The following is a 57,297-nucleotide window of genomic DNA, read 5'->3' as shown; positions in this document are numbered from 1 at the left end:
CGCTTTCGCACTGTTCGTGGTCGCCTTGCCGTGACCGGACATCGGGTTGGTGAGAACAGCGACCGACGAGATCATGGCAGCAGCTTGCCAGGGTTGAGTATGCCTGCGGGATCGACCACGGCTTTGACGGCGCGCAAGATTTCGACGCCGAGGTCGCCGATCTCGTCGGTCATCCATTTGCGGTGATCGGCGCCGACAGCGTGGTGGTGCGTAATGGTGCCGCCGGCCGCGATGATCGCGTCACATGCCGCCGTCTTGGTGACTCCCCATTGCGCCATCGGATCGGCGGTTTGCGCGCAGATGATGGTGAAGTACAGCGACGCACCGGTCGGATAGGTGTGCGAAATGTGGCACAAGACCAGTGGTGGGGTGCCTTGCGCACTGAGCGCCTCGGTCAGCGCACCGGTCACCGCGGCCTTCAAGTTGGCGAGATTAGCCCAGGTCGTCGCGGTTTCCAGCGTCTCGCACAAGACACCGGAATCGAGCAGGGAGTCGCGCAGATACGGCGCGTTGTAGCGACCGTGCTCCCACGCGACGGCAGGGTCCGCGCCGAGCGACGTGCCGCCCGATGCCGCGAGTATTGCCGCTGCCTCCGCCGACCGTGCGGCGACGTGCGCTTCGGTGCCCTCGAAGGTCGTGATGGCGAGACATCCGCCGGTCGCGGTCGCGCCGCCGATCCGGTCGGCCATGGCGAGGTTGACGCCCGACTCGGCCTCGTCCGACAGCCGCAGGACCGTCGGTGCGGCGCCCACCTGAACCAGCGCACGCAAAGCCTGTGCGCCAGTGGTGAAGTCGGGAAACGACCACGCTTCGTACGCGGTGTTGGTCGAGACAGGATGCACGCGAAGCGTGACCTCGGTGATCACGCCGAGCGTGCCTTCGGACCCGACGAACAGTTCACGCAGGTCAGGTCCGGCTGCCGATGCGGGTGCCCGACCGAGTTCGACCGTGCCCCGCGGCGTCGCGACCTTCAGGTGATGCACCATGTCGTCGAAGCGCCCGTAGCCGGCGGACGCCTGCCCGGACGACCGGGTGGCGGCGAATCCGCCGATGCTCGCGAACTGGAAGCTCTGCGGGAAGTGGCCCAGCGAAAGCCCTTGTTCGCCAAGGAGTTTCTCGGCTTGCGGACCGGTGAGCCCGGCACCGAGCGTGGCAGTACCGCTGACGACGTCGACCGCGGACAGTCGGTCGAGTCGCTTCAGATCGAGTGCGATGACCGCATCGAATGCGCCGCGAACGGGATCCACACCGCCGACCACGCTGGTGCCGCCGCCGAACGGCACGACCGCAATGCGGGCGTCGGAGCAGTACGTCAACAGTGCAAGGACCTCGTCGTGGTCGACAGGGGTGACGACGGCGTCCGGCGCGTCCTGCACGTCTGCGGAGCGGCGACGGAGTAGGTCGAAGGTGCTCTTACCACCTGCGCGCACCAGCCGGTCGTGATGGTCGGTCGACACGTTGCCCTCGCCCACGATTGCAGCAAGTTCGGCGGACTGGTCGGCGGTCAGCGCTGAATCGCGCAGTCGCACTGCGTCTTCCCCAGGTCGGGAGACGGTCTCGGCCGATATGCCGAACGCGCCGCCGATCAGCGCGCGTATTTCCGGTGACAGCGGCTTGTGCCCTTCGAGGACGCCCCAGGCGTCCCAGACCATGGGCGGATTCGGCTCGGTAGCAGTTTGTTCGCTCATGAGTTACAGTATGACACATGATGTCAACCAGTAACGCAGAGGAAGTCGAGGGGTCGAGCGTCGATCAAGTCATCCTCGACGCCGCTCGCGAGTGCGTCGCGGAGTTCGGGGTCAAGCGAACGACACTGGTAGAGGTCGCACGACGAGCGGGCGTCAGCCGGCCGACCGTCTACCGGCGCTGGCCGGATACGCGTGCACTGATCGGCGACCTCCTGACTCGTGAGCTGCGCGAAACCGTCGCGCACGCGGACATTCGAGGAGCCGACGGACGGACCAAGGTGGTGCGGACGATCGTCGCGAGCGCCGCCGCAGTACGAAACAATCCCTTGTTCCAGAAGATCTTCCGGACCGACACCGACTTACTGCTCACCTACATCGTCGACCGACTCGGCCGTAGCCAACACGAACTCGTCGCCGTCTTCACGGCGTACATCGCAGCTGGTCAGGCGGATGGCTCGATCCGGGCGGGCGATCCAGTCCAACTCGCCACGATGCTGTTGCTCATCGTGCAATCGGCCGTCCAATCCGCGCAGATCGTCGCCGACGCACTTCCCGGCGCCGCTCTAGACACCGAACTTGCCATCGCCATCGACGGCTACCTTCGTCCGATTTCAGGAGACACGAAATGACCGACTCGGCCCTCAATGCAGCCCGCCGCACACGAGAACTCGCCGCACTCGCCGACGGTGACCCCATCGATCTGCTCGTCATCGGTGGCGGAGTCACCGGCGTCGGCATCGCGCTGGACGCCGCGTCGCGCGGACTACGGACCGTCCTCGCCGAAAAGCACGACCTCGCCTTCGGCACCAGCCGATGGAGCTCCAAACTCGTCCACGGCGGTCTGCGCTACCTGGCGAGCGGAAAGGTCGGCATCGCACACGAAAGCGCCGTCGAGCGTGGGATTCTCATCCGCTACACCGCACCGCACCTGGTCCGCCCACTCCCCCAACTCGTTCCGTTGCTACCAGCAGTCGGGTTTGTCGAAAAGTACTTGGTGCGAGCCGGTTTCGTCGCGGGCGACCTGTTGCGCCGCGGGGCGGGCACGCCGCCTGCACTCCTGCCACGGTCGCGCAAAGTGAAAGCAGCCGAAGCATTGCGTTCCGCGCCGACTTTGCGTCGCGAAGGCCTGAAAGGCGGAATCGTCGCCTGGGATGGGCAATTGGTAGATGACGCACGATTTGTCGTGGCCATCGCACGCACCGCAGCCGCACACGGTGCGAAGATCCTCACCAGGGTCGAGGCTACCGACGTCACCGGTCAGTCGGCGACGCTGCGTGACACGCTCACCGGGTCCGAGCTGCTGGTGCGAGCAAAGACCGTCGTCAACGCCACCGGAGTGTGGGCCGGTGATATCGACCCATCGATCACGCTGCGCCCAAGCCGCGGAACGCATTTGGTGTTCTCCTCCACAGCATTCGGCGGGCTCAGCGCCTCGCTGACCGTGCCGGTCCCCGGCGAGACCGGCCGATTCGTGTTCGCGTTCCCCGCAGCGCACGGTCGCGTTTACCTCGGTCTCACCGATGAAAGCGCGCCCGGCCCGATCCCCGATGTGCCGACCGCGACCGATGAAGAGATCGACTTTCTGCTCGCCACGATCAACACTGTCCTGCGAGAGCCGTTGACTCGCAACGACATCCTCGGCACCTACGCCGGGCTGCGGCCGCTGCTCGATACCGGCGACGGCAGTACCGCGGACCTGTCCCGCAACCACGCTGTGCTGCGGGCGGCGAACGGACTGATCACCGTTGTCGGTGGGAAGTTGACCACCTACCGGAAGATGGCCGAAGACGCCGTCGACGCGGCAGTGCTCGACGGAAACCTGCAGGCCGGACCCTGCCGGACCAAACAACTCCCCCTGGTCGGCGCCGGGGACGCTGCCGAGCGCGACGCTGTCCATGCACCGCAGCGACTGATCGAGCGTTACGGCACCGAGGCACCGACCGTCGCCGCCGCAGGCAGCGACGAACTGGTCGCCGCCGGACTCGACACCACCGCAGCCGAATTCGCCTTCGCGGTCAGCCACGAAGGCGCAATGACCGTCGACGACCTACTGGACCGTCGCACACGAATCGGTCTCGTCGCTGCCGACCGCGAACGCGCACTACCTGCGGCGCAGGCCGCGATCGCTAACGCGGATTCCGCCACATCGGCCACAGGGTAGGACCGCCGCCAGGTACGACGACCTCGCCCGTCACCTCGAACCCGAATCGCTCGTAGTACGGCACGTTTTCGGCCTTGCTCGACTCGAGATAGGCAGGCGCATGGTCGGCGTCGCAGCGGTCCAGCTGCGATTGCATGAGGCTGCGGCCGTACCCGCCGCCGCGAATCGAGGGCTGCGTGCCGATCACCGAGAGATACCAATGCGGTTCCGCCGGGTGGTGGGTCTTCATCAGGTCCGACATCTCCTTTCCCACGCCCAGCCGGCGGCCGAAGGCCCAGACCAGCGCGGGAAGTTGCCGTAGTTCGTCCAGCGGAGATTGTTGCCAGCCGTCCGGCGGGGCCCACAGTGTTGCGCCCACGATGGACCCGTCGTCGGCTGTCGCGACCTCCGAATTCGCCAGATACTGATAACGCGCAAGCGCCGCGAACAGGCGCGGCAGTCGCGTCGACCGCATGGTGTCGTCCGGAAACATCCAGGTCATCACGGGATCGTCTTGAAACGCCAACGCCAGGGCTTTCGCCACGTCGTGAATGTCGTTCCGTTGTGCCGCGCGAACGTTCGCCATGCGAATCACGCTACATAAACATCAGCTTCGACGACGCTGTTGGTTCGCCGGTCCAGGTAGAACAAGGCAACAGCATGTGCTCCCTCGACGGTGCACGTCATCGACACGGTGTCGCCCGCAGCGATCAGCTTCGACGGGTTTGTCACGACCGAACCGCCGAGCAGGCGTAGCGCGCGGTCGTCGCCACGCTCGGCGGCGGACACGAGGTCGAGAGCGGCGGCCTTCCCCGCCTCGCCGACACTGCGCATGGCCCGCCCGAAACCCATGGCACCGCCCAAGCCTTGGTGTTTCAGCAGTCTGACGCTGGTCGCCGACAGCGAGCGGACCTTCGCCCGCCCGATGCCGAGGGTCTGGATGACCGTCGGTGTCACTTCCCAATGCGCTGCCAGCCGTCGGATCTTCAGTGCGCCTTCGTCTTCGGTGAGCTGGTACAGCAAGTGCGCCGGTGTCCGAATCTGCACTCCTGTGTCGTCGCTGATGTGCAGGGTCACGTCACGAACCACGTCGAGCCCCGTGACGATGTCAGCAGCCTCGTATTCGAACCGCACGGTCCTCGGCGCGATGTAGGTGTCCCAAAATCTCGCCAATCCGCCTGGTCCGCGCCCGCCGGAGCGGCGGTCGTACAGTCCGCCGACCACCGGCGTACCCCCGACCGGGTCCTCGACGATGTGGTTTCTCGCAAACAGGTCCAACCAACCTTGCCGATCGTGTGCGCCTACTGCGGCGGGCGACCGGTTGACGACGTCGAGCACCGCCGTCACAGCCGGCCCGAAACGCGGAAGAATTCGACGAGGTCGGCAACGGTTTCCTCGGTCGGACGCGAGCGATAGCCGAGTTCCTCGACTGCCTTCGAACCGTCGACTTCTGGGCACGCCGTCACCGCGGCGAGGGCGCCCGCACTGATAACATCGGATCCGAACCGCTTGCCGATCCGCTCGGCGACAGGCACGGCCCTACCGACCATGCTCAGGGGAACGACGACGCGCGGTCCGCGACGCCGGTTCGCACGCGCCGCTGCGCGGAAGACCTCGATCAAGTCGCAGAACTCGCCGGTCAACAGGTAGTTCTCGCCGGTCCGGCCGCGGTCGGCGGCGGCGATCAATCCGGCGGCGACGTCGCGCACGTCGACCAGGTCGAAGCGGCCGGCGATCATCACCGGCAGTCTCCCCCTCGCCGACGAGCGGATCAGGCCGTTCACTCGCGAGAGCCCGTAGTCGACCGGGCCGAACACGCCGGTCGGATTGCAGATGACGGCGTCGAGCCCGGCCTTGACCACCTCTTGTACCTGCCGTTCGCCTTCCCACTTCGAACGGTCGTAGACGGGGATAGCCGGATCCTCCGAGCGCGGGCTCGTCTCGTCGATGTTCTTGCAGCGGAGCTGATCGAAAGCATGGATCGAACTGCAGTGCACGTATCGCCGGACGCCTGCGTCGAGCGCCGCCTCGGCCGCGTTTCGCGCCCCCTCGGTATTGAGGCGCCACGCGATTTCGTCGTGCTCGGACAAGGTGATCTTGGCGACGAGGTGGTAGACGGTGTCGACGCCTTCCAGGTTCGCCCGGACCGACGCACGGTCGAGCACGTCAGCCTTCCGGAATTCAACTCCAGCTGGAAGGTGTTTCGGCGCAACGACATCGAGCGCGCGGACCGGCTCACCTCGCTGCGCCAGCAACGCCACCAAGTTCGCGCCGAGAAACCCACTTGCACCTGTCACTGCCACCGTCATGCCGCCATCGTAAGGCAAAACTAGAACATGTTCTAGGTTGTTCGAGGAATCCCGCACACACGCTGTCACCGTGCAGGTGCAGGATGGAGCTATGCCTCGACGCGGACCGGCCAACGACATCGACGAGCAGCAGGTCGAAGTAACCCCGGCGAAGACGAAGGCCGCAGGCGTAACTGCGGTCATGGTGTCGATGCGGCGATCACTCGAGCAGATGGGTGTTTTGCGCACCACCCGCACGCTCACGCGGGTCAACCAGCACGACGGCTTCGACTGCCCCGGTTGCGCGTGGCCGGAGCCGACCGGACATCGACGGCCTGCCGAATTCTGCGAGAACGGCGCGAAAGCCGTCGCCGAAGAAGCGACGCTCCGCACGGTTGCGCCCGAGTTCTTCGCCGAGCACTCGGTCGAGGAACTCGCGACCAAGTCCGGGTACTGGCTGGGCCAGCAAGGCCGGCTCACGCATCCGATGGTGCTGCGGCCGGGCGCCACGCACTACACGCCCATCGAGTGGGACGACGCCTATGCGCTGATCGCCGACCACTTGCGCGGACTCGCCTCACCCGACGAAGCGGTCTTCTACACATCCGGACGCACCAGCAACGAAGCCGCGTTTCTGTATCAACTGCTGGTCCGTAGCTTCGGCACCAACAACTTGCCCGACTGCTCCAACATGTGCCATGAATCGTCGGGCAGCGCGCTGACCGCTTCGATCGGCATCGGCAAGGGATCGGTCTCGATCGACGACGTCGCAATGGCCGACCTCATCGTGGTCGCAGGCCAGAACCCGGGCACGAATCACCCTCGCATGCTGTCGGTCTTGGAGACCGCGAAACGCAACGGCGCCAAGATCATTGCCGTCAATCCCTTACCAGAAGCCGGTCTGCTCGGTTTCCGTGATCCGCAGCGCGTGTCCGGGGTCGTCGGCCATGGCACCGCAATCGCCGACGAATTCCTGCAGATCCGCATCGGCGGCGACATGGCGCTGTTCCAAGGTCTCGGCCGACTACTGCTCGAGGCCGAGGATGCAGCGCCAGGAACGGTCCTCGACCGCGACTTCATCGACGCCCATTGCGCCGGGTTCGACGAATACGCCGCCCACCTTCGCGCCGTCGATCTCGACACGGTCATCGAAGCAACGGGGCTCACGCGTGCCCAACTCGGCGATACAGCCCGCGCGCTGATCACCTCCGAGCGCACGATCTTCTGCTGGGCAATGGGTTTGACGCAGCACCGTCACGCCGTCGCGACGATCGAAGAGGCGACGAACCTCTTGCTACTGCGCGGCATGATCGGCAAGCCCGGCGCAGGCGTCTGCCCGGTGCGTGGCCACTCGAACGTCCAAGGCGACCGCACCATGGGCATCTTCGAGCGCATGCCCGAATCGTTTCTCGCAGCACTCGATCTCGAGTTCGGGATGACAAGTCCCCGCGCACACGGGTTCGACACCGTCGATTCGATCCGAGCAATGCGCGACGGCAGGGCCAAGGTCTTCTTCGCCATGGGCGGAAATTTCGTAGCAGCAACACCGGATACCGACGTGACCGAGGCAGCCCTGCGCAGTTGCGAACTGACCGTGCAGATCTCGACGAAGCTCAACCGCAGCCACGTCGTCCCCGGCACGGTCGCGCTGATTCTGCCGACTCTCGGGCGCACAGACCTCGACCTGCAGGGAAACGCGAAACAGCACGTTTCTGTCGAGGATTCGATGTCGATGGTGCACCTGTCGACCGGTCGGCTCAAGCCGGTGAGCGACCACCTACGCAGCGAGGTCGCCATCGTCTGCCAACTTGCGAAGGCGTTGTTCGGTCCGGACCACAATGTGCCCTGGGCAGAATTCGAAGCAGACTACGACCGCGTGCGCGACTCGATCTCCCGCGTGGTCCCTGGCTGCACCGATTACAACGAGCGAGTCCGCGACCGCAACGGGTTCCTGCTCCCCCACCCACCACGTGATTCCCGCGAATTCCACACGGCCTCGGGCAAAGCGAACTTCGCGGTCAACGAGCTCAGCTGGGTGAGCACCCCCGCTGGACGGCTGATTCTGCAGACGCTGCGCAGCCACGATCAGTACAACACGACGATCTACGGCCTCGACGACCGATACCGCGGCGTCAAAGGCGGCCGCAAGGTCGTGTTCGTCAACCCCGCGGATATCGAAGAGCTGGGCTTCGCAGACGGCGACATCGTCGATGTCGTCTCGGAGTGGGACGACGGCGAGCGGCGCGTCGAGGGATTCCGCATCGTCGAGTACGCGACCCCGAAAGGCAATGCGGCGGCGTACTACCCAGAAACGAATCCGTTGATCCCGCTCGATCACGTTGCCGAGAAGTCGAATACGCCGGTGTCGAAAGCTATCGTCGTGCGGCTCGAACGGGCGACCTGATGGGACGTGTCACCGCGCGGCGACCCGTACAGCGGATCACGTTGTCCGGCATCATCAATCGTCCCGACACACTCGCAGTCGAGGAACCGATGGAGATCCGGATCGGCGGCAGTTCCGTCGTCGTCACCATGCGCACCCCGGGTAACGACATCGATCTCGTACACGGCTTCCTGTTGACCGAGGGCATCATTTCCAGCCGGGAAGACGTCGCCGAAATCCGATATTGCGACGGCGTCGACAACGATGGCGCGAACACGTACAACGTTCTCGACGTCACGCTGTCCGAATCCGCGCAACCGATCGCCTTGGCAGCCCGCAACTTCCTGGCTTCCGCGGCGTGCGGAGTATGCGGGAAGGAATCACTGGCCGATGTCCGGAAGCGTTCGGCGTTCGACGTCGGTGCCGCCGAGCTGACGGTCGACGCGTCGTCCCTAGCGGGAATGACGGCTACGTTACGGCGCAATCAACGTGCCTTCGAGACGACGGGCGGCCTGCACGCAGCCGGACTGTTCAGCGCGGACGGCGCATTGCTCGTGTTGCGTGAAGACGTCGGGCGCCACAATGCTGTCGACAAGGTGCTCGGCTGGGCGGCGTCTGAGAATCGTATTCCGGCGTCCGACCTGGTGCTCATCGTCAGTGGCAGAGCGTCTTTCGAACTCGTCCAGAAAGCCGTGATGGCAGGCATTCCGATGCTCGGCGCCGTCTCGGCACCCTCGTCTCTCGCAGTGGACCTCGCCACCGATGCGGGACTGACGCTCGTCGGATTTCTTCGAGGAGACACCATGAATGTGTACGCGCGTGCCGATCGCATCAAGTTGGAGGCTTCATGACAATCCTTGGCGACAACCTGACTACAAGCCCGCTCGGCTTCGGCGGGATGGCTCTCACTCCCGTGTACGGCGCCGTCGATCCCACAGACGCACTGGCCACGCTCCATCATGCGGTCGACGCGGGAATTACCTTCATCGACACCGCGAATGTGTACGGGGGCGGCTCCAACGAGGAGTTGGTCGGCAAGCTCCTCGCCGATCGGCGCGACGAGGTAACCCTCGCGACGAAGTTCGGCATCACGGGTAATCCTGCCGCAGGCCAACGCTCCTCGCGCGGCGATCGGGAGTACGTCCTGCAATGCGCCGACGAGAGTCTGGCGCGATTGGGCACGGACGTCATCGACCTCTACTACTTGCATCGCCTGGACCCGAACACCCCGATCGAGGAAACGGTCGGTGCGATGGCAGAACTCGTCGCGGCGGGCAAAGTGATCCACCTCGGACTGTCGGAGGTGACCGCCGACGAACTCCGCCGCGCCGTTGCGGTGCATCCGATCGCCGCCGTGCAGTCGGAATGGAGCATCTGGAGCCGCGATGTCGAACGCAACGTCGTTCCTGCGGCCGCCGAGCTAGGCGTCGGTTTCGTCCCGTACTCCCCACTCGGCCGCGGCTTCCTCACCGGCACGATCGATTCGAACGCCCTGGGTGACAACGATATTCGACGTCACTTTCCCCGATTCGCCGACGGTTCGCTCGATGCGAACCAAGCAGCAGTCGAGGTGATCAAGGGTGTCGCCGAAGCGGTCGGCGCCACCCCAGCGCAGGTCAGCCTCGCGTGGCTGCGCCAGAAGGGCACCGAACTCGGCCTCGGCGTCGTCCCCATTCCTGGCACCCGCAAGCGGGAGCGGATCGACGAGAACATCGCGTCGTCGGCCGTCACGCTCGACGATGCTCAGGTCGCGACGCTCGACTCGATTGCCGCGACCGTGACGGGTGCTCGATCAGCCGATGCGAAGTGGGTGTCCGCCGGGCGCGAGTAGCGACGCTTACTGCGTTCTCACGCTCATTTAACACCGCCGTCATACTTCCGGTGTTTCATATCAGGTAACAACGACTACTGATATGAAACTCGGAGCATCCAATGGACCTGGCCTCGATCGCTCGCGCCGACGGCGCCGAATTCATCCTCGCCATGTTCGTCACGATGGCTGGGAAGCCCTGCGCGAAGTTGGTGCCGATCGAAGCCGTCGACGAACTCGCCGAAGACGGCGTCGGTTTCGCCGGACACGCAGCGGGGTTGATGGGACAAGTACCGAAAGACCCAGACCTGGTGGCGATTCCGGACCCGGAGTCATACACTCCACTGCCGTTCATCAAGCCGGGACTCGCTCTCGTACATTGCGATCCCCACGTCTTGGGCAAGCCTTGGCCGTTCTCACCCCGCGTGATTCTCCGCAAGGTGTTGGCCGATGCACTCGCCATGGGATTCGAGGTCAACGTCGGCGCAGAGATCGAATACTTCTTGCTCCAGCGAGACGAATCCGGCGAACTCCGGACCGCCGACGGTCTCGATACCCGTCGGCTGCCCTGCTACGACGCCCGCGACGTCACTCGGATGTACGACCACCTGACCGCAGTCTCGAAAGCGATGAACACCCTGGGCTGGGGCAACTACGCGAACGACCACGAGGACGGCAACGGTCAGTTCGAGCAGAACTTCAACTACGCCGACGCCATGACGACCGCCGACCGCGTGATCACGCTGCGCTATTTGTTGTCGGTCCTCGCCGAACAACGTGGCATGACAGCTACTTTCATGCCGAAGCCGTTCACCGACCGCACCGGTACCGGAATGCACATGCACCTGTCCCTCTGGCGCGACGGCGCATCGGCAATTCCGGATTCTGCCGATCGCCGTGGCCTCGCGTTGTCGGCCACCGCGTATTCCTTCATTGCAGGGATTCTCGAGCACGCCCAGGCGTTACAAGGGGTCATCGCTCCAACGGTGAACTCCTACAAACGAACCGGTGCCACCTCGACCGCCACCGGTGCAACCTGGTCGCCTCGAGTCGCCACCTATGGCGGCAACGACCGGACACATTTCCTGCGCGTTCCCGATTCGAATCGAGTCGAGCTCCGCGGAGCCGACGGATCGGCGAATCCGTACCTTGCGGCTGCGGCCACCATCGCCGCTGGGCTCGACGGTGTGAACCGAAAGCTCGATCCCGGCGACCCTGGGCCTGCTTCGGCTCGGGGAGCCTTGCCCCAAACGCTCTTGCACGCCATGGACGCCCTCGAATCGGATGGAATCGTCTCCGGCGCTCTCGATTCAGCAGGTCCGGGCGTGAGCGACTACTTCGTGAAATGCAAACGCGAGGAATTCTTCGAGTGGCACAACACGGTGACGCCGTGGGAAGTCGACTCGTACCTGACCGCATTCTGACAAACCTGAAGGGAAAACACGCAATGTGCGGAATCGTCGGGCTCCACTTACGTGAGCCTGCGCTCTACCCTCGCCTCGGCGCTCTGCTGACGGGCATGCTCGCCGAAATGTGCGACCGCGGGCCGGATTCGGCCGGCATCGCTATCTACGGCGACCCCACCTGGTCGCCGCCGAACACGTCGACCGTGTCGGTGCTCGATGCGAGGCCCGGGCTCGCCGAAGCGTTGACAACTCGACTCGGAGTCGCCGTACACGCGATCCACCTTGCACCGATGACATTGGTGCACAGCGCAATCGACTGTGGTTCGCTCGCCGACGCAGTAGCTGCCGTCGACCCTGACGCAATTGTCGTGGGGTTCGGCGACGACGTGACCGTACTCAAGGGAATGGGTAACCCGATCGTGCTCGTGGACGGCTTCGGCCTTTCGAAGGCGACCGGCTGGCAAGCGGTCGCGCACACAAGAATGGCGACCGAATCTGCGGTCACGCCCGCCGGCTCGCATCCGTTCGCCGTCGGACCCGACCAGTGCCTTGTGCACAACGGTTCCTTCTCCAACCACGCGACCATCCGACGCGAACTCCAGCGCTCCGGCGTCCGGTTCGACAGCGAGAACGACTCCGAGGTCGGTGCCCGATTCGTCGCGCAACAGCTGGCGAACGGCGCAGACCTCGAGAAGGCGTTGCGGCTACTGTGCGACACCTTCGACGGCTTCTACACCTTGCTCGTCACGACCAAGGATTCGTTTGCGGTAGTCCGGGATCCGATCGCCTGCAAGCCCGCGATCGTCGCCGAGACCGCCGCATGGGTGGCGATGGCATCGGAATATCGCGCGCTCGCCGGACTCCCCGGTATCGACTCCGCACACATCTTCGAACCAGAGCCGGAAGAGGTCTACGTATGGCACCGCTGATCGACTTGGCGTCCGTGGGCACCCGCGAGCTCAACGCGACATTGCAGACGTTGCCACCCGGCGACGTAGTCCGAGTGACCAACACCCTTGGCGCACATGCACTTGCGTGTGGGCTGAATGCAGAAATCGACGTCACGCTCGACGGGCACGTCGGCTACTACTGCGCTGGCATGAACCAACTGGCTACGGTCACTGTCAACGGGAACGCCGGAGTCGGCGTCGCCGAGAACATGATGTCGGGAACCGTCCGCGTCCGCGGCGACGCTTCGCAGTCCGCCGGAGCGACAGCACACGGTGGCCTGTTGGTGATCGAAGGAAACGCGGCCGCACGCTGCGGCATTTCGATGAAAGGCGTCGACATCGTCGTCGGTGGGTCCATCGGCCACATGAGTGCCTTCATGGGCCAAGCCGGCCGTCTCGTCGTGTGCGGCGATGCCGGTGAGGCGCTGGGTGATTCGCTGTACGAGGCTCGCATCTACGTTCGCGGATCGGTTGCCTCACTCGGTGCGGACTGTGTCAAGAAGGACATGCGGCAAGAGCACCTCGACGAGGTAGCCGCTCTGCTGAAAGCAGCGAACTTCGATGCCGACGCTAGCGAGTTCAACCGCTACGGCTCCGCGCGGCAGCTCTATCACTTTCACGCCGACCATGCCGCGACATACTGAGGAGAACACCATGTCTTGGGGTTTACGCGAGTCTGCCACGTTCGACCGCAACGTCATTCACGAAATCCAGCGCGCCGCCGAGACCGGCATCTACGACATCCGCGGCTGGGGAGCCAAGCGTCCACTCCCCCATTTCGACGACCTGTTGTTTCTTGGCGCGTCGATGTCGCGCTACCCGTTGGAGGGCTACCGGGAACGATGCGACACAGACGTCATCCTCGGCGACCGGAACGCGAAATATCCACTACACCTGGATATCCCGATCACGATTGCCGGCATGAGCTTCGGCGCATTGTCCGGCCAGGCGAAGGAAGCGCTCGGACGCGGCGCGAGCGCGGTCGGAACCTCGACCACGACCGGTGACGGTGGCATGACACCCGAAGAACGCGACCAGTCCAAACACTTGGTCTATCAGTATCTTCCGTCCCGGTACGGGATGAATCCGGACGACCTGCGCCGAGCCGATGCCATCGAGGTGGTACTCGGCCAAGGCGCAAAGCCAGGCGGCGGCGGAATGCTGTTGGGGCAGAAGATCACCGACCGGGTCGCGGGAATGCGCACGCTGCCGCCCGGGATCGACCAACGCAGCGCCTGCAGGCACCCCGACTGGACCGGTCCCGACGACCTCGCGATCAAGATCATCGAGCTCCGCGAGATCACCGGCTGGGAGAAGCCGATCTACATCAAGGTCGGCGCGACCAGGACCTATTACGACGTGGCCCTCGCGGTGAAGGCCGGCGCGGACGTCGTCGTCGTCGACGGCATGCAAGGCGGAACGGCTGCGACGCAGGACGTCTTCATCGAACACGTCGGCATACCAACCCTTGCCGCGATTCCGCAGGCGGTCCAGGCGCTGCAAGAATTGGGCGTCCATCGGAAGGTGCAGCTCATCGTCTCCGGAGGCATTCGCAGCGGGGCCGACGTCGCCAAGGCCATGGCGCTCGGGGCCGACGCCGTGGCGATCGGGACCGCAGCGCTGATCGCGTTGGGCGACAACAGTCCTCGGTATGCCGAGCAGTACCAGCAGCTCGGTTCCGAGGCCGGCTGCTACGACGATTTCCAGGCGGGACGCGACCCAGCAGGAATAACGACGCAGGATCCGGACCTCGCGGCGAACCTGGACCCCGTCGAGGGCGGTCGGCGACTTGCGAATTACTTGCGGGTCCTGACGATGGAAGCGCAGACGTTGGCCCGCGCCTGCGGTAAGTCGCATCTGCGCAACCTCGAACCGGAAGATCTGGTCGCGTTGACGATCGAGGCAGCGGCGATGGCGCGGGTGCCCCTCGCCGGCACGTCCTGGATTCCAGGTACGCCGCTGTGACGGATGTCGATGTCGCAGTCATCGGTGCGGGCCTGACGGGCGCCTGCACGGCGTGGCAACTGGCCCGCCGGGGTATCGAGGTCGCACTGATCGACGCCTATTCCCCCGGCCACACCCACGGCAGCTCGCACGGGAGCGCACGGATCTTTCGCCGCGCCTACCCGGACCCGTTCTACGTCGAGCTGACCGCCCGCGCATCGCTCGAATGGCGCCGACTCGAATCCGAAAGCGGCCGAACGCTGCTCACGATCACAGGTGGGATCGACCACGGACGAATGCGAGACCCCGCCACACTTGCCACCACGATGGCGCAGTGCAACGTCGACGCCGAATTGCTGACCGCCGAAGACGCAGCGGCTCGTTGGCCCGGAATGCGGTTCGACGGCCCTGCGCTGTTCCACGCCGATGCTGGCGTCGTGGATGCCGACGCGACGGTTGTGGCTGCAGCCCACCTGGCCGCAAATGCCGGCGCGATTCTCATGTTCGACAACCCAGTGACAGCAATGCGACACGACGGCAACAGATTTCGCATCAGCGCACCACGACCCCTCACTGCCCGCCGAGTCGTGATCGCCGCCGGACCGTGGCTGCCCGAGCTGACCGATCAACTCGCCCTAGGCACAATCCTGCCAACGTTGACCGTGCGGCAGCAGCAGGTCTTTCATTTCGCTCTTCGCGACCCGAGCGCGAGCTACCCCGTATTCGTGCACAAAGATGATCTGCAAATGTACGGTCTGCCTTCGGGTTCGGATGTCGATGTTCCGGCGGTGAAGATCGGGCGGTTCGACGACGGCGTCGTCACGACCGCATCGACCCGCTCAGGAACGATTCCCGACGAGCTCCGCGACCCCGTTATCGACTATGTGCGGCAATGGCTTCCGGCGCTCGCCCCGGAGCCCATCGGGCAGGCGAGCTGCCTGTTCACGATGACCGACGACGAGGATTTCATCATCGACCGCATCGGTCCCGTTGTCATCGCCTCACCATGTTCGGGCCACGGCGCGAAGTTCGCCCCGCTGACCGGACATCTTGCGGCCCAACTCGTACTCGGCGAAGCACAACCGGATCCGCGCTTCACTCTCCATTAGGCTCAGCCTATGGCGTCCGACAATGTCCACCGCGATACCGGCGATCCGGCACCGGTCGAACGGGAGATTCCGCCGGACGCCCCGACTGGCCCCGACCTCGAGCGGGTCATCGCGGCCCAGGTCCGCAAGCTACGCAAGTCGAGTGGCCTTTCGATCGGCGACATGGCAGACAAGGTCGGCATCTCGAAGGCCATGCTGTCGAAGATCGAGAATGCTCAGACCTCCTGCAGTTTGGCGACTCTGGCGCGCCTCGCTGCCGGCCTGGACGTGCCGGTGACTTCGCTGTTCCGCGGCGCAGACTCGCAACGGGAAGCGGTGTTCGTCGAGGCTGGCCGTGGAGCCGAAATCGTCGGCCGTGGAACACGAGTCGGGCACCATTACGAGCTGCTCGGCGCCCTTCGCGGCCAGCACAAACGGCTCGAGCCGGTGCTCGTGACACTCACCAACGAGAGTGAGGTCTTTCCCCTCTTCCAGCACGCAGGCACGGAGTTGCTCTACATGTTGGAGGGCGTCATGGTGTACGGCCACGGCGATTCCGAATACACGCTGCGTCCCGGCGACTCATTGCTGCTCGACGGCGAGGCACCGCACGGACCGAACGAACTCGTTCGCTTGCCGATACGGTTCCTCGCCGTCACTGCCTATCCTGACCGTCACGACGACTGACGGTCAGGCCTTCGACTCCACAGCGGCGTCAGCGGCGAGAGCCTCGGCTGCGGCAGCGACCGCAGACTCCGAAGAGCCGCCGACCGTTGCCAACTCCATGGCTTCCAAGATGTATGCCGTCTCGCCGTGAATCGCGACGTCGAGGCCTTCGGACTCGGTCTCCTTGTCGACGCGCAGACCCATCGTCATATCGAGCACCTTCGCGATGGCGAAGGTCACGGTGAAGGTGTACGCGAGCACCGCCAGCACAGCCACGGTCTGCTTGCCGAGTTGACCGAAGCCGCCGCCGTAGAACAAGCCAGCGATGGCGTTGGGGGCGGTGTCGGTCGCGAAGAAACCGATCAGAAGTGTGCCCAGGATGCCGCCGACGAGGTGGATACCGACGACGTCGAGTGCATCGTCGTAGCCGAGCTTGTACTTCAACGAGATCGCGTAGCAGCACACGACACCCGCGAGCGCACCGATTGCAACGGCACCGAGCGGCGACACCGCACCACAGGCAGGAGTGATGGCGACGAGCGCCGCGATCATGCCGGACGCCGCACCGAGCGAGGTCGCATGCCCTTCACGGAACCGCTCGGCAGCCAGCCAGCCGCAAATGCCCGCGCACGTCGCAACCATGGTGTTGAGTACGACGACCGACGCGCCGTTGGTCGCGGCCAGAGCGGAACCACCGTTGAAGCCGAACCAACCGAAGTACAGCATGCCTGCGCCGAGCATGGTCAGCGGGAGGTTGTGCGGTCGATGCGGATGCGGGAAGGCATGCCGCTTGCCGAGTACGAAAAGCACTGCCAGCGCCGCGATTCCAGCGTTGATGTGAACCGCGGTTCCACCGGCGAAGTCGATTGCCTTGAGCTTGTTGGCGATCCAGCCACCCTTGACCGACCCGTCGGCGGAATCGAAGGCGAACACCCAATGTGCAACCGGGAAGTAGACCAAGGTCGCCCAGATCCCGCGAAGACCATCCAGCCGCCGAACTTCATCCGGTCGGCGAAAGCACCGGAGATCAGAGCGACAGTGATTGCGGCGAAAAGCAATTGGAAGGCAGCGAACACCGCAGGCGGCAACCCCGCGCCTTCTGGCGCGGCGAGAAGCTTACCGAGGCCCAGGAATTCGAACGGGTCACCGAGCAAGCCTGCGCCACCCACCGAATTACCGAAGCTCATCGAATAACCGAACAGCACCCAGAGCACGCCGACGACGGCAAAGGCACCGAACGTCATCATCGCCATGTTCAGCGTGTTCCGGACGCTGACCATACCGCCGTAGAACAAGGCGAGCCCGGGAATCATCAGGGCGACGAGCGCAGTCGCGGCGAGCATCCACGCCGTGTTGGAGGCAGCTATCGGATCCATATGTTTCACCTTCGTCGACGAGGATGGCGCGAGGCAGCGCCGTCTTACACGGTGATTCACCGTCATCTGAGAGTGAACCCGGCAAATGTGACCACAAATGCCACGTTGGTGACGAATGTGTAACGGAACTTCAGCAGGTAAGTTAGAACGTGTTCTAACTTACGAGAGGAAATTGGACCATGGCAGCAGAGATTCGGGACGTCGTCGAGCAGTATGTCGCACTGGTCGGCAAGGGAGCGACCGACGAGATCGTCGCCCTCTACGCCGAAGACGCGGTGGTGGAAGATCCGGTCGGCACCGAACCGCACCGCGGGCACGAGGCGATCCGAAAGTTCTATGCCGCGATCGAGGGGTTGGAGAAGCGCACCGAACTGATCACCGCTCGCATCTCGGGCAGTAGCGCGGCCTTTCACTTCAGTGTCGTCACGACGGTCGGCGACAACGAGGTCGAACTGTCCCCGATCGACGTGATGACCTTTGCGGACGGCAAGATAACCGACATGAAGGCGTATTGGAGTCAGGAAGACTTCATCTTCCGAACGGCCTAGCGTGCCTGCACCGCTGGGTGAGGTGCAGCAGGTAGGCGAGCGCACGTGGGCCTACCTGCAATTGCCTGGTACGTGGTTCCTCAACAACGCAGGCATCATCGGCGGTCCGCGCCCCGTGCTGGTCGACACCTGCGCCACGGACCGCCGCACCCGTCATTTGCTGGATTCAGCCGCCGGACTGGTCGGATCGCTGACGGCGTGCATCTCGACCCATTTCCATGCCGACCACACGTTCGGCCACCACCTCCTCCCCCAGGGCCTGCCGATCTGGGCCGCCGAGTCGGCTCGTGACGACGCTGCGGCCACGGGGATCCAGCACTACGAGGGCGTGTTCGACCAACCCGAATGGGGTGCGCAGACCTTGCGGCTCGCGACGGACGTCGTCGGCAACTCGCCTGTGAAAATCGGTGCGGTACACGCAGTTCGACACCGGGGTGTCGGTCATACCGCAGGCGATGTGGTCGCGTGGGTTCCCGATGACGGCGTCTTGTTCACCGGCGACCTCATTTTCGCCGGAGTCGCGCCGCTCGGCTTTCACGCCTCCTTCGCAGGTTGGCGCACCGCGCTCGAATGGTTGCGGACCTTCGACGCCGATGTGGTGGTTCCCGGCCACGGTCCGGTGGTGGCCCCGGCGTCGGCGATCGCCGACGTCGACGAGTACCTCGCACTGATCATCGACACCGCGCAGGTAGCACTGGACCGGGGACTAGCACTGCTCGACGCGGCGGATCGCCTGGCAGACAACCGCTTCGCGACCTGGGGCAATGCCAGAGAGCGAAGCGTGATCAATCTGGCGATCGCCATCGCCGAGCTGCGTGGCGAGCCGATCGCACTGGAAGACGCGATAGGGCCCGCCCTCGAGGATGCGGGCGGGCCCTTCGAATGTGAGGCCTAGCGGGCGGTCGCGACCCACGCCGCCTGCGGCGCGTACACCGGGGGTGCCGCCGCCACGACCGGATTTCCTCTGCCATGCAGCACCAATGCGTAGGCGAGGCAACCGAACGCAGCGACGTTCGCTAGCGTGCGCGCCACGTTCCACACCACCCACGCACCTTCGAAATGCGCACGAGCGGAAGTGAAATCGCCGTTCGCTACAGTAGCGAGCTGATCGTTGAGCGGAATGTTCGCGCCGCTCGTGACGAGGAACATCACGACATACAGCACCAACCCGGCGATGACCCACGGCAACGCGGTCCGATTGCCGTCGCGCCACACCAGGATCGCGGCGACGGCGCTGAAAATCAGCCCACCCATGTAGACGAGGAGAAACACCGGGTTGACGATGACGACGTTGATCCGGTTCATCACGCTCACGAACACCTCGTCGTCGGACGAGCGCAGCGCGGGCATGACCACGACCGCGAACGTGAAGAACAATCCCGCCATGAGACCTGCGGTGATGGTCGACGCAACGAGCAAGCCGGTCTGCAGATTCTTCATCGTTCTCACTCCTTCACGTTCCACACGCCGGACTGAGCGGTGTCCCACGCGAAGTCGTAGAAGTCGCGCGGCTTGCGGCCGAGCGCGCGCTCGACGCCGTCGCTGAGGTAGGCATTGCGCCCGTCGAGGACCGTGACGAACAGGTACATCAACAGCTCGATCAGATCCGCCGGCAGCCCCTGCTCGGTGACTGCGGCAACGTAGTCCTCGGCAGGCACCTGGACGAACCGGATCGGGCGGTCGACGGCGGTGGAGATTTCACCGATGGCTTCGGCGAAGGTGAGCAACCGCGGTCCGGTGACTTCGTACACCTGCCCGGCGTGCCCGTCCTCGGTCAACGCCGCGACCGCGACGTCGGCAATGTCGTCGGCGTCGACGAACGGTTCACCAACGTCGCCGACAGGTAGGACCAACTCGCCTTCGATGATCGAATCCACCATGTAGTTCTCGCTGAAGTTCTGGTTGAACCAGCTCGCCCGAACACAGGTCGCGTCGATGCCGGATTCCAGTACCACGCGTTCGGCGGCTTGGGCTTCCTCTTCGCCGCGACCCGACAGCAGGACCAGCCGGGTCACGCCTGCGGACTTGGCTTCCTCGGCGAACGCTCGGACCGCATCTTTGGCTCCCGGAACGGCGAGGTCCGGGTAGTAGGAGATATAGGCGGCGTCGACGCCTTGCACGGCGGGTGCCCAGGTCGAGCGGTCGTCCCAGTCGAAGGGCGGCTGCTCCGACCGCGAGCCGATTCGCACGTCGACGCCCATGGCGCGAAGCCGGTCGACGATCCGCCTGCCGGTCTTGCCGGTTCCGCCGAGGACGAGAGTGGTTTTGGTGGTAGACATTTGCGCTCCTAAGTTGGCTGTCGGTCTCTTCAACCTTCGCGTTCGGGATGAGCCCGAACAACGTCGAAGAGCGCAACATTCGTTAACCTGAGCGGTAACGATCCTCAGGGGGTGTCATGGAACGACGCGACATCGAGATCTTCTTGACGCTCGCCGAAGAGCTGCATTTCGGGCGGACCGCGGATCGGTTGCACGTGTCCACCGCGCGGGTCAGCCAGACGATCAAGCAACTCGAACGCCGGATCGGGGTGCCGCTGTTCGAGCGGACGAGCCGAAAGGTGACGTTGACACCGATTGGTCGCGCGCTACTCGACGATGTCGGACCGGCTTACGACCAGATCATCCGCGGGTTCGAGAAGGCGATCTCGGCGGGCCGCGACATCGAGGGCGAGCTGAACGTCGGATTCTTTCGCGCGGCCGCCGGACAGTTCGTTCTCGAAGTTGCCGACGCCTTCCGCGCCAAGTACCCGGCGACAGAGGTGCACATCCGGGAGAACCAGGTCGGCGACGGGCTGGACCAGCTGCGCACGGGCAAGATCGACTTGCTGCTGCTCATGTTGCCGCTCATCGAGCCCGATCTGGTGACGGGTCCGGTCGTCGTCCGCGAAGATCGATTGCTCGCCGTATCGGCACGCCATCCGTTTGCTCGACGGCCGTCGGTGTCGCTCAACGATCTCGCGCGAGACAAGGTCCTCAGCGCGCCGGCCGCGCTTCCGGACTACTTGCGCGACTCGGTCGTTCCAGAACAGACCCCCGACGGCCGACCTATCCAGCGCGGTCCACGGTTCGAGACCATCCAAGAAATGCTGTCGCTGATCGGGGCAGGTAAGGGTATGTATCCGGTGCCTGCGCACACCGCGCGCTATTACGCCCGGCCTCAGGTTGCGTTCGTCCCCTTTGTCGACGCCGAGCCGTTCGAGTGGGCCTTCACCTGGCTCGCCACCGGTGCGACCGCTCGCGTCCGCGCGTTCGATCTGACCGCCCGAGAGGTAGCAAAAAGCCGACTCCGGACCAGGTCCGAAGTCGGCTTCAACGACTGATGGCTACGCGCTCTTGTCGCGACGCTCCGGCCGCTCGCGCTTGCGAGGAACGATCGTCGGCAGCACGTTGTCGACCACCGTCTCGCCGGTGACGACAACCTTGGCGACATCGTCGCGGCTGGGAATGTCGTACATGACCGGGAGGAGCACTTCCTCCATGATCGCGCGGAGACCGCGAGCACCGGTGCCGCGCAGGATTGCTTGGTCTGCGATGGACTCCAGCGCTGCTGTGGTGAACTCCAGCTCGACGCCGTCCATTTCGAACAGGCGCGTGTACTGCTTGACCAACGCGTTCTTCGGCTCCGACAGGATCTTGACCAACGATTCCTTGTCGAGGTTCGTCACCGATGCGACCACCGGCAGACGACCGATGAACTCCGGAATCAACCCGAACTTGATCAGGTCTTCCGGCATGACCTCGGCGAAGTGGTCCTGCGTGTCGATCTCGGCCTTCGAATGCACCTCGGCACCGAAGCCGATGCCGCGCTTGCCGATGCGATCGGACACGATCTTCTCGAGGCCGGCGAACGCGCCCGCGACGATGAACAGAACGTTCGTCGTGTCGATCTGAATGAATTCCTGATGCGGGTGCTTGCGGCCACCTTGCGGCGGCACGCTGGCTTGAGTGCCTTCGAGGATTTTCAACAGCGCCTGCTGCACACCTTCACCGGAGACGTCACGCGTGATCGACGGGTTCTCGCTCTTGCGGGCGATCTTGTCGACCTCGTCGATGTAGATGATGCCGGTCTCGGCACGCTTCACGTCGTAGTCGGCAGCCTGGATCAGCTTGAGCAGGATGTTCTCGACATCCTCGCCGACATAGCCCGCCTCGGTGAGTGCCGTGGCATCGGCGATGGCGAACGGCACGTTGAGCATCTTCGCCAAGGTCTGGGCAAGGTAGGTCTTGCCGCAGCCCGTGGGTCCGAGCATGAGGATGTTCGACTTCGCCAGCTCGACCTGCTCACCACGCGCGTCGCGGGCCTTGTCGCCTGCCTGGATGCGCTTGTAGTGGTTGTAGACGGCGACAGCCAAGGTGCGCTTGGCCGTGTCCTGGCCGATGACGTAATTCTCGAGGAAATCGCGAATCTCCATCGGCTTGGGAAGCTCGTCGAGCTTCACCTCGCTGGACTCGGCCAGCTCCTCCTCGATGATCTCGTTGCAGAGATCGATGCACTCATCGCAGATGTAGACCCCAGGCCCCGCAATGAGCTTCTTGACCTGCTTCTGGCTCTTTCCGCAGAAAGAGCACTTCAGCAGATCGCCGCCGTCACCGATGCGCGCCATCTTGTAAGGTCCCTACTTCCTTGTCCGCGTGCGACCGTCGGTTCCGACTGTCGACGTTGCTGCGTGCCGACAATCAGTAGCCGAGGGCCATGATGTGACCGTACCCGCACTTGCTGAGTGAGGTCGACTGGTTGCCGGTGATTCGCGTAGAGAACGCTGCATTTGCCGCTCCTCCACTGAATACGTTCGATTCCTGAAGCCATTGATTCGAGGCTCTAGCGTTGCGTGTTTCGCTTCGATAGAGCCGCAAATCGAACCCACCGGCGTGTCGCTACTGCTGCTATTTCTGGGCGCTGAGCTTGCGGTACCCGAACACGGTATCGATGATCCCGTAGTCCACCGCTTCTTGTGCGGTGAGGATCTTGTCGCGGTCGGTGTCCTTGCGGATGACGTCGGCGTCCTTGCCTGTGTGGTGCGCCAACGTCGTCTCCATGAGGCGGCGCATCCGCTCGATCTCGGCAGCCTGAATCTCCAGGTCCGACACCTGACCCTGGATGCCGCCCTCGACGGAAGGCTGGTGGATCAGGACGCGAGCGTTGGGCAGGCACGCACGCTTACCGGGCGTACCGGCCGCCAGCAGGACCGCTGCCGCAGAGGCAGCCTGGCCCAGGCACACGGTCACGATGTCGGCCCGCACGTACTGCATCGTGTCGTAGATCGCCATCAGCGCGGTGAACGAGCCACCGGGCGAGTTGATGTACATCGTGATGTCGCGGTCCGGGTCCTGCGACTCGAGCACCAGGAGCTGTGCCATCAAGTCGTTGGCCGACACGTCGTCGACCTGCGATCCGAGGAAGATGATGCGCTCCTCGAACAGCTTGTTGTAGGGATCCGAGGTCTTGACGCCGTAGGTGGTCTGCTCGGTGAACTGCGGGAGGATGTAGCGCGACTGCGGTGCATTCATCGGCGCTGCTCCCGGGGCGAGGCGGGGGTCGAACAAGTTGGCCATCTTGTCTCCAAACGAAGTCTGTGGGGTGGGCACGGCTGGGGGTCGAGCTAGTGCGAGGCCGTGCCGCCGGCCTGTGTTGCACGCGAGATGACGTGATCGACGAAGCCGTATTCCAGCGCCTCGGGTGCGGTGAACCAGCGGTCACGATCGGCGTCCGCAGTGATCTGCTCGACCGTCTGACCGGTGTGCTCGGCATTGAGCTCGTTGAGCTCCTGCTTCGTCCGCTTGAGCAGCTGAGCCGTGATCGCGATGTCGGCAGCCGTGCCACCGAAGCCACCCGAGGGCTGGTGCATCATGATCCGCGCATGCGGCAAGGCGTAGCGCTTGCCCTTCGCGCCCGCAGTCAACAGGAACTGGCCCATCGAGGCGGCCATGCCCATGCCGTAGGTCGCGATGTCGCATTCCGCGAACTGCATGGTGTCGAAGATCGCCATTCCAGCGCTGACCGAGCCGCCCGGCGAGTTGATGTAGAGCGAGATGTCCTTGGTCGGATCCTCGGCCGTGAGCAACAGAATCTGAGCGCACAGCTTGTTGGCGATGTCGTCGTCGACCTGAGTGCCGAGGAAGATGATGCGCTCGCGCAGCAGGCGCTCGTACACCGAGTCGCTGAGATTGAGACCTGCTGTAGCCGACGTCATGACCGGACTCCGCGAAGCCGATCCGCGGTCGTGGGTCGCGCCATAATTCTCTGTCACGGTACCTGCCTTCTTCCTCGCACCTGAGTTGCTGTCACAAACACTAACGAAGGAAGGCGGCGCCGGAGTCCCGGCGCCGCCTTTCTTCGCTCATAGCGGAATAGCTCGTTTACTGCTGCGCGTCTTGGACGTCAGCTGCTGTGTCGTCGGCAGCATCGTCGTCGGCTTCGACGACCTCGTCGGCGACGACCGTCTCGCCGGCCTCGCTGCCGAACAGCTCCTTCGTGTCGATCGCATTGCCGTCGGTGTCGGTGACGCTCACCCGATCGACGACGCCGGCGAGTGCCTTGCCGCGTCGAACGTCGGAGAACAACGCACCGAGCTGGTTGGCCTGCGTCATCTCCTGCATGAACTGCTCCGGCGCCATGCCGTAGCGACGAGCCTGGAAGATGATGCGCTCGGTGAGCTCTTCCTGGCTGACGTTGGTCTGCTCCGACTCGGCGATCTGGTCCAGCAGCAGCTGCACCTTGACGGACCGCTCAGCGGCCTTGCGTGCATCTGCCTCGAACTCTTCGCGGCTGCTGCCCTGCTCGGCGAGCAGCGCGTCGAGCGCTTCCTCGTCGTGGTCCAGGCCATGCACGGCATCGTGGAGCGCGGCGTCGACCTCGGCCTTGACGACACCTTCGGGAACGGGAATCTCCACCGTCTCCAGCAGGGTCTCCAGCACCTTGTCGCGGATGGCACCGGCCTGCTCGACCCGGCGAACCCGGCCGACGCGCTCACGAAGATCTGCCTTCAGCTCGTCGAGCGTGTCGAACTCGCTCGCAAGCTGAGCGAAGTCGTCGTCCGCTTCCGGCAATTCCCGTTCCTTGACGGTGCCGACCGTGACGGTCACCAACGCGTCCTGACCGGCAAAGTCGCCGGCCACGAGGGTGGACGTGAACTCCTTGGACTCGCCGGACGACAGCCCGATGATCGCCTCGTCGAGCCCGTCGATGAGCTGACCCGAACCGACCTCGTGCGACAGTCCGGTTGCGCTGGCCTCGTCGACGCTCTTGCCGTCGACCGTGGCGCTCAAGTCGATGGAGACGAAGTCGCCGTCCTGGACCGCGCGGTCGACACCGGTGAGCGTGCCGAAACGCTGGCGCAGCGACTGCAGCTGCTCGTCGATGTCGTCGTCACCGATCGAAACCGGGTCGACAGCCACGGTGATCGTGGAGTAATCCGGCAACGTGATCTCGGGCCGGACGTCGACCTCGGCCGTGAACGCAAGTTCCTGGCCGTCGTCGATCTTGGTGATCTCGATGTCCGGCTGACCGATGGCCTTCACAGCCGAGCTGTCCAGCGCTTCGCGGTACTTGCCGGGCAGCGCGTCGTTGACGACCTGCTCGAGGATCGCGCCGCGGCCGACTCGGGCCTCCAACAACTTCGCGGGCGCCTTGCCCGGTCGGAAACCGGGGATGCGCACCTGCTGCGCGAGCGTCTTGTATGCGCGGTCGAAGTCAGGCTTGAGCTCCTCGAAGGGCACCTCAACGTTGATCCGGACGCGCGTCGGGCTCAGTTGCTCGACGGTGCTCTTCACGGCAAATACTCCTTTGTAGACCTGGTCGTTCCTCACTTCACGGCCGAGAAAGGCACGTGGTCTTGCTGGTCGGGGTGACAGGATTTGAACCTGCGACCCTCCGCTCCCAAAGCGGATGCGCTACCAAGCTGCGCTACACCCCGTTCACTGATCGAGCCAGCACGCCATCCTACGCGACGCACGCTAGCGGCCGGCACCACCCGGTTGGCGTTGCCGGCGATCGGTTGGGTACAGTCTCTCAACGCACACGACATCAGTGGCGATCCCATGCGATGTCGTTTGCACGCCGATGTAGCTCAATGGTAGAGCCTCAGTCTTCCAAACTGATTACGCGGGTTCGATTCCCGTCATCGGCTCAACGTCCTTCTCACACGCGCCGGTCGTGACGATCCGACGACGCTAGGAACTCACACTGACTCACGTGACAGCCGACTGGCTCGCGCTCGCAGCGGCCGCCGGGGTGGCGGGGGGCTTGCAGATCGTCCGACTCTGGCGACGAGCCAACCGAGACCTGGACGACGCCTTCGAGGACCTGCTCGACGACGACGGCAAACCCGATGCCTTGGAGTTTCGCGCCGCGTAGGCTCCGAGCAAATTACGCGCGGCGCGGAGGCAACCATGGACGGCTTCATTGTTTTCGGCGTCGTCGCCGTGATCCTTTTCGGGATCTGGAGCGCTACCCGAGGCGGCCGACGGGGCGGCGGCGATTCCGGCGGCGACAGTGGCAGCAGTTGCGGTGGCGGCGACGCCAGCGACAGCGGCAGCAGTTGCGGCAGCGGCTGCGGGGGTGGCGGGGACTGACCGGTTGTGTGGAATAGCTCTCGGATACCGAGTGAAAATCCACACTGTCGCGAGCCCAAAGCTAGTCAGGCTGACAGGTCGGGCACCAGAAGAGGTTGCGACCTTCGAGGACCGTGTATTGGATCGGCGTACCGCAAATCCGGCACGGCAGTCCGGCGCGCCGGTAGACGTAGGTCCGCGGACGACCTTTCGCATACGACCCTTCCCCATGGTCGTCTTCCCGTCTGATCGTGATGATCTTGCCGCGCCGTAGCCCGACCTTCATCATCTCGACGAGATCGATCCACATCGCGTCCCACTCGGCCCGTGAAACCCCGGCGCCGGTGAGCATCGGCGACATGTTGCGCCGGAACAGCAGTTCCGCTCGGTAGACGTTGCCGACTCCCGCGACGACGGACTGGTCCATCAACAGCGCGGCGATGGATCGCTTGGAGCGATGCAGCCGTGCCCAGGCAAGCTCGGGGTCGGCCTTGCGGCGCAACGGATCCGGACCGAGGCGGTTCGCGATGGCGGCCAGTTCCGGCTCGTGCAGCACTTCACAAATCGTCGGACCGCGTAGGTCGGTACCGAACTCGGCGCCGACCATCCGCATCCGGACCTGGCCGACCGGCGGTCCCATCGGCACCTCGGACTCGCTGAACGCCCCGATCAAACCGAGGTGCACATGAACGACAAGGCCCGAATCATAGTGGTGCAGGAGGTGTTTCCCCCACGCCTCGGCCTTCTTCAGCACGTGACCGTCGACAAGGGCTGCGCCGTCTGCGAACTTGCCCTGCGGGCTGGACACGCGAACCTCACGACCTGCGAAGTTGCGTTGATGGACCCGGGCCAGCCGGTGCAGAGTGGGTCCTTCAGGCATTTTGGTTCTTGTTGTCGACGGCGCGCATGCATTCGAGTCTGTCAGAACGGACATTTGCGAGGTTAAAGTTTGCGTCCATGCAGCCGATGAATCCGCCGCCGTCAGCAGCACTCGCGCCGCGCGGACTGTCACCTTACGGTCAGCCGGCCCGGCACAGATTCGAGATTCCGCTGCTGATCCTGGCCATCGTCGTCACGGTGTTCGCCTACCTGATCGCGATCGCGTCTGCTGCGATGGGCAAGGTCTCCGACATCGTGCTCGTCCTGCTCGCGGCGCCGATCATCATCTACTACTTCCGCGGCACGACGTTCGCCGGCCAACGCGTGAACGGCGTCAAGATGTCGCCGACGCAGTTCCCCGAGGGGTTCTACCTCGTGCAAGAGGCGGCCGCGCGGTTCGGCATGAAGAAGGCGCCGGACGCCTACGTCGTTCTGGGCAACGGCCTGATCAACGCGTTCGCATCCGGGCACGGATTCCGCAGATTCGTCGTCGTCTACAGCGACCTGTTCGAGGTGGGCGGCGACGGACGCCAGCCCGACGCACTGGCGTTCGTCATCGGGCACGAGGTCGGCCACATTGCGGCAGGTCACGTTTCCTACTGGCGGCAACTCGGCATGTTCGCGTCGAGCTACATCCCGATCATCGGTTCGTCGCTCATCCGCGGGCAGGAGTACACGGCCGACAACCACGGGTTCTGCTTCAGACCACAAGGCGCTCCCGGGACGATGGGCGTGCTCGGCGCGGGTAAGTATCTCGTCGGTCAGGTCGGCTTCGACGAATTCGCCAACCGCTCGGGAACCGAGACGGGCTTCTTCGTGTGGCTCGTGAACGCGATGTCGTCCCACCCGGTGCTGACGTGGCGCGCGGCGGCACTGCGCGACCGCAGCCGCCACGGAAAGATCTTGTTCCGGCCGACTGCCCCCGCACCCCAGCCACAATTCGGTCCGCCCCAAACTTACGGCGCACCTCCCACGACCGTGCTGGGGCAATCGCCCCAGCCGCAGCCGTGGAACACGCCGTACCAGGCCTAGGTCAGTCGAACTGCGGATCTTCGTGCCGGGTGCGCTTGAGCTCGAAGAAGTGGGGGTAGGACGCCAGCGCAACGGCGCCGTCCCACACCCGGCCGGCGTCTTCGCCGCGAGGAATCCGCGACAACACGGGCCCGAAGAAGGCGACGCCGTTGACGTGAATCGTCGGGGTACCGACGTCGTCGCCGACGGCGTCCATCCCGGCATGATGACTCTTGCGCAGCGCTTCGTCGTACTCCTCGGAATCGGCAGCCTTGGCCAATTCGGCAGGCAGCCCAACTTCGGCGAGCGCGGCTTCGATGACCTCGGGGAAGTTCTTGTTGCCCTGGTCGTGGATGCGGGTTCCCATCGCCGTGTAGAGCGGCAACAGCACGTCGTCACCGTGTTGTTCAGCAGCAGCGATTGCGACGCGTACGGGACCCCACGCCTTGGTCATGAGCTCTCTGTAGTTGTCGGGCAGATCGCGACCTTCGTTCAACACGGCGAGGCTCATGACGTGGAAGTTCGCCTTGATGTCACGTACCGCCTCGACCTCGAGGATCCATCTCGACGTGATCCAGCACCACGGGCACAGCGGATCGAACCAGAAATCGGCAGTATCAACACTCACGCTTAGCTCCCCTGTTGCAGTTGTCTATTCAACTAGGCCAACCTCGTTCGGTGCGAAATCCTTCCCGCCGCCCGGCGATGTTGCTCGCGCGATACGGTTTTGGCAGGTTATCTGCACTTGTGCACTACGCGACGAAGGAGCGAGTCCCACCGTGGCATCACCCAATCTGACCCGTGAGCAGGCGATCGAACGCAAGGCAGCGGTCACCGTCGACAATTACCGGATCGAACTCGACCTCACCGATGGCGCAGGCAATCCCAGCGAGACGACATTCTCGTCTCGGACAACAGTCACATTTCGGGCGACACCGGGAGCAGCAACCTTCATCGACCTGATGGCGACGAAGATCGGATCCGCCGTCCTCAACGGCACCGCGCTCGACGTCAGCGACTACGACGAGTCGACCGGGATTGCCCTGGAGGGTCTCGCCGAGACCAACGAACTGATCGTGGAAGCCGACTGCGCCTATTCGCATACCGGTGAGGGGCTGCATCGGTTCGTCGACCCGACCGACCAATCCGTCTACCTGTACTCGCAGTTCGAAACAGCTGACGCCAAGCGCATGTTCGCGTGCTTCGATCAGCCGGACCTCAAGGCCACGTTCGACGTCGTCGTGACCGCCCCGCACGACTGGATGGTGATCTCCAACGCGGCCTCCATCGGCACCGACGGCGAGGAGGCCGCCACTCATCAGTTCGCGACGACGCCGGTGATGAGCACCTATCTGGTCGCGCTCATCGCAGGTCCGTACGCGCACTGGACCGACCACTTCACCGACGATCACGGCACCATCCCGCTCCGGATCTTCTGCCGCGACTCGCTCGCCCAGCACATGGACGCCGAGCGTCTGTTCACCGAGACCAAGCAGGGCTTCGAGTTCTACCACCGCAACTTCGGCGTGCCGTATGCGTTCGGCAAGTACGACCAGTTGTTCGTTCCCGAGTTCAACGCGGGCGCCATGGAGAATGCCGGTGCGGTGACCTTCCTCGAGGACTATGTCTTCCGGTCCAAGGTGACTCGGGCATCCTACGAACGGCGCGCCGAGACGGTTCTGCACGAGATGGCGCACATGTGGTTCGGCGACCTCGTCACGATGGCGTGGTGGGACGACCTGTGGCTCAACGAGTCGTTCGCCACCTTCGCGTCGGTGTTGTGCCAATCCGAGGCGACCGAATACGTCAACGCCTGGACCACGTTCGCCAACCTCGAAAAGTCGTGGGCGTATCGCCAGGACCAGCTGCCGTCGACGCATCCGATCGCGGCCGACATTCCTGACCTCGCCGCTGTCGAAGTCAACTTCGACGGCATCACCTATGCCAAGGGTGCGTCCGTGCTCAAGCAACTCGTCGCGTACGTCGGCCTCGAGCCGTTTCTGGCGGGACTGCGGGCCTACTTCAAGGACCACGCGTTCGGAAACGCGACGTTCAGCGACTTGCTCGCTGCGCTGGAGCGCTCGTCCGGCCGTGACCTGTCCGACTGGGGTTCGCAATGGCTCAAGACGACGGGGCTCAACATTCTACGGCCCGAGTTCGACGTCGACGCCAATGGCAATTTCACGTCGTTCACGGTCGTTCAAGAGGGTGCCGAGCCCGGGGCAGGCGAGCGCCGAGTCCATCGCATCGCGGTTGGTGTGTACGACGACGTCGACGGAAAGTTGGTGCGTACCAAGCGGATCGAACTCGATGTCGACGCCGTCGAGCGGACCGACGTTCCCGACCTTGTCGGCACCCCTCGCGGCAAGTTCGTGCTCGTCAACGACGACGACCTGACCTATTGCTCGGTCCGGCTGGATGCCGATTCGCTGGCGGTCCTCGTCGACCGGATCGGCGATATCGCTGAGCCACTCCCCCGGACCTTGGCGTGGTCGGCGGCGTGGGAGATGACCCGGCAAGCCGAGTTCAAGGCACGGGATTTCGTTGCACTCGTGCAGCGTGGCGTCGGAGTCGAAAGCGAGGTCGGCGTGGTTCAGCGGCTCCTGCTGCAGGCGCAGACCGCACTCGGCGCATACAGCGACCCGGAATGGGCTGCCGAGCACGGCTGGCCCGATTTCGCGAACCGCGTTCTGGAACTCGCGCGGGAAGCGGAGCCCGGTTCCGACCATCAGCTCGCGTTCGTCAACGCGTTGACGGGTTCGGTCCTGTCCGATTGGCACGTCGAGGTCGTGCAGGAGCTGCTCGACGCAGACCCGGCGACACTCGGGTTGCCGGGCCTCGAGGTCGACACCGATCTGCGCTGGAAGCTGGTGTACGCGCTCGCCGCAGCAGGCGAGATCGACTCCGACGGTGCGGCGACGCCGTTCATCGACAACGAGACCGCGAACGATCCCACGGCTGCCGGTGCACGGCAAGGCGCGCTCGCCGCGACCGCACGTCCGCAGGAGGCCGTGAAGGAACAAGCGTGGGCGAAGGTGATCGGCGACGATTCGCTGTCGAACATCACGACCCGGTCGATCGTCAGTGGGTTCGCGCCGCAGGGTCAGGGCGAGTTGCTGGCGCCGTACCTGCAGCGCTACTTCGCCGACATTCCGGACGTGTGGGCGCGACGCTCCAGCGAGGTCGCGCAGACCGTCGTTGTCGGCCTGTACCCGTCGTGGGCGATCAGCGAAGAGGCCTTGGCGGTCGCCGACGAGTTCCTTGCCGACGACCATCCCCCGGCCCTGCGACGCCTCGTTGTCGAAGGCCGGGCCGGTACGGTCCGGGCGTTGAAGGCCCGCGCCTTCGACGCCTAGGCGCTGTCCGCCTGTGCGCGAGTCTCACCCTCGGAGGGGTGAAACTCGCGCACAGTCTTGCGACGGAGGCTCTTGCCGAAGATGACCTTGATCGCAGTCACGCCGGTGGCAAGCAAGCCGATGATTGCGCTGGGCGAGAAGGCCATCGACAGGACGGTGGTGGTCTTGCCCGTAGGCAGCGGACGCCTCGCGAACCGGTCCTCCAGCCACTTCAGCGTGGCAGGTGCCGCAATCGGCATCAGGAGGATGTGCTCGCTGAGCCGGTCACGCACGTAGGTGACGTGTGCGCCGCCGTCGATGTACCTACGGACCTGACCGTCGACGTCATCGACGGAAATGATCTGGTCGTGCACGGCCTGCACGACGAACAGCGGGCAGCGCGGGGTGCGCTGACCGAGGCGCAGATCTTCGAACACCTCCAGGATCTCCGGCAGCGCAAGCACGTCGGCGAGCGGAGCGTCGATGTAGGAGTCGAAATCGTCGTTGGCCAGGCGCGCGATCGCAAAGATCGTCGACGACCGCTCGGCTAGTTCGAGCAACCGCCGGCCTTCGAAGTTGACGTGTTCGCGTAGCACCCGATCGAGTCCGGGATAGATGTGCCGCAATCCGGCGACGACGATGGCGGGCAGACCGGCGAAGGTCGTGCCGTTGAGCTTGATGAACGTTTCACCCGGGTCGCCCACCGGCGCGCCGAGAGCGGCACCGACGATATCGAGCTCAGGTGCGTACTCGGGCGCCATCTCCGCGGCCCACGAGGTTGCCATGCCGCCGCCGGAGTAACCCCACAGTGCGATCGGAGCGTCGGGAAGCACACCGACGGGCGCAAAGCTCTTGACCGCGCGAATGCCGTCGAGGATGCGATAACCGGGCTCGCGCGGCGCGGCGAAATAACCGTGCAGACCCTCGTGGTCGGCGATCGACACCGCCCAGCCGCGCTGCAGCGCATTGGCGATGACGAGCAACTCGAGCGGCGGGACCGAGCCGGCGGTCCGCGCTCCGCGCTGCAGTGCGTAGGACGGGAAGCACTTGTCCGAGATCGCGTCGATCGCGCACTGATAGGCGACGAGCGGGCGCGGTTCGGCCGGGTCGGCGCCCGCGGGCAGCAGCACGGTGGTGACCGCTGCCTCTGGCGTCAGATGGAGGTCGCTGCTCCGGTAGAGCAGCTGCCACGCCGAGATCTGCTGCGGCACAACGCCGAGCAGCGCTACGTCGATCTCACGGCTCCGGATCACCGTTCCCGGCGCTAGCGCACCGAAGCCCACCGGCGCCACGTAGAACGGGTCGTCGCTGGGCAGGAGTGGACGGGTTCGGCGCTGCGGCTTCTCAGCCGCCGACTCCGGTGTTTCGTTGCTATCGACGTTGAAAGGAACGGTCATGAGCCGAGCGTATCAGTGCACGACCGTTCACCGAATGCGCACCGCTATGGCGCGTTGATCGCCGCGCTGATCACTCGGATCGCTGCAACGATGCCGTCGATCAATTCGCCTTCACCGAACGACGCCAGGGACGCCGTGACGCCCAGTTGGCAGATGCGGCTCGTCACGCGGTCGGCAACGTCGACTCCAGAGAGGACCTCAACCGTGCGCTGGTTCGGCGACACAGCGATCAGCACGGACCGTGCGGCCTCGGGAGTGCCCGGGAAGATCGCCTCCGCGCCGCCGGGCAGATCGCCGACGTAGACGTTGAACCGAATTTTTGCGCTTCGAGTCGCCGCCGTGAGCGCGTCGTCGAGCTGGATCAGTTCCTTTTCGGTGAACGGATCCTCGATGAACTGCTCGCCGGCCCGGTGCACCGCGGAGACGCGACCGCTGGCGGTCAGCACAGAGCCGACCGGTAGCTCCGACTCGACGACGGCTGGATACCGATTACCACTTGCCACTTGCCCGGCCTCCGATCAGATTTCCGTGCGCCTCGTCGTGGGCACCGTGGTGGCCCTTGGTGGTGACTTCGTCGACTGCCGTCCACAGGATGGGCTCGTGCGTCCAAGGATTACCCAGCGAGTAGTGCGAGGGATGCTTGCCTGGAATCGCGCTCGACCGCATGGCGAGCGCCCCGATAGACCCAATCACCACTACCGGAATCCCGACGAACAAGAGATGCGTCTCGAGAATGTTCACGTCGCAACCGTAGTCGAAACGTGTAAGCAACGGATGGCTGACGTCCGAACTTTCAGGCCGCACCTTCACCCAAGTAGCGCAACCACAGCGGGTCGAGTTCCTTGGTGGTCGCAAGGAGCCGCCAGTGCGGACCTTTCGGCGGAACCAACGACGCGCGCATGGTCCAACCGAGCTCGCTCAGCAGCTTGTCTGCCTTGCGATGGTTGCAGGGCGCGCAGCTCGCGACGCAGTTCTCCCACGAGTGCTCACCGCCGCGACTGCGCGGGACGACGTGGTCGATCGTTTCGGCTTTGCCACCGCAATAGGCGCAACGGAAGCGGTCGCGGTGCATCAATGCGGCGCGGGTCATCGGAATTCTCGCACGATACGGGACTCGGACGAAGTTTCGAAGCCGGATCACCGATGGCACGTGGACGACGCGATCGGCGGAATGAACGACCGGACCTGTGGGGTCTTCGTGCACTGGCAATGCCTTCTCACAGACGAGAAGGATGACTGCCCGGCGGACTGGTAGTGCGGTCAGCGGCTCGTAGGTGGCATTCAGAAGCAACACTCGGCGCTTGACCCAGGCTGGAACGGAATCCGGACTCGGCGGTCCGGGCAGAGGATCCTCGGGAAGAACGTGTAGAACAGACGCCCCCGGCGCTCCGCAATGGGCGTCGGTGGGCACGAGTTGTCGATGCGCTCGGGCATCCTGTCGATGCTTCATACGGCCTCCAGCAGCCACCCTGAGCAGGCATGGCTCAGGTGCCACCAGTGGACCACGGATATTGCGCAGATGCACGTTGATTCTGGTGAAAGCCGCGCCCGCGTCGGGTGAACACGGGGTGAAGGAGCGCACCGGGCACGCGCCGCGACAGTCGCCAGGCACAATGGGAAGACCATGACTACCGCAGCGACTTTCTACGACGCCATCGGCGGGGCGGAAACGTTTCGCCGGTTGGTCGGCCGGTTCTACGCAGAGGTCGCGACAGACGAGGTGCTGCGCCCCCTCTACCCCGAGGAGGATCTCGGCCCTGCCGAGCGCCGCTTCCGGATGTTTCTCGAACAGTATTGGGGCGGGCCGCGAACCTACTCCGACGAGCGGGGCCATCCGCGTCTGCGGATGCGGCATATGCCGTTCCGCATCGGCCCGATCGAACGCGACGCCTGGTTGCGCTGCATGCACATCGCCATCGCATCGATCGAACCTGCGACGCTCGACGACGACCACAGGCGGGCACTTGTCGACTACATGGAAATGGCTGCGAATTCGATGATGAACTCGCCTCTGTGAGTAGTTTGCGGACCGTTTGCCAGCAGGTCGCGAACCGGTTGTGCCCCAACCCGCACCGAAGTGACGTTAATGTCACGATCCTTTGGCACTATGTCCACTTGTGAGCAAGTCGAACAATTCCCCCGCGGCCGAGGCGAAGTCCGAACCTTGGTGGCGCAAAGCCGTCTTCTATCAGGTCTACCCACGCTCGTTCGCTGATTCGGACGGTGACGGGGTCGGCGACCTGGGCGGTCTCCGCTCCAAACTCGGCTACCTCGAATTGCTCGGCGTCGACGCTCTGTGGCTGTCGCCCGTCATGCGCTCACCGATGGCCGACGGCGGCTACGACGTAGCAGATCCACGCGACATCGACCCGCTGTTCGGCGGGATCGAGATGATGGACGCATTGATCACCGAGGCACACGCCCGCCAGATTCGCGTGACGATGGACCTGGTTCCGAACCACACGAGCGTCGAGCACGAGTGGTTCGTCGAGGCACTCGCGGCAAAACCGGACTCACCCGAACGCGCGCGCTACATCTTCCGCGACGGCCGCGGCGACGACGGCGCACAACCACCCAACAACTGGCCGAGCATTTTCGGCGGTCCGGCGTGGACTCGCATCACCGAGGCCGACGGCACCCCCGGTCAGTGGTACATGCACCTCTTCGCCCCCGAACAGCCGGACCTGAACTGGGACAACCCGGACGTGCTCGACGACCTCGACCGCACCCTACGGTTCTGGCTCGACCGCGGCATCGATGGATTCCGCATCGATGTCGCGCACGGCATGGCGAAGCCCGTCGATCTCGCCGACATGGACCTGACCAAGAACGAGTTGCTCAGGCTCGATGACGACGACCCACGGTTCAACAATCCGGGAGTCCACGAGATCCATCGCAATATCCGCAAGATCATGGATCAGTACCCCGAGTCCGTCGCGATCGGCGAGGTCTGGGTCGACGACAACACGAAGTTCGGCGAGTACGTCCGGCCGGACGAACTGCACCTGGCGTTCAACTTTCGACTTGCACAGACCTTGTTCGACGCCGAAGCGGTCCGCGACGCCATCGAGAACTCGATCGCCGCGGTCGAGGACGTCGGCGGCACACCGACGTGGACACTGTCCAACCACGACGTCCCGCGCGAGGTCACGCGGTTCGGCGACGGACCCGAAGGCGTCGCCCGCGCCCGCGCGATGGCACTGGTCGAGTTGGCGCTGCCCGGCGTGACGTTCATCTACAACGGCTCCGAACTCGGTTTGCCGAACGTCGACGACCTGCCAGAAGAGTCGCTGCAGGACCCTGTGTGGGAGCGGTCCGGGCACACCGAACGCGGTCGCGACAGTTGCCGTGTGCCTCTGCCCTGGGAGGGCGAGAAGCCACCTTTCGGTTTCGGTCCCGCCGATACGTCGTGGCTGCCGATCCCGGCCGCGTGGTCGGCGATCACCGTCGAGAAGCAACTGGAGGACGTCGACTCCGTGCTGTCGCTCTATCGCCGAGCACTCGAACTGCGGGCCACTCGTCCGGAATTCAGTGGCACCGGAATCGATTGGTACGGAAGCCCTCCCGGCTGCCTGGCCTTCCGGCGCCACGGCGGGTTGATCTGCGCACTCAATGCAACACCAGCGCCGATTCCGTTGCCGCCGGGCGAGATTCTGCTGTCCAGCGTGCCGATCGACGGCAGTCGGCGGCTGCCCCCGAATGCGGCGGCCTGGCTGGTCTAGAACTGTGCGTGAGTTTGGCCCTTATAGGGACAAGACTCACTCACAGGGGCCGCAGGCCCAATCCCCCGGTGCGGTGTTTGGCGACCGAGCCGTAACGCGCATCCAGCCGAATCCACGACCTACTCGCCCGCACCCGGACCAACTCGCTCGGCTCGATCAACTCCGGGATGAAACCCATTGCGGTGAGCGCGAATACGGTCCGCATGGCGATTGCCAGACGTTCGTTTCCGCCGTGCACTTCGAGGACTTCCTGGTCCAGCAGTGACGTCGGCGGTCCGTGCGTGCTGCCATGCTCCTTGGCCAACGCGGCACCACGCTGCGCGAGTTCGACGAGAGCTGCAGCAGGAACGTCGTCGACGTGAGCGAACCCGTTGTCCGGTGGGAGCGCACCCTTCCATGCCGAGTCCATGGAGTAGCCCAGCTCGATCTCGCCGCCCGTGCTGGCTTCGAGCCCTTGCAGCAGCGCATCTCCGCCGGCAGTCGTGTCTGTCGGCCGCAGGTCCGCGTCGATTACCCGGACCGCGAGGGCATCGAATCCTGTTGTCGCCCAAGCACCCACGCGACCGTCGGGACGCACGCGCAGACGGATGACCGCCGCTTCGTCCAACCGGACAGCCTTGCCCACGAACGTTGCCAGGTTCTCCCGTTCGACGGGGTCAGTGATGTGAAGGTACCGCTCCATCACTGGCTCCCGTCATGCACGGCGCCAACTGTCGAGATACGCCTTTTCCTCGGGGGTGAAGCGCCGCAACCGCTGGCCTTCGATATCGAATGCTGCGATCTGCGTGGTCGCGGTGACTGCAGGTTTGTCGGTCGGCGACGCACCACCGGCTCGGACCTCGTAGCCGACTGTGAAGTCCACTGCCCGTAGCTTTTCCACCCACATCACGATGTCGAGTGGGGTGTCCTCGTGCCGGAGCTGACCGCGATATTGCACATGCAGGTCGACGAGAACCGCACCGTCACGCAGTGTCTTGGTGGGACGGTCGTCGTAGAACAGCCAAGGAATTCGCGCCTCCTCCAGCAACGTCACCATCCGAGCGTGATTGATGTGCTGGAACGCATCCATGTCGGACCACCGCACCTCGACCTGAGTATGAAAGCCCTTCAGTGCCAGGTCGCTTGCTTCGTTCAACGAGAACCCTCCGATTGTGAACCAACGCCGCTCACCATACTGCGCACCTGCCGGGCCGCGACCGACAGCGTCGCCAGGTCCTGCGTACCGGATTCGACAATCTCGGTCAGCGCGGTCCGGGCTCGGCCGAGCCGCGACTGATTCGTCGACTCCCAGTACTCGATCTTCTCCTCCGCAGACTCGTCGGGTTCACCGGACGCCAGGACGTCGAACGTGAGCGAGCGGATCGAGCTGTACAGATCGTCACGCAACGCCAAGCGGGCCAACGCATGCCACCGATCGCCGCGCGCGAGGCCGGTGACGGCGTTGAGCAGCCAATCGATACCGAGGTGCGCGTCGAGCGCGTAGTACAGCGAGCCGACTTCGTCGCCTTCACGGTCGCTGATATCGGCGATGTCGAGAATGTCGAGCAACGGGAACAGGTCCAGCAGTCCGTAGACGCGCTGGGCGAGTTCGAGCGGCGCGCCTGCCTCGGCGAGCCGCTGGGCGCGATCTTCGCGGTTCCCGGGACGTCGACCCTCCAGCCACGCTGGAACTTTGGGCCCGAATTCCCGCAATCCTCTGCTGTACCGATTGATTTCGGCGCCGACCGCGATCGGCTGCGGACGATTCATCAACAGCCAGCGTGACGCACGATCGAGCGTGCGCTTCGACTCCAACTCGAGCTCGTCGATGATTTCCGCCGAAAGATTCAGTGCTCGAATCTGTTTCCACAATGTCCGCAGATCGAAGATCTCCACCGCTGCGGCGTACGCCCGGACCGAGTCCGTGCTTGTCGCCCCCGCCTCTTCCATAAGCCTGAAGGCGTAGGTGATTCCGCCATAGTCGACGGTTTCGTTGACGACCATCGTCGTCACGATCTCGCGGCGCAGCGGGTGCGATTTGATTGCCTTGCCGAATTGTTCCTGCAACGGCGTCGGGAAGTATGAAGGCAGCCTGCGAGCGAAGACTTCCATGTCGGGCAGCTCCGTCGCCAGCAGATCCTGCTTGAGCGAAAGCTTCACGTGAGCCATCAGATTCGCCAGCTCCGGCGAGACGAGCCCCTTGCCTTCCTGGTCGCGCCTTGCCAGCTCTGCTTCCGACGGCAACGCTTCCAGGTCGCGATCGAGACCCCGGTGGGCCTCCAACTCGGAGATGACCCGCCGGTGCACGCTCAGCAAGCGAGACGAATCGCGGCGCGCGATGCCCATCAGGAAGTTCTGAGCAACGTTGTCGTCCAAGACAAGTCTGCTCACCTCGTCGGTCATGGACGCGAGCAGCGGGTTGCGATCGGCGGCAGCGAGGTCGCCGCTGCCGACCAAACGGTCCAGCATGATCTTGATGTTGACCTCGTGGTCGGAGCAGTCGACGCCGGCGGAGTTGTCCAGGGCGTCGGTGTTCATGTGGCCGCCGTTCTGGCAGAACTCGATTCGGCCCAGAGCGGTGGCGCCGAGGTTGCCACCCTCGCCGATCACTTTGACGCGCAGATCTTTTCCGTTGACACGCACGGGATCGTTGGCCTTGTCACCGACATCGGCGTTCGACTCGGTCGACGACTTCACGTAGGTGCCGATACCGCCGTTCCACAGCAGGTCCACCGGTGCCAACAGAATCGCCTTCACGAGTTCGGGCGGCGACATCGACACGACGTCATCGGCCAGTCCCAGCGCTTCTCGCACCTGCGGACTGATCGGTACCGCCTTCACCGTCTTGTCGTAGACGCCGCCGCCCTCGCTGATCAGCGAGGTGTCGTAGTCGGCCCACGATGACCGCGGCAGTGCGTAGATACGCTGCCGCTCCGCAAACGATGATGCTGCAACAGGATTCGGGTCGAGGAAGATGTGGCGATGATCGAACGCCGCAACCAATCGGATGTGCGGGCTCAACAACATTCCGTTACCGAAGACGTCACCGCTCATGTCACCGATACCGACGACGCGGAACTCCTGGCTCTGGGTGTCGATGCCCATCTCGCGGAAGTGCCGTTTGACTGCTTCCCACGCGCCTTTGGCGGTGATGCCCATGGCTTTGTGGTCGTAGCCGGCCGAGCCGCCGGACGCGAACGCGTCACCCAGCCAGAAACCGTACTGTTTGGCAACGTCATTCGCGATGTCGGAGAAGGTCGCCGTGCCTTTGTCGGCAGCGACGACGAGGTAGCTGTCGTCGCCGTCGCGGCGGACCACACGGTCCGGTGGAACGACCTTGCCGCTCGCGCGGTCGACGTTGTCGGTGATGTCGAGCAGGCCTGAAATGAACAGTCGGTAGCACGCCACACCCTCGTCACGGAAGGCCTGCCGGTCGGCTGCGTCGTCGTCGGTCGGGCGCGGCGGATTCTTCATCACGAAGCCACCTTTCGCGCCGACCGGCACGATGACCGCATTCTTGACTGCCTGCGCCTTCACGAGACCCAGAATCTCGGTCCGGAAGTCTTCCTGCCGGTCCGACCAGCGCAAACCACCACGAGCCACCGGCCCGAATCGCAAATGCACACCCTCGACGCGTGGCGAATAGACGAACACCTCGAACATAGGCCGGGGCTTGGGCAGTTCGGCGATCTCGCGCGGCTCGACCTTGAACGAGAGATACGGCCGTTCCGCACCTTCGGAATCGACGACGTAGTAGTTGGTTCGCAGTGTGGCCCTGATCAATCCAAGGATCGCGCGCAGAATGCGGTCGGCGTCGAGGCTCACCACCTCGTCGATCTTCCCGCACACCATCTTGTCGAGCGCGGCTGCTTGTTCGGCCGATGCCGACGCCGGATCGAAGTGTGCACTGAACAGCTGGACGAGCGAACGCGAGGTCTGCGGATTCGAGAGCAGGACGCGCGCGATGTTGGCATGACTGTAGGGAAAACCGGCCTGGCGCAGGTACTTTGCATAGGCCCGCAGGACGGCGACCTCGCGCCACTGCACGCCGGACCGCAGCACGAGTTCGTTGAAGCTATCCGCCTCGGCCAGTCCGAACCACACGGCGCTGAAGGTGTCCGTGAAGCGCGTCTGCAAGTCGAGTGCAGCCGCACCGGCTTCGCCGTCGGACTCGACGAGCGACGCGTCCATGTTCTGATCCAGCGATCCCCGCAGCAGTTCCGGCGTAGCGACGATACCGAAGTCGTAGATCCAACGTTCCGGCCCGTCCGCCAGCGCGATTCGGTACGGCCGCTCGTCGAGAACCTCGACGCCCAGGCTCTGCAGCACCGGCAGCACCTGGCTCAAGGACACTCCGGCGCCACCGATGAACAGCGAGAAGCGCCAGTAGCCCTTGTCTGCTTCCTCGTCGCGATAGAGGTGGAGGTCGATCGCACCCTCGCGCAGCGCCTCCAGTCTGGCAATGTCGGCCAGTGCCCGGCGTGGCTCGAAGTCCTGCTTGTAGGCCTCCGGGAAGGCATCGGCATACTGCTGGGCCAGCGCAGGAACCACGCTCGGGGTCGCGGACACCTCGTCGCTGAGATAGTCATCCCACGTGCGGCTGGCTTGCGCAAGCAACTCCTGGATTCGCAGGCGATTCGACTCGGAGCTCTCGACAGGCGCCGCACCTGGCGGCCGCCGCACCGTGAAATGCACGTTGGCGAGATCGCTTTCGGTGACGCGAGCCGAGTATTCGATGGTCGACCCACCGAGCTCACGGACCAGGATGTCCTGCATTTCCAGCCGCACCCTGGTCGTGTATCGGTCGCGCGGCAAGTAGACGAGACAGGATACGAAGCGGTCCAACGAATCTTCGCGCAGGAACAGCCGAACCTGGCGTCGCAGACCGACATTGAGCACCGACGAGGTGGTTCGAAACAGCGTATCGGCGTCGGAGGAGAATAGCTCGGTGCGCGGAAACGACTGGATGACCTCCAACATCGCCTGGCCCGAGAACGAGCTGATGTCGAATCCGGCTCGGTCGATGACGGTCCGTACGCGGCGCTCGATGACCGGAATGTCGAGCACGTTCTCGTGCAGGGCCGTCACCGTGAAGACACCGACGAAAAGGTGTTCGCCGGTGACCTCGCCCGCGTTATCGAATGTCGATACTCCGACGAAGTAGGGATATACCGATCGATGGACGGTCGCCGGCACCGACCCTTGCGTCAGCGTGAGCAACGGACGGCGGTCCGATGCCTGCGGCACCGGTATCTCGACCTCGGCTCGTTCCAACACCTCAGAACGCAAGACGCCCAATTGCGTGCCCGGCACGGCATTCTCGCGCAGATTGTCGCCCGTTCCGGTAAGTCCGTAGCGGCTGTAGCCAAGGACCGTGTAATGCCCCTCTGCAAGCCAGCGCAACAAATTTGCCGCATCGGTCAGATCGTCGCCCACGAACCGGGGCGATCCCCAATCGGCGACGCGGTCGAGTTCGTCGGCGAGATCGTTCTGCACGACCCGCATGGCTTCGGTGTCGTCGACGACCTGCCTGACGTCGGCCAGCACGTCACCGACCATCCCCTCGATCTTGTCGAGCAGCGCGGCATCGGTCGAGGGATGCAGCTGAAGGTGCATCCACGATTCCTGTTTGCGATCGTCGGCGCCATGCTTGTCGACGTCGTAGGGCGTGACATGAGTGAGCCGGTGGTCGGCGTCTCGCCAGACGTCGAAGATGGGGTGAATGACCTCGCTCAGACTGACGCCGAGCCGACCGAGCATCGCGGTGACGGATTCGACCAGCAGGGGCATGTCGTCGTTGACGATCTGCACAGCGGCGCCGATTTCGTTGCCGTCGTCGGGCCGATAGATCCGCCAAACCGCCTGTCCAGGTGGACGAACCATCGCCAGCTCGACATGCCTGCGGAAGACGGCCGCGGAGGTTCCTGCGATCGCGCAGTCCGCGTCACCAGCATCGACGTGCCTGAAGTAGGCACTCTCGACAGTCTCGACATCCGCCCGTAGCCCCTCGGGCAGACCGGCCGCCCACTCGGTGTCGAACAAACCTGGCGAAGCAGTCATCACGACCCACTTTCTGATCTTCGTTCACCGCATGAGCGCTCGAATTCGAGCGTAGTCGTGGGTCGCGCAACGGGTCAGCAGTTCCGCGACTAGTGCAAGTACTCCGCGAGCGCCATTCGCTCCTCGTCGCGGATCGGCCTGGGTTTCTGCGTTTTCCGGTCGAAACCGACCATTACGGCATCTCCCCTCGCACACACCTCGCCGCTTCCGTCGTACATCGTGTGCCGAAGCGTGTAGGACGTGGTGCCGATGTGGGTCACGAAGACTTCGATCCTCAGCGACGGCGTCTCGGTGGTGACCGGCCGCAGGTACTCCATGTCCGCTTTTCGCAGAACGACGGCGCCCGGTCGGCGTTCCGGCGAGATGGCCTCGCGGTAGAAATGCACCCGCGCTTCCATCGCGTACTCGAAGTACTTGGTGTTGTTCACGTGGCCGAGCAGGTCGAGGTCCGCCCAGCGGACCTCGACCTGACACGTGTAAACCTTAGTCACGCGTGAGCTTGCGATGCGTAACTCGGTGCGGGCGAGCAGCTTCCGGCCCGAGCCGTTCGACCTTGTTCGCCTCGTAGCCCTCGAAGTTGCCTTCGAACCAGTACCAAGCAGCTTCGTTGTCGCCGAAGCCACCCTCCCAGGCCAAGATGTGCGTACACGTGCGGTCCAGGAACCACCGATCGTGGCTGATCACGACAGCACAGCCGGGGAACGACTCGAGAGCGTTCTCGAGCGATCCAAGGGTTTCGACGTCGAGGTCGTTGGTCGGCTCGTCGAGCAGGATCAGGTTGCCGCCCTGCTTCAACGTCATCGCCAGATTCAGTCGGTTTCGCTCACCGCCGGACAGCACCCCCGCGGGTTTCTGCTGGTCGGGACCCTTGAAGCCGAACGCGCTGATGTATGCGCGCGAAGGCATTTCGGTCTGGCCGACGTGAATGAAGTCGAGACCGTCCGAGACGACTTGCCACACCGTCTTCTTCGGATCGATCCCAGAGCGATTCTGGTCGACGTAGCTGAGCTTGACCGTCGAACCGATCTTGACCTCACCGGAGTCCGGTTCCTCCAAGCCGACGATCGTCTTGAACAGCGTCGTTTTACCGACACCGTTGGGTCCGATGACGCCGACAATGCCGTTGCGAGGCAGCGTGAACGACAGGTCCTTGATCAACACTCGGCCGTCGAAGCCCTTGTCGAGGTGCTTGACCTCGACAACCAGATCACCGAGGCGCGGCGGCGCTGGAATCTGAATCTCGTCGAAGTCGAGTTTCCTCGTCTTCTCCGCCTCCGCAGCCATCTCGTCGTAGCGGGCAAGACGAGACTTGCTCTTCGCCTGGCGGGCCTTGGCGCCGGACCGCACCCACGCCAACTCGTCCTTCAGGCGCTTCTGCAGCTTCTGGTCCTTCTTGCCCTGGACCTCGAGACGCTGTGCCTTCTGCTCGAGATAGGTCGAGTAGTTGCCCTGGTACGGGTAGAGGCGGCCACGGTCGACCTCGCAGATCCATTGCGCCACATGATCGAGGAAGTATCGATCGTGAGTCACGGCGAGAATCGCGCCAGGATAGGCGGCAAGGTGCTGCTCCAGCCACAGCACGCTTTCGGCGTCGAGGTGGTTGGTCGGCTCGTCGAGAAGCAGCAGGTCGGGCTTGCTCAGCAGCAGCTTGCACAGTGCGACACGACGCTTCTCACCACCGGAGAGGTGGGTGACCGCTTCGTCCGGCGGCGGGCAACGCAGAGCATCCATGGCCTGCTCGAGCTGCGAGTCGATCTCCCACGCATCCGCGTGATCGAGCTTCTCCTGCAGGTTGCCCATCTCCTCCATCAGCTCGTCCGAGTAGTCGGTTGCCATCAGTTCGGCAATCTCGTTGTATCGGTTGAGCTGCACCATCGTCTCGCCGAGACCATCTTCGACGTTCTGGCGGACGGTCTTGGTCTCGTCGAGCTGCGGTTCCTGCATGAGGATGCCGACGGTGGCGCCGGGAGCGATGAACGCCTCGCCGTTGCCGGGCTGATCGATGCCAGCCATGATCTTCAGAATGCTGGACTTACCAGCGCCGTTGGGGCCGACAACGCCGATCTTCGCCCCTGGGTAGAAGCTCATCGTGACGTCGTCGAGGATTACTTTGTCGCCGTGCGCTTTGCGCACCTTTTTCATCGTGTAAATGAACTCCGCCATGCCCTCTACCCTATCGGGGCTACGGGGGCGGTCCGACTTCGCCGCCCGTCCGCTGCCTCCTCCTATGCGCCGACAGCGACCGGTTCTGCCGCGACGGCGTCTTCTTCTGGCGCAGCGCCGCGGTTCGGCCTGGTGATCTGCGCGGTCGCAAAGCGCAACGACGCACCGATCTCGTCGACCTCGAGCTCGATCACCGTGCGCTTCTCACCTTCGCGCGTCTCGTAATTTCGCTGCTTCATCCGCCCTTGCGCGATGACCCGCGCCCCGCGCTTCAACGTCTCGGTGACATTCTCCGCCGCGTCTCGCCACACGTTGCAACGCAAGAACAGCGCCTGACCATCCCGCCATTGGTTGGCCTCGCGGTCGAAATACCGAGCCGTCGATGCGATGGTGAAGTTCGCGACCGCGGCACCTGCGGTCGTGAATCGAAGCTCGGGATCTGCGGTCAGATTTCCGATCACGGTGATGGTGGTTTCGCTTGCCATGCTCGCTCCTTGGTTGATGGGGCCGTCCCATTCAGGTTGTCGGAGCGAGGGGCGAAATTGGGCGCTGGAAGCGATCTGTGGATGAGAAACCCAATCTCCACAGTCGGGGCAAATCGCCACGAAAGGGCCGAAATTTGTCGGTCGGAGGTGGTAGCCCCCGCCACCCTCGACCTCGCGGTGGTTTTGCTGACTTCACCATGCCTATAGGCAGCGCGAGGTCACGAAAAGTGCCGCGAAGTCGGGCCGTGGCATTGGTTCACCCTTTTCGTGCCCGCGTACCTTGGTCGGCTACCCGTTTAGCGTCGCGGGGTCCGTGTTCGCCCCGCACAACACGACCACAGGACGCTCCCCCGCCGCAGGCACGTAAGCACCGCTACACAAGGCTGCCAAAGCCGTCGCCCCACCCCATTCGACGGCGATGCGGCATTCACGCCACAAGTACGACCGAGCCGCGACGATCGCCGAATCTGACACCAAAACCGACGAAACACCGGTGCGCGTCACGACGTCCATCGCGATGTCGCCCAACCGGGAGGCACCGAGAGAATCGGCTGCGATGCTGTCCACCGCCACCTCGACGGGCCGACCCGCTGCCAGGGCGGCGTGCAACGTCGGGATGCCCTCGGGCTCGACGCCGACCACCTGGCGACCCGCTGCGCCGAGCGCGATCCCTGAGACCAGGCCGCCACCGCCGACGGCCACGAGAATCGGATTCGAATCCGGTACTTGCTCTTCGATTTCCAACCCGACGGTTCCGGCGCCGGCGACGATGTCCGGCAAGTCGTAGGCGTGCAGTTGCAGAGCGCCGGTCGCATGGGCGATTTCGACAGCACGATCGAATGCCATTGCGTACCGGTCACCGTGCGAGACGACCTCCGCGCCGAGATCACGCAGCACTGCAACCTTTGCCGCAGGCGCGGCGTCAGGTACCACGACCGTGCAGCGAACACCTCGCAGACGCGCGGCAGATGCCGCCGCAATCCCAGCATTGCCGCCGGATGCGATCACGACCTCGACCGCGTCCGCTCCGCTGTGCAGCATCGCATTCAGACTGCCGCGGAACTTGAACGACCCACCGACCTGCAGGTACTCGAGCTTCAACGACACAGGAATCGGACCAGCAGCGGTGTCGACTATCGCGTCGAGCACCGGCGTCCGCCGCACCAGCGAACCCAATCGACCTTGCGCTGCAAGGACATCGGACCTGTCGATCACAGCCCAGCTTCTCGGTCGCGGCGGGCGAGCTCGGCGAACATCGCATTGTGCGCGGCCAATTCGGCGTCGTCGTCACGATCGGCGGCGCGGTCGTAGCGTCGTGCCGCGCGGTCGTCGCTGCGCGACCATTGGATCAGCAGCGCCAACATCACCACCACCAGCGGGACCTCGCCCGCCGACCACGCGATGCCGCCACCGAGCCGTTGATCGGTCATCAAGTCTTTGTTCCAGTCCAAGCCGAGGCTGCTGTAGAACCAGCCGCCGAGCGGGGTGTCCATCATCATCAACACGACACCGAAGAACGCGTGGAACGGCAACGAACCGAAGACCATCGCCACCTTCGTGATCGGCTCGACTGGTCGCGGCTTCGGGTCCACGCCGATCACGACCCAATAGAAGAGGTAGCCGGTCAGCAAGAAGTGCAACGTCATGAGGACGTGGGCGGGGTGCGAGTCGACATTCTTGTCGAAGATGCCACCGAGGTAGAGCGCGTAGAAACCACTGACGAACAGCACCGCAGCGACGACCGGCTGCGTCAGGAAACGCGAAACCGGGCTGTGTACAGCAGCGAGCAACCATTCGCGAAGCCCCGGAACGCCGTCGCGTCCGGCGGGTTCCAATGCCCGCAAGGCGAGGGTGATCGGTCCGCCCAAGGCCAGCAGCACTGGCGCCAACATCGACAACGCCATGTGCGAACCCATGTGCACGCTGAACACCGCTGGTGAATAGCGCCCGATCCCGGACGACGTCGCGAGCAGCAGTACCACGCACCCCAGCACCCACGCGACCGTCCGGCCCATCGGCCATTCGTCGCCGCGCTTGCGCAATCGCCGCACGCCGACGAGGTACACGACCGCCAATACGATCGCCGCAGTACCGAAGATGAGGTCGAATCGCCAGTCGAACATGAGGCGGGCAACGGTCGGCCTGCCAGCGAGGTTGTAGCCGAGTTCGGCTTCCGTGACCGTCGGATTGAACTCTGCGTCGGGCGGCGGTGGCGTCCGACCGAGGCCAACGGCGATGCCGATTGTCGCCGCGAAGATCAGCGCTTCCACGCCCGCGAACTTGATCAGGGCACCGCGTGATATCGGGTCCTCGACCAAGGCAGGCAGCGCACGCCGGCGTTGCGCGAAACCGAGTACGCCGAGCACACCGAGCGCTACCGCTTTAGCGAGGATGAGTCGGCCATAGGTGCTGGTGAAAAGGTCGTGGAGCGGCAGCCGGACCAATGCATTGATCACACCGCTGGCCGCCATCACGACGAACGCGATGCCTGCGATCGTCGAGAATCGGCGCGCCGCCACGTCCGTGTGATCGCCGTCCGACCGTGCGTGGACCAGCAAGGCGAACAACCCACCGGCCCACAACGACGCGGCGACAAGGTGCAGGATCAGGCTGTTGGTCGCCATATCGTGCGAACCGCCCGCAGACGAGTGGCCGTTGATCCCCAACGGCATCAACGACAGAATCGCCAGTCCGAGCAGCGCAGGCGTCCATGCCCACCGCAAGGCAAGGCGGCAGCCGATCGTCAACACGGCCGCGAATGCCGCCGTCCAGCACCAGGCGCTCGCCAGAGGAACTTGTCCGATTGCGCGCCAGAGATTTTCCGGAGCGATGGCTTCCGACAGCGGCCGACCCGAGGTGTCGGACAGCGTCAACGGCACAAGCAGCACCGCACACAGGGCCCAGACCAGCGCCGCGTTGGCGGCCATCCGAACAGCGCGATAGCCACCCACGTCGAGCAGGCCGCTCTTCTGCGGCGGCACCAAGAACGCCGCGAGTAACAACGACCCGACCGCGATGACGGCCGCGAGTTCACCGATCGCACGCAATGCGGGCAACCCGTACGTGGTGAGCGGTCCGGGGTCAGGAATACCGAGGATGTCCAGCGCGCGCGAAGCGGAAAGGGCCACGACGAGCGACGCGACGAGGCCGGCGATCAACCCCGTCACGGCCAACAGCGCTGGTGTGCCGATTCGCGTCAGCTGGTCGTTCAGCGTCGGCTCGGCGCGCTCGGTTGTCGACATAGCACCAGAGTAGAGCCGTCCGATTCGCCGATACGTGTCACACTGGAGTTAATCAAAGGGGCACAGATGTACCAGCTCGGAATCATGTCCCGGTCGCGCAAAGAGAACGAACACCGTTTGCCGATCCATCCCATGCACTTCGAACGGATCGACGCGGACATCCGCGAGCACATATATCTAGAGCACGGCTACGCGGAAAAATTCGGCTTTCCGCAGCGCCGACTGGCCGAATTGGTCGCCGGTTTCCGCACCCGCGAGCAACTCATCGCCGAGTGCGACGTCATCCTGCTCGCAAAACCACTGCTCGACGACGTGGCTGAACTCCGCGACGGGCAGACGTTGTGGGGTTGGCCGCACTGCGTCCAAGACTTCGCGTTGACGCAGCTAGCAATCGACAAAAAGCTCACGCCCATCGCTTTCGAGGCAATGAACCACTGGACCGCCGACGGCAGCCTCAGCCTCCACGTGTTCCACAAGAACAACGAACTCGCCGGCTACTGCTCGGTTCTGCACGCGCTGCAGCTTGCTGGGACGACGGGCGATTACGGGCGGCGCTTGAATGCCGTCGTGATCGGCTTCGGCGCAACGGCCCGCGGCGCCGTGACCGCGCTCAACGCTCACGGCGTGCACGACGTCGACGTCCTCACCGTCCGCGGTATCAGCGCGGTCGCGTCGCCGATCCACTCGGCCAACATGGTGCAAGTCGATCACGACGACGACGACCGTAGCTATGCGCTTCAAGACGGTCAGCGAATTCCCCTCCCGGAGTTCCTCGCCGACCACGACATCATCGTGAACTGCATTCTGCAGAACACGGATTCACCGCTGATGTTTCTCGACGACGACGACCTTCCGAACGTCCCCGCGGGGACGATCATCGTCGACGTCTCGTGTGACGAAGGCATGGGCTTCAGCTGGGCTAGGCCGACGACCTTCGACGACCCGACGTTCATCGTCGGCGACAACGTCATCTACTACGGCGTCGACCACAGCCCGTCATACCTGTGGAACTCGGCAACCTGGGATATCAGCGAGGCACTGCTCCCCTTCCTGCGCACCGTGCTCACGGGGCCCACGGCCTGGGCTGCCGACGACACCATTCGTCGCTCGATCGAGATTCGCGACGGCCACATCCAGAATCCGAGCATCCTCACGTTCCAAGACCGATCGCCCGAATACCCGCACGAATGTGCCGTCAGTGCTCAGATCGCTGTCGAATCTCGGCACTGACAGCACACTCGTCGGCCGCACCTCGCATTTCGGGCGATTCGAGACGACCGGTTATCATTGCCCCGCGCCTCCGTAGCTCAGGGGATAGAGCAAGGGCCTTCTAATCCCTTGGTCGCAGGTTCGAATCCTGCCGGGGGCACCATCGATGCAGTTCAGAGGCTTAAACGACAAGGCGGATCGCGCCGCATTTGGGCCGATCCACCTTTTATTTGTCTATAACGTGAGAGCAACCCGGCGAGTCAGCGCCGTATCGCCGCGTCGATAGCTTGCGCTGCGGCGTGGTGGACGCGTCCACGAGCCTGGTAAACGTCCTGCGTCATCGACACCCGAGCGTGCCCTAGATGGTCTGCACCGATCCGTGCCGACAGTCCCGCTTCGTCCAGTAGCGTCCCGACCGCGTGTCGGAAGTCGTGCAGACTCACCCACTCGAAGCCGATGGCCTTGCGGATGCGTCGCCACTGACCGGCGAGATTGTCCGGGTCGCGGTACTGGCCGGTCTCGCTGGGGAAGATGACCTTCTCGACATTCGCCGCGGACGGACGAAGGCTCTCGTCGCGACGACGGTCGAGCATGTCGACGGCGAAGGCAGGCAGCGGTACCAGGCGGGCGGAACTGACGGTCTTCGTGCTCGCTTCCCGGATCAGACCGTCCCTGTTCGAGCGGATGACGTGACCGCAGACCCTGAGAGTCCGCGCCTTCGGGTCGTAGTCCTGCCAGCGCAGACCGAGTAGCTCCGAACGTCGGAGGCCGGTAGCAGCGAGCAGGGTGATCGGATCGAGCAGGTCGATGTCTTTGGCCCACTGGCTCACCGTCCGCGTCGTGTGATCCTTCTTCGCGCTCTTCAGCGTCGGGAGCGGCGCAATCGAGTTGTCGAGCTGGTAGAGCAACTCCCCCAGTTCCGGTCCGGTAAGGACGCGCCTAGCTCCCTCGGCTGTGTTGCGCGGCGTCACTCTGATCGGGTCCATGTCCCGCACCGGGTTTCGAAGCGTCGCACCCTCACGGACGGCGTTCGCCATGACGCCCGACAGGATTGTCTTCGCCTGCTTCGCGGTGGTCGCACCGTGGGCCTTAGCGAGCTTTTCGAGCACACCGCCGAGTCGCCTCGGTGTGGCTTCCTGTACCCGCAACTTGCCGAGCGCACCGACGAGCAGGGCTGCGACGCGGTGGTAGGTGTCGCGAGTCCGAGTTGCCCGGTCGCTCTTGTCGAGGTCTGCGAGGTATAGGACAACGAGCTGGTGCAACTCGGTGGTCGGCTTCACCTCGCCGTCGCCGCCACCGTCGAGCTGAACGAACGCTGCGACGGCCTCCATCAGCGACGCCTTGGCGGCAGCTCCGTGGCTGTCTCGCGCGACGTGTGCGGGCGTATCGCGCTGTATGCGCTGTGTCACCCCGTTGAGGCCGCGCACTCGGCACCGTGCCCTCCACTTGTTCGGGGCGAGCTTGGTCAATGTGACCTCGCCGTGCTTGCCGATGTCGAGAGGCGGACGTGCCATTGGAGACCTCGCTAACTGGGATTGCGCTGAACAGCGCGACTGCGTGACGGGAGTGGACCGGAAACTTCGAACGGTTCCGGAGCGCCGGGCGCTCACCCTTGCATACGCAATATAGCGCATTGATGGGCAACAAGTAGCAGGTTTCAAAATTATGAATGTGATGCGCGTCACAGCACAATAAGCGGGTTGCGCTAAACGCCGCCAGCCCGCAATAGACAAATGCGCTGGTAGATCCAATTAGGGCCACTTTTGCAATTATCAAATAAGGAACTGCTGTCGCAGCTTAGAACAAAGCAGCAGTTCAACGGCTTAAAGCTTCGAAACTGGCGGTGTTAATGTCGGCATTGCGTAGGCAAGAGACCGCACCAATGCAAGAGAAAGGATGCTCGCCGTGGCAAAAGTTGTAACGGTTTTTCGAGAGCCGTGGCCGGAAGTAATGACTCTTCAAGAGGTCGCGGATACAGCAAAAGTTTCCACGGACACGGTACGTCGGTGGATCAAGGCAGGACAGGGACCGCGCGCAACGCTGGTCGGTACCCGCTACCGCTTCCGGACCGCCGAGGTTCTCTCGTTTCTGGGAATCAGCGACGAGCAGGCGGTCGAGGCTGCCCCACTCCTTGGCTCGGCTGCGCTACAGCACCGGCGTACTCGGTAGTCGGACATGTCCCGAAATCCGACACTTCAAGAGCTTGCGGAGTTTCCAGCGCAGCGGTCGAAGACGCTGAACGCCTCGGTGATGCTGGTCATGGTCGAATCCGGCGAGATCTCACCGCCGCTACGGCTCGCGGTCGACGGTTGGGACGCCCACGCCGCCGCAGCGTTGCTCGCCGCATGGCTGTCCAACGACGCAGGCCGAGCGTGGGTGGTGCCGAAATTGTTCAACCACCCCAACGTCGCGGCAGTGTTGCTGCCGGTCGTTCGCCCGGGCCGCGTCTCGATGGCCGTTGTTCATCCGGTCGGCTGGACCGACGAAATGGTGACCAATCGTCTCGCGATTGCGGTCAACAGTTTCGACCCCACGGCATTTAGCAATTAAGCAAGATTCTTCCCAAGTACGAGCTGGCTATCTAGCTGCTCGACACATTTAGCGCAACTCAAGTCGCTTCCCACCGAATCCCTGCAGTGCCCTCCCAGCAGTGCAATGCAAACAGGGCTGGCAAAAGGTGCCGGTCTCGGATTCGAAAGGGATACGGGAGATGCGAGTTGCGACCGGAAAACGAACGGGACGTTCGTACTTCGATGAGCTAGAAGCCTTGCCCGAAGCACAGCAGAAACAGCTCCGAAAAGCCTTCTACGCGCGCATACGAACGGAGGCCGAGCCGCACCCCACCCTCGGCAGTCCGTGCGTCGTGTGGACCGGTGAGACCAACGGCAAGGGCTATGGGCTGTTGCGATCGCCCGGTAGCCGTCGCAGCTTCGTTCCACACCGGCTTGCGCTGGTCTTCAACGGCATTCGCGATGATCCGAGCTTGGTAGTGAACCACTTATGCCTCAATAGGCGATGCTGCAACGTCGATCACGCGGAGCAGATCACGAGCGGCGAAAATGTGCTGCTCGGCGTCGGACCGACTGCCATCAACGCGGCCAAATGGACCTGCTGTCGCGATCATTTGTTCGACAGCGAGAACACCTACCGCACCGCAACAGGCGCGCGGCAGTGCCGAATATGCAGGCGATTCTTGAATCGGCGGCGGAAAGCCCGACTGAAGGCGTCCAGAACGGCAATTTGGACTGCTACCTGAACCGGACACAAGAAAGCCCCCGCGCCACAGATTGTCATTTAGCAGATAACGGGGGCTTGCTTGCTCGAATGCGAATCCGAGAGATGCGACTCCAGTTTAGCAAAAAAAATGCGAAAGCCCCGGCGACGGACCGAGGCTTCGCACTCAAATATCAACAGCAGCAGACAACCTCCAGTCTAACGGCTGCGGGGACATAAGGAGCGACGAGATGTCAGCGATCAAATGGGTCGAGTCGATGGCGCGTTACAGCGGCCTGTCGACCCCCGCACAGCTTGCTGCGTACGAGCGCGCAGCGGAGGTGGAGCGGGCACTGCAGCTCTTCGACGAAGGCTGGGAGACCCCCGAGAAGCTGATCGCGGCGGTCGAGGCCGCGTGTGCCGCTGGCCTGTACATCGGGCTCGTGCACACGCCTGCCAGCGTCGGCACGCCGAAATCGCCTGTCAGCAGAGAGATCTGCCTATCGAAGGAACAACAAGAGTCCGATGAGTTCGCGGGGCTCGACGGTATGGAGCTGTACAACAACGATCCCGCGCGCGTTTTCGAGATGGTTGTTCACTTTCAAGAGAGGTTCGGGGCGATCGTGCCGAACTTCGGCGTGGAGCTGCATCGTTCGCGGCTGTTGGTAGTCGACGCCGATACGCCGACTCAGGTTCGGGCGTTCCAACGCGCTCGCAAGATCGGTGATCCGAAAGCCGTCGATCACGGTCTTTTGCCGACTGTGAAGTCGCCGGGGTCTCGAAACGACGACGGCACCTGGAAGCACGAACGGGGCGGGCATTGGTACTACGCGTTGCCCGACGGTGTCGACGGCGGGTACGTGAAGGTCGAGATCACCGGCACCGGCGAATCGTGGGTGATCATCGGTAACCCGAATCAGCAAGTCGTGTTGCCCGGCAGTGTTCGGAAGGAAGGGCGGTACTGCCTGGTCGGCGGAGTCGGTGTGGTCCGTCCGTGGCTGACTGCATATCTCGACGGTTCCGCTCCGAAGGGGCATCGAGCGAAGGGCGTCGGCAAGCCGTCGATCGTTCGACCTGCATCCGGATCGGGAACGAGCGCAATCGACGCGTGGGCGCGTGGTCGGTGCTGGACCGAACTGCTCGGCGCAGACGGTTGGACGCAGACCGGTAGGGCTCGATGCGGCGACAAGTGCGTGGTCTGGAAGCACGCGACGGCGTCGTCGGAGCGGTCTGGCGTTGCCCATGCGGAGGGCTGCAGCGAGTTCGACATCGGTTCGGACGACGACTACCCGCTGCACGTCTTCAGTGACAGTCACCCGGTGCTCGAAGGCGGGGGAACCTACACGAAGTACCAGTACGCGCTCACGGTCCACTACGGCGGCGATACAAGGGCTTTCAGCGCCGGGGAGTCGCTGTCCAGCTTCGAAGACCCTGAGGTCGCGGGTGTGATGGCCGCGCTCCGAGCCGGTGCCGAGAAGGCAGCCGCAGAAGCCGCTCCAGCGCCCGAAACCGGTTGTGCCGACTCCGAAGTACCCAGCGAATCCAACGAGGCCGCACAGACCACTACAGACCGGCCCAGCCTCTACACACCGAAAGGCGAGTCCGTGCCGACTCCACTAGAAGCGACCGCGTCGGTCGAGCCAGCGTCGGAGCCAGCAAAATCCGAACGTCCGGAATTCCTGGATGGAGCCGAGTTCGTTCTCGACGCGCCGGACATCCCGCCCGCGTGGTGGGGCAGCGGATCGATGGTGCTCGCGGCCCGAGGCGAATCCACGATGTTGTGCGGTAGTGCAGGACTCGGCAAGACGACGATCGAGGCACAGCTCGTGCGAGCGTCGCTGGGCTTCACGAACGAAGTGCTGGGCCAGCCGGTCGCCGAGTGCTCGCGGGTGCTGGTGCTGGCGATGGACCGACCGCAGCAGATCAGTCGTGCGTTCAAGCGGATCTTCACCGACGCCGACCGCGCCGTACTCGCGGAGCGGCTCGTCGTGCGGCAGGGTCCGCCCGAGGCCGATATCGCCGTGAAACCCGAATTGTTGCTACAGATGTGCCAGAAGGCGGGGCTTGCAGCAGGCGACCGCGTGTTCGTGGACTCGCTCAAGGATGCCGCGCTCGGCCTGTCCGACGACCAAGTTGCCGGGGGTTACAACCGAGCGCGCCAGCGAGTGCTCGCGGCAGGGATCGACGTGTTCGAGCTGCATCACATGGTCAAGCGATCGGGCGACGGTTCGGGGCCTCCCAAGGCGCTGGCGGACGTGTACGGCAGCACGTGGCTGACCGCAGGGGCCGGGTCGGTGTTCGTGTTCAGCGCGGACGCAGGCGACGTTCTCGTGCACATGGCGCACCTGAAACAGCCGATGCACGAGTTCGGCCCGCTGAATGTCGTACACGACCACGAGACCGGGTTTTCGACCATCGACGCGGAGACCGATCTGTTCGAGATCGTTCGCGGCATGGGCACGGCGGGGATCACCGCGAAGGATGCCGCGCTGGTCCTGTTCGGTGCAGCGGGTAGTCGGGACAAAGAGCGAAACAACATCGACAAGGCGCGCCGGAAACTTCAAGCCTTGGCGAAGACGGGGTCGGTCATCGAGACCCCCGGTTCCCCCGGCGGGGGTACAGGGCGAACTCCGACGACATGGATGGTGGTTCCGTTCACCGGGCTCGCTCTGGTCCCCCCGGAGGGCGAGAAATGACCCCTTCCCAGAGGGGGCAAGACGCATTTGCACCCCTAAAGGGGTGCAAGAAAATGCGATCTGCGTCCGCACATGCGAAAAATTGCTTGCGCACTTGCTTGACCTGCACTTTTGCGGTTTCCGCACTTGCCCGCACTTGCTCGTGCGATCTGCCCCCCGCACTTGCTTCCGCACTTGCTCTCGACATGCCGCACTTGCCTGCGCGCACAGCCGAAAACACGACCGCACAGAGCCCCGATTCGCACGTCACCAGAAAGAGAGAAGGTTGAAAATGAACCCCGAATCCGTGCGCTGCCCGCAGTGCCACGCTGAGCCAGGCGAGCCCTGCACGATCAAGCGCCTCCGCGCCTACGGACGTACCGCGCACCTGAGCCGTCAGGACGCGGCCATGCGCGCCAACCGCGCTCAGCGTAAGCGCGCCGACGACGGTGCGATGAAGGCGAGATAGCGAACCCGCTTCGCTAATGATTCCGCGCGTTCTCGCGCGCGCGTCCCGTGCGCGAGACGAAGCTGTACCCGGCAGGTACCAGAGCTACCAAAGGAGTGCGATGAACAAAGATCAGCGAACTCTCGAACGACGCCTAGAAGTGCACGCCCTGCTCGCACGGATCGGGATCGATCGCCTTATGAGCGATCCTGCGATCTCCGAACAGCTTCCCGACGACCTGTGGCCGACGCTGCTGACTGCGGCTGGCCCACTCGGTCTTCAGCAGGTGCAAGGCAAGGAGATGCCCGACTGGTACAACGCTCTGCACAAAGACATCGATGCGGCGATCGACAAGGCTATGAAGGCGAAGTAGCGAACTCGCTACGCGCCCCCGCAGGCGCGTACGCGCGCGAGAGCTGTGCTGGGCAGGGCAACCCTCGGATGTGACTCAGGGCATCCGCGCGGCGATGGGGTGTGTCTGGCACAGGTCATCGATTCGATCGATGTCGTGGGTTGATCCTGCGGGCGGACAGGTCAGACTCCGGATGGGCGGACAGTTAGCTCCGGGCTGACGGACACAAGTTCTCCGGACCGGTGGACACGTGATTTCCGGCTCAGCGGACAGCGGGGTTGCGACACGCCC

52 protein-coding genes, 3 tRNA genes and 2 pseudogenes (1 of these 57 only partly in view) are annotated in these 57,297 nt (G+C 64.1%); 29 read left to right on the top strand and 28 right to left on the bottom strand.

Going from position 1 to position 57,297, the window contains the following annotated elements; genetic code table 11:
* Both FGL95_RS05950 and FGL95_RS05945 read right to left on the bottom strand, forming a co-directional pair.
* Positions 1 to 72 carry the start of a diacylglycerol kinase gene (locus FGL95_RS05950; RefSeq protein WP_169585870.1) on the bottom strand. It extends 801 nt beyond the left edge of the window, so 72 of the gene's 873 nt are visible here — the first part of the coding sequence; its start codon is at positions 70 to 72; its stop codon lies beyond the left edge, outside the window.
* A complete protein-coding gene (locus tag FGL95_RS05945; RefSeq protein WP_206071621.1) occupies positions 72 to 1,652 on the bottom strand; it encodes an FAD-binding oxidoreductase in 1,581 nt (526 codons plus the stop codon). Before FGL95_RS05945 ends, FGL95_RS05950 begins: the two co-directional genes overlap by 1 nt.
* A gap of 53 nt (positions 1,653 to 1,705) precedes the next feature.
* Between FGL95_RS05945 and FGL95_RS05940 the strand changes: the two genes are divergently transcribed.
* Positions 1,706 to 2,317 (top strand): TetR/AcrR family transcriptional regulator, encoded by a 612-nt coding sequence (locus tag FGL95_RS05940; protein ID WP_420838023.1) that lies wholly within the window; start codon positions 1,706 to 1,708, stop codon positions 2,315 to 2,317.
* Positions 2,314 to 3,849 carry a glycerol-3-phosphate dehydrogenase/oxidase gene (locus FGL95_RS05935; protein ID WP_169585320.1) on the top strand — a complete coding sequence of 512 codons (1,536 nt, stop codon included), beginning with the start codon at positions 2,314 to 2,316 and terminating at the stop codon, positions 3,847 to 3,849. The genes FGL95_RS05940 and FGL95_RS05935 overlap by 4 nt, the downstream gene beginning before the upstream one ends.
* Here the strand turns inward: FGL95_RS05935 and FGL95_RS05930 are convergent.
* Genes FGL95_RS05930 through FGL95_RS05920 form a run of 3 tightly spaced genes read right to left on the bottom strand, consistent with a single transcriptional unit; the run spans position 3,815 to position 6,137 of the window.
* On the bottom strand, positions 3,815 to 4,414 hold the full coding sequence (locus tag FGL95_RS05930; protein WP_169585319.1) for a GNAT family N-acetyltransferase: 600 nt from the start codon (positions 4,412 to 4,414) through the stop codon (positions 3,815 to 3,817). The genes FGL95_RS05935 and FGL95_RS05930 overlap by 35 nt on opposite strands.
* Positions 4,415 to 4,419: 5 nt before the next feature.
* Positions 4,420 to 5,175, bottom strand: coding sequence for a nuclear transport factor 2 family protein (locus tag FGL95_RS05925; protein WP_206071581.1), 756 nt, complete (start codon positions 5,173 to 5,175; stop codon positions 4,420 to 4,422).
* Positions 5,172 to 6,137 carry an NAD-dependent epimerase/dehydratase family protein gene (locus tag FGL95_RS05920; RefSeq protein ID WP_169585318.1) on the bottom strand — a complete coding sequence of 322 codons (966 nt, stop codon included), beginning with the start codon at positions 6,135 to 6,137 and terminating at the stop codon, positions 5,172 to 5,174. The genes FGL95_RS05925 and FGL95_RS05920 overlap by 4 nt, the downstream gene beginning before the upstream one ends.
* 91 nt (positions 6,138 to 6,228) lie before the next feature.
* Here FGL95_RS05920 and FGL95_RS05915 point away from each other — a divergent pair, with 91 nt between their 5' ends.
* The 9 genes from FGL95_RS05915 to FGL95_RS05875 all read left to right on the top strand — a co-directional run bounded on the left by FGL95_RS05915 (position 6,229) and on the right by FGL95_RS05875 (position 16,384).
* Positions 6,229 to 8,520 (top strand): FdhF/YdeP family oxidoreductase, encoded by a 2,292-nt coding sequence (locus FGL95_RS05915; RefSeq protein ID WP_169585317.1) that lies wholly within the window; start codon positions 6,229 to 6,231, stop codon positions 8,518 to 8,520.
* On the top strand, positions 8,520 to 9,350 hold the full coding sequence (fdhD, locus tag FGL95_RS05910; RefSeq protein ID WP_169585316.1) for a formate dehydrogenase accessory sulfurtransferase FdhD: 831 nt from the start codon (positions 8,520 to 8,522) through the stop codon (positions 9,348 to 9,350). The genes FGL95_RS05915 and fdhD overlap by 1 nt, the downstream gene beginning before the upstream one ends.
* Positions 9,347 to 10,330, top strand: a complete 984-nt coding sequence (locus FGL95_RS05905; protein WP_169585315.1) for an aldo/keto reductase — start codon at positions 9,347 to 9,349, stop codon at positions 10,328 to 10,330. The genes fdhD and FGL95_RS05905 overlap by 4 nt, the downstream gene beginning before the upstream one ends.
* A 101-nt stretch (positions 10,331 to 10,431) precedes the next feature.
* Positions 10,432 to 11,733 (top strand): type III glutamate--ammonia ligase, encoded by a 1,302-nt coding sequence (gene glnT, locus FGL95_RS05900; RefSeq protein WP_169585314.1) that lies wholly within the window; start codon positions 10,432 to 10,434, stop codon positions 11,731 to 11,733.
* Between the two features lie 23 nt (positions 11,734 to 11,756).
* Positions 11,757 to 12,644 carry a class II glutamine amidotransferase gene (locus FGL95_RS05895; RefSeq protein WP_169585313.1) on the top strand — a complete coding sequence of 296 codons (888 nt, stop codon included), beginning with the start codon at positions 11,757 to 11,759 and terminating at the stop codon, positions 12,642 to 12,644.
* Complete coding sequence (locus tag FGL95_RS05890; protein ID WP_169585312.1) at positions 12,632 to 13,309, top strand: GltB/FmdC/FwdC-like GXGXG domain-containing protein; 678 nt, start codon at positions 12,632 to 12,634, stop codon at positions 13,307 to 13,309. Before FGL95_RS05895 ends, FGL95_RS05890 begins: the two co-directional genes overlap by 13 nt.
* A 10-nt stretch (positions 13,310 to 13,319) precedes the next feature.
* The gene (locus FGL95_RS05885) at positions 13,320 to 14,630 is read left to right on the top strand and encodes an FMN-binding glutamate synthase family protein (protein ID WP_169585311.1); all 1,311 of its coding nucleotides are present in this window, start codon (positions 13,320 to 13,322) and stop codon (positions 14,628 to 14,630) included.
* Complete coding sequence (locus FGL95_RS05880; RefSeq protein ID WP_169585310.1) at positions 14,627 to 15,718, top strand: FAD-dependent oxidoreductase; 1,092 nt, start codon at positions 14,627 to 14,629, stop codon at positions 15,716 to 15,718. Before FGL95_RS05885 ends, FGL95_RS05880 begins: the two co-directional genes overlap by 4 nt.
* A gap of 9 nt (positions 15,719 to 15,727) precedes the next feature.
* Positions 15,728 to 16,384, top strand: coding sequence for a helix-turn-helix domain-containing protein (locus FGL95_RS05875; protein ID WP_169585309.1), 657 nt, complete (start codon positions 15,728 to 15,730; stop codon positions 16,382 to 16,384).
* A 3-nt stretch (positions 16,385 to 16,387) separates the two neighbouring features.
* Here FGL95_RS05875 and FGL95_RS05870 read toward each other — a convergent pair.
* Positions 16,388 to 17,739 (bottom strand): annotated as a pseudogene (locus tag FGL95_RS05870) (ammonium transporter).
* Between the two features lie 179 nt (positions 17,740 to 17,918).
* Here FGL95_RS05870 and FGL95_RS05865 point away from each other — a divergent pair.
* Positions 17,919 to 18,287 (top strand): nuclear transport factor 2 family protein, encoded by a 369-nt coding sequence (locus tag FGL95_RS05865; protein ID WP_169585308.1) that lies wholly within the window; start codon positions 17,919 to 17,921, stop codon positions 18,285 to 18,287.
* Between the two features lies 1 nt (position 18,288).
* Complete coding sequence (locus FGL95_RS05860) at positions 18,289 to 19,182, top strand: MBL fold metallo-hydrolase (protein WP_169585307.1); 894 nt, start codon at positions 18,289 to 18,291, stop codon at positions 19,180 to 19,182.
* Here the strand turns inward: FGL95_RS05860 and FGL95_RS05855 are convergent.
* On the bottom strand, positions 19,179 to 19,727 hold the full coding sequence (locus FGL95_RS05855; protein ID WP_169585306.1) for an anthrone oxygenase family protein: 549 nt from the start codon (positions 19,725 to 19,727) through the stop codon (positions 19,179 to 19,181). The genes FGL95_RS05860 and FGL95_RS05855 overlap by 4 nt on opposite strands.
* Before the next feature lie 5 nt (positions 19,728 to 19,732).
* Positions 19,733 to 20,566 (bottom strand): NAD(P)H-binding protein, encoded by an 834-nt coding sequence (locus FGL95_RS05850; RefSeq protein WP_169585305.1) that lies wholly within the window; start codon positions 20,564 to 20,566, stop codon positions 19,733 to 19,735.
* Between the two features lie 116 nt (positions 20,567 to 20,682).
* On the opposite strand from FGL95_RS05850, the gene FGL95_RS05845 reads away from it, so the two are divergent.
* Positions 20,683 to 21,606 carry a LysR family transcriptional regulator gene (locus FGL95_RS05845; RefSeq protein ID WP_169585304.1) on the top strand — a complete coding sequence of 308 codons (924 nt, stop codon included), beginning with the start codon at positions 20,683 to 20,685 and terminating at the stop codon, positions 21,604 to 21,606.
* A gap of 3 nt (positions 21,607 to 21,609) precedes the next feature.
* Here FGL95_RS05845 and clpX read toward each other — a convergent pair whose 3' ends face one another.
* The 5 genes from clpX to FGL95_RS05820 all read right to left on the bottom strand — a co-directional run bounded on the left by clpX (position 21,610) and on the right by FGL95_RS05820 (position 26,199).
* Entirely contained in the window at positions 21,610 to 22,890 is a 1,281-nt protein-coding gene (gene clpX / locus FGL95_RS05840; protein WP_169585303.1) for an ATP-dependent Clp protease ATP-binding subunit ClpX, read from the bottom strand.
* Between the two features lie 280 nt (positions 22,891 to 23,170).
* On the bottom strand, positions 23,171 to 23,839 hold the full coding sequence (locus FGL95_RS05835) for an ATP-dependent Clp protease proteolytic subunit (protein ID WP_169585302.1): 669 nt from the start codon (positions 23,837 to 23,839) through the stop codon (positions 23,171 to 23,173).
* 47 nt (positions 23,840 to 23,886) lie between these two features.
* Positions 23,887 to 24,477 (bottom strand): ATP-dependent Clp protease proteolytic subunit, encoded by a 591-nt coding sequence (locus FGL95_RS05830; protein WP_169585301.1) that lies wholly within the window; start codon positions 24,475 to 24,477, stop codon positions 23,887 to 23,889.
* 166 nt (positions 24,478 to 24,643) lie between these two features.
* The gene (gene tig / locus FGL95_RS05825) at positions 24,644 to 26,056 is read right to left on the bottom strand and encodes a trigger factor (protein WP_169585300.1); all 1,413 of its coding nucleotides are present in this window, start codon (positions 26,054 to 26,056) and stop codon (positions 24,644 to 24,646) included.
* A 66-nt stretch (positions 26,057 to 26,122) separates the two neighbouring features.
* A tRNA-Pro gene (locus FGL95_RS05820) sits at positions 26,123 to 26,199 on the bottom strand.
* A 142-nt stretch (positions 26,200 to 26,341) separates the two neighbouring features.
* On the opposite strand from FGL95_RS05820, the gene FGL95_RS05815 reads away from it, so the two are divergent.
* From FGL95_RS05815 to FGL95_RS05805, 3 genes are all read left to right on the top strand, one after another.
* A tRNA-Gly gene (locus FGL95_RS05815) sits at positions 26,342 to 26,412 on the top strand.
* Between the two features lie 65 nt (positions 26,413 to 26,477).
* Positions 26,478 to 26,639 carry a hypothetical protein gene (locus FGL95_RS05810; protein WP_169585299.1) on the top strand — a complete coding sequence of 54 codons (162 nt, stop codon included), beginning with the start codon at positions 26,478 to 26,480 and terminating at the stop codon, positions 26,637 to 26,639.
* 35 nt (positions 26,640 to 26,674) lie between these two features.
* Positions 26,675 to 26,857 carry a hypothetical protein gene (locus FGL95_RS05805; RefSeq protein WP_169585270.1) on the top strand — a complete coding sequence of 61 codons (183 nt, stop codon included), beginning with the start codon at positions 26,675 to 26,677 and terminating at the stop codon, positions 26,855 to 26,857.
* A 61-nt stretch (positions 26,858 to 26,918) separates the two neighbouring features.
* Here FGL95_RS05805 and FGL95_RS05800 read toward each other — a convergent pair whose 3' ends face one another.
* On the bottom strand, positions 26,919 to 27,716 hold the full coding sequence (locus tag FGL95_RS05800; protein WP_169585298.1) for an Fpg/Nei family DNA glycosylase: 798 nt from the start codon (positions 27,714 to 27,716) through the stop codon (positions 26,919 to 26,921).
* A 77-nt stretch (positions 27,717 to 27,793) separates the two neighbouring features.
* Between FGL95_RS05800 and FGL95_RS05795 the strand changes: the two genes are divergently transcribed.
* Positions 27,794 to 28,747, top strand: a complete 954-nt coding sequence (locus tag FGL95_RS05795) for a M48 family metallopeptidase (RefSeq protein WP_169585297.1) — start codon at positions 27,794 to 27,796, stop codon at positions 28,745 to 28,747.
* Position 28,748: 1 nt separating this feature from the next.
* Here the strand turns inward: FGL95_RS05795 and FGL95_RS05790 are convergent, their stop codons facing one another.
* On the bottom strand, positions 28,749 to 29,354 hold the full coding sequence (locus FGL95_RS05790) for a mycothiol-dependent nitroreductase Rv2466c family protein (RefSeq protein WP_169585296.1): 606 nt from the start codon (positions 29,352 to 29,354) through the stop codon (positions 28,749 to 28,751).
* Between the two features lie 151 nt (positions 29,355 to 29,505).
* Between FGL95_RS05790 and pepN the strand changes: the two genes are divergently transcribed.
* On the top strand, positions 29,506 to 32,082 hold the full coding sequence (pepN, locus tag FGL95_RS05785; RefSeq protein ID WP_169585295.1) for an aminopeptidase N: 2,577 nt from the start codon (positions 29,506 to 29,508) through the stop codon (positions 32,080 to 32,082).
* On the opposite strand, the gene FGL95_RS05780 is transcribed toward pepN, so the two are convergent.
* From FGL95_RS05780 to FGL95_RS05765, 4 genes are read right to left on the bottom strand one after another with little or no spacing between them, the layout of a single operon-like run.
* A complete protein-coding gene (locus FGL95_RS05780) occupies positions 32,079 to 33,458 on the bottom strand; it encodes a lipase family protein (RefSeq protein WP_169585294.1) in 1,380 nt (459 codons plus the stop codon). The genes pepN and FGL95_RS05780 overlap by 4 nt on opposite strands.
* 44 nt (positions 33,459 to 33,502) lie before the next feature.
* On the bottom strand, positions 33,503 to 33,961 hold the full coding sequence (locus tag FGL95_RS05775) for a DUF5130 family protein (RefSeq protein WP_169585293.1): 459 nt from the start codon (positions 33,959 to 33,961) through the stop codon (positions 33,503 to 33,505).
* Positions 33,948 to 34,199 (bottom strand): aa3-type cytochrome oxidase subunit CtaJ, encoded by a 252-nt coding sequence (ctaJ, locus tag FGL95_RS05770; protein ID WP_169585292.1) that lies wholly within the window; start codon positions 34,197 to 34,199, stop codon positions 33,948 to 33,950. Before ctaJ ends, FGL95_RS05775 begins: the two co-directional genes overlap by 14 nt.
* A gap of 52 nt (positions 34,200 to 34,251) precedes the next feature.
* The gene (locus FGL95_RS05765) at positions 34,252 to 34,908 is read right to left on the bottom strand and encodes an HNH endonuclease (RefSeq protein WP_169585291.1); all 657 of its coding nucleotides are present in this window, start codon (positions 34,906 to 34,908) and stop codon (positions 34,252 to 34,254) included.
* Positions 34,909 to 35,082: 174 nt separating this feature from the next.
* Here FGL95_RS05765 and FGL95_RS05760 point away from each other — a divergent pair, with 174 nt between their 5' ends.
* Complete coding sequence (locus tag FGL95_RS05760) at positions 35,083 to 35,475, top strand: globin (protein ID WP_169585290.1); 393 nt, start codon at positions 35,083 to 35,085, stop codon at positions 35,473 to 35,475.
* Between the two features lie 100 nt (positions 35,476 to 35,575).
* A complete protein-coding gene (locus tag FGL95_RS05755; protein WP_169585289.1) occupies positions 35,576 to 37,180 on the top strand; it encodes an alpha-amylase family glycosyl hydrolase in 1,605 nt (534 codons plus the stop codon).
* Positions 37,181 to 37,220: 40 nt separating this feature from the next.
* On the opposite strand, the gene FGL95_RS05750 is transcribed toward FGL95_RS05755, so the two are convergent.
* From FGL95_RS05750 to FGL95_RS05715, 8 genes and pseudogenes are all read right to left on the bottom strand, one after another.
* Positions 37,221 to 37,865, bottom strand: coding sequence for a DUF8010 domain-containing protein (locus tag FGL95_RS05750; protein ID WP_169585288.1), 645 nt, complete (start codon positions 37,863 to 37,865; stop codon positions 37,221 to 37,223).
* A gap of 9 nt (positions 37,866 to 37,874) precedes the next feature.
* The gene (locus FGL95_RS05745; RefSeq protein ID WP_420838022.1) at positions 37,875 to 38,315 is read right to left on the bottom strand and encodes an acyl-CoA thioesterase; all 441 of its coding nucleotides are present in this window, start codon (positions 38,313 to 38,315) and stop codon (positions 37,875 to 37,877) included.
* On the bottom strand, positions 38,312 to 43,219 hold the full coding sequence (locus FGL95_RS05740) for an NAD-glutamate dehydrogenase (RefSeq protein WP_169585287.1): 4,908 nt from the start codon (positions 43,217 to 43,219) through the stop codon (positions 38,312 to 38,314). The genes FGL95_RS05745 and FGL95_RS05740 overlap by 4 nt, the downstream gene beginning before the upstream one ends.
* 89 nt (positions 43,220 to 43,308) lie before the next feature.
* Positions 43,309 to 43,710, bottom strand: a complete 402-nt coding sequence (locus tag FGL95_RS05735) for an acyl-CoA thioesterase (protein WP_338079726.1) — start codon at positions 43,708 to 43,710, stop codon at positions 43,309 to 43,311.
* On the bottom strand, positions 43,703 to 45,382 hold the full coding sequence (gene ettA / locus FGL95_RS05730; RefSeq protein ID WP_169585286.1) for an energy-dependent translational throttle protein EttA: 1,680 nt from the start codon (positions 45,380 to 45,382) through the stop codon (positions 43,703 to 43,705). The genes FGL95_RS05735 and ettA overlap by 8 nt, the downstream gene beginning before the upstream one ends.
* Before the next feature lie 116 nt (positions 45,383 to 45,498).
* A pseudogene (locus FGL95_RS05725) lies at positions 45,499 to 45,867 on the bottom strand (single-stranded DNA-binding protein); the annotation flags it as partial.
* A gap of 288 nt (positions 45,868 to 46,155) precedes the next feature.
* A complete protein-coding gene (locus FGL95_RS05720; RefSeq protein ID WP_169585284.1) occupies positions 46,156 to 47,082 on the bottom strand; it encodes a threonine/serine dehydratase in 927 nt (308 codons plus the stop codon).
* Positions 47,079 to 49,109 (bottom strand): bifunctional copper resistance protein CopD/cytochrome c oxidase assembly protein, encoded by a 2,031-nt coding sequence (locus FGL95_RS05715; protein ID WP_169585283.1) that lies wholly within the window; start codon positions 49,107 to 49,109, stop codon positions 47,079 to 47,081. Before FGL95_RS05715 ends, FGL95_RS05720 begins: the two co-directional genes overlap by 4 nt.
* Before the next feature lie 66 nt (positions 49,110 to 49,175).
* Here FGL95_RS05715 and FGL95_RS05710 point away from each other — a divergent pair, with 66 nt between their 5' ends.
* A complete protein-coding gene (locus tag FGL95_RS05710) occupies positions 49,176 to 50,339 on the top strand; it encodes a N(5)-(carboxyethyl)ornithine synthase (RefSeq protein ID WP_169585282.1) in 1,164 nt (387 codons plus the stop codon).
* Positions 50,340 to 50,405: 66 nt separating this feature from the next.
* Positions 50,406 to 50,481, top strand: a tRNA-Arg gene (locus FGL95_RS05705).
* Positions 50,482 to 50,578: 97 nt separating this feature from the next.
* Here FGL95_RS05705 and FGL95_RS05700 read toward each other — a convergent pair.
* The gene (locus tag FGL95_RS05700) at positions 50,579 to 51,832 is read right to left on the bottom strand and encodes a tyrosine-type recombinase/integrase (protein ID WP_169585281.1); all 1,254 of its coding nucleotides are present in this window, start codon (positions 51,830 to 51,832) and stop codon (positions 50,579 to 50,581) included.
* Between the two features lie 391 nt (positions 51,833 to 52,223).
* Between FGL95_RS05700 and FGL95_RS05695 the strand changes: the two genes are divergently transcribed.
* From FGL95_RS05695 to FGL95_RS05670, 6 genes are all read left to right on the top strand, one after another.
* A complete protein-coding gene (locus FGL95_RS05695; RefSeq protein ID WP_206071578.1) occupies positions 52,224 to 52,487 on the top strand; it encodes a helix-turn-helix domain-containing protein in 264 nt (87 codons plus the stop codon).
* A 6-nt stretch (positions 52,488 to 52,493) separates the two neighbouring features.
* Positions 52,494 to 52,868 carry a hypothetical protein gene (locus FGL95_RS05690; RefSeq protein WP_169585279.1) on the top strand — a complete coding sequence of 125 codons (375 nt, stop codon included), beginning with the start codon at positions 52,494 to 52,496 and terminating at the stop codon, positions 52,866 to 52,868.
* A gap of 160 nt (positions 52,869 to 53,028) precedes the next feature.
* Complete coding sequence (locus FGL95_RS05685) at positions 53,029 to 53,574, top strand: HNH endonuclease family protein (protein ID WP_169585278.1); 546 nt, start codon at positions 53,029 to 53,031, stop codon at positions 53,572 to 53,574.
* 208 nt (positions 53,575 to 53,782) lie between these two features.
* Positions 53,783 to 56,227: an AAA family ATPase gene (locus FGL95_RS05680; protein WP_169585277.1), complete on the top strand. Its 2,445-nt coding sequence runs from the start codon at positions 53,783 to 53,785 to the stop codon at positions 56,225 to 56,227.
* 271 nt (positions 56,228 to 56,498) lie between these two features.
* Positions 56,499 to 56,675: a zinc finger domain-containing protein gene (locus tag FGL95_RS05675; protein WP_169585276.1), complete on the top strand. Its 177-nt coding sequence runs from the start codon at positions 56,499 to 56,501 to the stop codon at positions 56,673 to 56,675.
* 100 nt (positions 56,676 to 56,775) lie between these two features.
* A complete protein-coding gene (locus FGL95_RS05670) occupies positions 56,776 to 57,027 on the top strand; it encodes a hypothetical protein (protein ID WP_169585275.1) in 252 nt (83 codons plus the stop codon).
* Positions 57,028 to 57,297 lie beyond the last annotated feature (270 nt).

It is taken from the genome of Antrihabitans stalactiti (assembly GCF_012932915.1).
GTDB classification, from domain to species: domain Bacteria; phylum Actinomycetota; class Actinomycetes; order Mycobacteriales; family Mycobacteriaceae; genus Antrihabitans; species Antrihabitans stalactiti.
This window is presented reverse-complemented; position numbering and strand designations above follow the sequence as displayed.

Excerpts from the sequence above, each read along its gene's own strand:
- FGL95_RS05945 (WP_206071621.1), bottom strand. The coding sequence starts at position 1,652 with ATGGTCTGGGACGCCTGGGGCGTCCTCGAAGGGCACAAGCCGCTGTCA.
- FGL95_RS05940 (WP_420838023.1), top strand. The coding sequence starts at position 1,706 with ATGATGTCAACCAGTAACGCAGAGGAAGTCGAGGGGTCGAGCGTCGAT.
- FGL95_RS05935 (WP_169585320.1), top strand. The coding sequence starts at position 2,314 with ATGACCGACTCGGCCCTCAATGCAGCCCGCCGCACACGAGAACTCGCC.
- FGL95_RS05930 (WP_169585319.1), bottom strand. The coding sequence starts at position 4,414 with ATGGCGAACGTTCGCGCGGCACAACGGAACGACATTCACGACGTGGCG.
- FGL95_RS05920 (WP_169585318.1), bottom strand. The coding sequence starts at position 6,137 with ATGACGGTGGCAGTGACAGGTGCAAGTGGGTTTCTCGGCGCGAACTTG.
- FGL95_RS05915 (WP_169585317.1), top strand. The coding sequence starts at position 6,229 with ATGCCTCGACGCGGACCGGCCAACGACATCGACGAGCAGCAGGTCGAA.
- fdhD (WP_169585316.1), top strand. The coding sequence starts at position 8,520 with ATGGGACGTGTCACCGCGCGGCGACCCGTACAGCGGATCACGTTGTCC.
- FGL95_RS05905 (WP_169585315.1), top strand. The coding sequence starts at position 9,347 with ATGACAATCCTTGGCGACAACCTGACTACAAGCCCGCTCGGCTTCGGC.
- glnT (WP_169585314.1), top strand. The coding sequence starts at position 10,432 with ATGGACCTGGCCTCGATCGCTCGCGCCGACGGCGCCGAATTCATCCTC.
- FGL95_RS05895 (WP_169585313.1), top strand. The coding sequence starts at position 11,757 with ATGTGCGGAATCGTCGGGCTCCACTTACGTGAGCCTGCGCTCTACCCT.
- FGL95_RS05890 (WP_169585312.1), top strand. The coding sequence starts at position 12,632 with ATGGCACCGCTGATCGACTTGGCGTCCGTGGGCACCCGCGAGCTCAAC.
- FGL95_RS05885 (WP_169585311.1), top strand. The coding sequence starts at position 13,320 with ATGTCTTGGGGTTTACGCGAGTCTGCCACGTTCGACCGCAACGTCATT.
- FGL95_RS05875 (WP_169585309.1), top strand. The coding sequence starts at position 15,728 with ATGGCGTCCGACAATGTCCACCGCGATACCGGCGATCCGGCACCGGTC.
- FGL95_RS05865 (WP_169585308.1), top strand. The coding sequence starts at position 17,919 with ATGGCAGCAGAGATTCGGGACGTCGTCGAGCAGTATGTCGCACTGGTC.
- FGL95_RS05855 (WP_169585306.1), bottom strand. The coding sequence starts at position 19,727 with ATGAAGAATCTGCAGACCGGCTTGCTCGTTGCGTCGACCATCACCGCA.
- FGL95_RS05850 (WP_169585305.1), bottom strand. The coding sequence starts at position 20,566 with ATGTCTACCACCAAAACCACTCTCGTCCTCGGCGGAACCGGCAAGACC.
- FGL95_RS05845 (WP_169585304.1), top strand. The coding sequence starts at position 20,683 with ATGGAACGACGCGACATCGAGATCTTCTTGACGCTCGCCGAAGAGCTG.
- clpX (WP_169585303.1), bottom strand. The coding sequence starts at position 22,890 with ATGGCGCGCATCGGTGACGGCGGCGATCTGCTGAAGTGCTCTTTCTGC.
- FGL95_RS05835 (WP_169585302.1), bottom strand. The coding sequence starts at position 23,839 with ATGGCCAACTTGTTCGACCCCCGCCTCGCCCCGGGAGCAGCGCCGATG.
- FGL95_RS05830 (WP_169585301.1), bottom strand. The coding sequence starts at position 24,477 with ATGACGTCGGCTACAGCAGGTCTCAATCTCAGCGACTCGGTGTACGAG.
- FGL95_RS05805 (WP_169585270.1), top strand. The coding sequence starts at position 26,675 with ATGGACGGCTTCATTGTTTTCGGCGTCGTCGCCGTGATCCTTTTCGGG.
- FGL95_RS05800 (WP_169585298.1), bottom strand. The coding sequence starts at position 27,716 with ATGCCTGAAGGACCCACTCTGCACCGGCTGGCCCGGGTCCATCAACGC.
- FGL95_RS05795 (WP_169585297.1), top strand. The coding sequence starts at position 27,794 with ATGCAGCCGATGAATCCGCCGCCGTCAGCAGCACTCGCGCCGCGCGGA.
- FGL95_RS05780 (WP_169585294.1), bottom strand. The coding sequence starts at position 33,458 with ATGACCGTTCCTTTCAACGTCGATAGCAACGAAACACCGGAGTCGGCG.
- FGL95_RS05765 (WP_169585291.1), bottom strand. The coding sequence starts at position 34,908 with ATGAAGCATCGACAGGATGCCCGAGCGCATCGACAACTCGTGCCCACC.
- FGL95_RS05760 (WP_169585290.1), top strand. The coding sequence starts at position 35,083 with ATGACTACCGCAGCGACTTTCTACGACGCCATCGGCGGGGCGGAAACG.
- FGL95_RS05740 (WP_169585287.1), bottom strand. The coding sequence starts at position 43,219 with ATGACTGCTTCGCCAGGTTTGTTCGACACCGAGTGGGCGGCCGGTCTG.
- ettA (WP_169585286.1), bottom strand. The coding sequence starts at position 45,382 with ATGGCGGAGTTCATTTACACGATGAAAAAGGTGCGCAAAGCGCACGGC.
- FGL95_RS05715 (WP_169585283.1), bottom strand. The coding sequence starts at position 49,109 with ATGTCGACAACCGAGCGCGCCGAGCCGACGCTGAACGACCAGCTGACG.
- FGL95_RS05710 (WP_169585282.1), top strand. The coding sequence starts at position 49,176 with ATGTACCAGCTCGGAATCATGTCCCGGTCGCGCAAAGAGAACGAACAC.
- FGL95_RS05700 (WP_169585281.1), bottom strand. The coding sequence starts at position 51,832 with ATGGCACGTCCGCCTCTCGACATCGGCAAGCACGGCGAGGTCACATTG.
- FGL95_RS05690 (WP_169585279.1), top strand. The coding sequence starts at position 52,494 with ATGTCCCGAAATCCGACACTTCAAGAGCTTGCGGAGTTTCCAGCGCAG.
- FGL95_RS05685 (WP_169585278.1), top strand. The coding sequence starts at position 53,029 with ATGCGAGTTGCGACCGGAAAACGAACGGGACGTTCGTACTTCGATGAG.
- FGL95_RS05680 (WP_169585277.1), top strand. The coding sequence starts at position 53,783 with ATGTCAGCGATCAAATGGGTCGAGTCGATGGCGCGTTACAGCGGCCTG.
- FGL95_RS05675 (WP_169585276.1), top strand. The coding sequence starts at position 56,499 with ATGAACCCCGAATCCGTGCGCTGCCCGCAGTGCCACGCTGAGCCAGGC.
- FGL95_RS05670 (WP_169585275.1), top strand. The coding sequence starts at position 56,776 with ATGAACAAAGATCAGCGAACTCTCGAACGACGCCTAGAAGTGCACGCC.